The following is a 56,335-nucleotide window of genomic DNA, read 5'->3' as shown; positions in this document are numbered from 1 at the left end:
GTGCAGGGCCGCTGCCAACGCCAGCGAGCTGGCTTCGGGTTGGGCGACGCCGGTGATGTCGGTGGCCAGGTGCAGCACGTTCGGCAACTCGAGCACGTAGGGGGCCTCGGGCACGTTCATCCCTGAGCAGAACGGCGCGAGCGCATCGGCCACCGAGGCCACCGCGAACTCGTGCTCGGCCAGGTCCTTCGACGAGGCGTTGAGGGCAGCAGCCAGCCGGGCGGCGTCGGCGTCGGGGGTGCCGCGTCGGATCGTGCCGGCCAACACCCGTGAGGTGGCCAGTCCGCCCTGTCGGCGTACCAGCATCTCGGGCGTGGCGCCCACCATGCCGTTGACCAGGTAGGTCCAGGTGGTTGGGTACGTGGCGGTCAGCCGGTGGACGAGCCAGCGCGCCTCGATCGGCTCGGCGGCCGAGGCCACCAGGTCGCGGGCCAGCACCACCTTGTCGGCCTTGCCCGCGCGGATCATGGCGACCACCTCGGCCACCAGTGACTCCCACAGCACCGGTGACATCGACCCGTCCGACCACGACAGCTCACCCGGGCCGGTCGGTGCCGGCTGCGGGGTGGGCAGGCCGTCGGGCACGGTTCCCCACCCCATCCGGGTGCACCACGAGACGCCATCGCGTCGTCCCACGATCACCTCTGGCACCACCAGCACCGACGGCTCGGCCGAGTGGTCGGGGTCGAAGGCGAACGAACCGAAGGCCACCGGACCGGCACCGAAGACGTCGTAGAGCTCGGTCTCGTGCTCGATGGTGGCGGCCAACTCGGTCCACTGGATGTCGGCCGCGTCGAGCGAGTCAGTGGTGAACCGGGTGATCTCACCGATGCCCACGACACCGTCGCCGCGGCGCAGGAAAGCCATCGCCTCGCCCGTTCCCAGGTAGGCCTCGAGCGGTCCCGGATCGGGAATCGCCACGGTTCGCGCACACAGGCGCGACGAGCCGGGGTTCACGATCACCCCCGCATGCTACAAGGTGCACATCGCGGTGGTGACCGCGCTCGGTGGGGCGGACCACCGTCAGGGGTGGGGGCCCGAGTCACACAGCCGACCCCGGCTGGGAGGGTGCAGTGGTGCCCTGACAGGATGGGTGGACCACAAGGCCAGTCGATCCCCCCGGCCGCCCGACCCCCGAGGAGCAGCGATGTCATCCCTGGAGAGCAATGTCCACGTCTACCTGGGGGCGGCGCGGATGTTGGAGAACCTGCTGCACGACGTCGACGCCGACATGCTCGACAAGCCCGGACTCGGTCAGTGGAGCGTTCGCGACCTGATCGGCCACGCCAGCCGGGCGCTGCTCACCGTCGAGCACTACCTGAACCAGGCCGAACCGGATGAGGCCGACCAACTCACCCCCGGTGGCTACTACTACGTCGGACGAACCAGGGTCGACTCCGAGTTGATCGCCCAGCGCGGCGTCGATGCCGGTCGTGACCTCGGCGACGACCCGGTCGCCTTCGTCGCGGACGTGGTCGGACGAGTCGAGGCCAAGCTCTACGAGGTGCTCGACCACGAGCCCCGCCACGACCCGCTGGTGCCGACCATTGCCGGTGGCATGCGGCTGAGCGCGTACCTGCCCACGCGCACCCTCGAACTCGTGGTCCACAGCCTCGACCTGGCTCGCGCCCTCGACCTGCACCCCGAGGTGCCGGCCGACGCGATGCGCCAGACCCTGGGCGTGCTCGCCGACCTGGCCGTGCTCGACGGCAGCGCAGGCGACCTGGTGCTCGCGGTCACCGGCCGCCAGCCGATGCCCGACAACTACGTGTTGCTGCGCTGATTGGTGCGGGCAAGCACTCCCTGCACCCCCAGCAGTGGAGCACGAGCCCGCCCGTCGGGGGAGCGCCCTCACCCCAAGGGCTGTCGGGCCCTGCGCCCGCCAATTAACCAACCTCAGCGTTGCCTATTTGGGCGACAACGTGCCTAGTCGCCGGGGAATCACCGGCGACGAGACCCCATTAGCAACCACCGGCGACAAGCCCTAGACTCAAGTCGACCGGGCCCAGTCCAGCGCAGAAGAACCCAGCGCAGGAAGACACAGCCCAGCCCCCCCGCAGGAGAGAACCGATGACACACAGCGAGGCCGCAGCCGCGGCTGGTTCTGGGGCAGTCTCGGACCCCGCGGCAGGGCGCTCCGCCGACGTGGTCGTGGTCGGGGCCGGACCCGCTGGATCGACCACCGCAGCCCACTTGGCCCGCAATGGACTCGACGTCGTCCTGCTCGAGAAGGCCACCTTCCCGCGCGACAAGATCTGCGGCGACGGCCTCACCCCGCGCGCGGTCAAGCAGTTGGTCAACCTGGGCATCGACACCTCGCCCGAGAACGGCTGGCACCGCAACAAGGGTCTTCGTGTCTACGGCGGACGAGTCGAGCCCTTCGAGATGCCGTGGCCCGAACTCAAGGACTTCCCCAACTACGGCCTCGTCCGCAAGCGCGAGGACCTCGACCACCTGCTCGCCGAGCACGCGGTGGCCTGCGGCGCCGACCTGCACACCGGCACCGCTGCCAAGGCGCCGATCATCGACGACGCCTCCGGTCGGATCATCGGCGTCACCACCAAGGACGGCACGCAGTACCGCGCCCCGGTCGTGGTCGCTGCCGACGGAGTCTCGTCCCGGCTGTCGGTCGCGATGGGCATCACCAAGCGTGAGGACCGCCCCATGGGCGTGGCCGTGCGCGCCTACTACGAGTGCGAGCGCGGCGACGGCGACTGGATGGAGTCCTGGCTGGAACTGTGGGACGGCGAACCGGGCTCCTCGACCCTGCTTCCGGGCTACGGCTGGGCCTTCCCGACCGGCACCGGGGTGAGCAATGTCGGCCTGGGCATGCTGAACACCTCACCGGCGTTCTCGCGCACCGACTACAAGGACCTGATGACCCGCTGGCTGGCGGCCACCCCGCCCGAGTGGGGATTCACGCCCGAGAACCAGCGTGGCGAGATCCGCGGGGCCGCCCTGCCGATGGGCTTCAACCGTCAGCCTGCCTACAGTCGCGGACTGCTGCTGGTGGGCGATGCCGGCGGCATGGTCAACCCGTTCAACGGTGAAGGCATCGACTACGCCATGGAGGCCGCGGTGTTGGCCGCCGAGGCGATCAGCGAGGCCCGCAGCCGCGGATTCGGCAGCCACAACGCTGAACTTGCCCTGCAGGGCTACGTCACCAACCTCAAGGCCGACATGGGCGGCTACTTCAGGCTGGGCGGCATCTTCGCCAAGCTGATCGGCCATCCCGAGATCATGCGCATCTGCGTGCACCACGGGCTGCCGCGCAAGGGCCTGATGAAGCTCGTCCACAAGTTGCTGGCCAACCTCACCGACGCCCACGAGGGTGACCTCGCCGACAGAACCATCAACCTCTTGACCAGGGTGGCGCCCTCGGCATGACCAACACCTTGAGACCCGCGCGCCGCAGTGACCTGAAAAATCTGGCAGGAAGCGACAGGATGAGACAGCGGAGCCCACGACACCAGGGCCACGACACCACGGGAGGCCACCGATGAATCCCTACATCCCGATCCTGGGGATCGCTGCGCTCGCCGCGGTCTTCATCGTGGTTTCGGTGCTGCTGTCGATCAACCTCGGTCCGATGCGCTGGAACCGCGCCAAGTACGACTCCTACGAGTGCGGCATCCAGCCCACGCCCCAGCCGGTCGGTGGTGGCCGGTTCCCGGTGAAGTACTACATCACCGCGATGCTGTTCATCGTCTTCGACATCGAGATCGTGTTCCTCTACCCGTGGGCCGTCTCGTTCAACAGGCTGCCGGTGTTCGCCATCCTGGCGATGCTGCTGTTCATCCTGATCGTGTTCATCCCCTACTTCTACGTGCTGCGTCGCGGCGGCCTGGACTGGGACTGAGGAAGGAGACCCCACATGGGAATCGAGGAGAAACTCCCCAGCGGCATCCTGCTGACCAGCCTTGAGTGGGCCGTGGGATGGCTGCGCCAGGCGTCGTTCTGGCCCGCCACCATGGGTCTGGCCTGCTGCGCCATCGAGATGATGGCCTACGGCACCCCGCGTTACGACGCCGGACGATGGGGCCAGGAGGTCTTCCGCGCCTCGCCCCGCCAGGCCGACCTGATGATCGTCTCGGGCCGGGTCAGCCAGAAGATGGCCCCGGTCATCCGCCAGGTCTACGACCAGATGCCCAACCCCAAGTGGGTGATCTCGATGGGCGCCTGCGCCAGCACCGGCGGCATGTTCAACAACTACGCGATCGTCCAGGGCTGTGACCACTTCCTGCCCGTCGACATCTACCTGCCCGGCTGCCCGCCGCGTCCCGACATGCTGATCGACGCGATGCTCAAGCTGCGCAAGCAGGTGCACCAGACCCCGATCGGCCCCAACATGGTCGCCGCCATCGAACAGAAGGAGCAGGCCGCCCTCGAGGCGCCCTCGACGATCGAGATGAAGGGGCTCATGCGATGAGCGAGACCACCCCTGACGCCCCCGGCCCTGAGGCCACGGGCACCGAGGTCGAGGTTCCCCTCGACCCGGCCGCGCAGGCCCAGCAGTTGGGCACCCGCAGCGGCATGTGGGGACGAGCCGGCACCGGCGACACCTCCGGCTACGGCGGCATCACCCGCGCCCTCGAGATGCCCGGGCTCGCCCAGCGTCCGCTCGGCGGCTGGTTCGACGCGATCGTCGACCGGCTCGACGCCCTGGTTCCCGGCTGGGGCACCGGCCGCATCCTGGTCTACCGCGACGAGTTGACCCTGTTCGTGCGTCGTGAGGCGCTGCTCGAGGTCGCTCGCGCGCTGCGCGACGACGCCCAGCTGCGCTTCGAGATGTGCCCGTCGGTCTCGGGCGTGCACTACCCGGGCTCGATCGGTGAGGAACTGCACGCGGTCTACCACCTGCTCTCGGTCACCCACAACCGCCGGATCCGGCTCGAGGTCACCTGCACCGACGCAGACCCGCACATCCCCAGCATCGTCTCGGTCTACCCGCACGCCGACTGGCACGAGCGCGAGACCTGGGACATGTTCGGCATCCAGTTCGACGGCCACCCGTCGCTGACCCGGATCCTGATGCCGGACGACTGGAACGGCCACCCCCAGCGCAAGGACTACCCACTCGGCGGCGTCCCGGTGGAGTACAAGGGTGCGGTCGTCCCGCCCCCGGACGAGCGGAGGAAGTACTGAGATGACCGCCTCTGAGCAGATCAACGACACCCCCAACCCGGGCGTCAACGACCCCTACGGTGCCGACCCGTCCGGCGCCGCTGATGCGGTCTACCTCAGCCAGGGTGGCGACTGGGACGAGATCGCCCACGCCCAGGCCGAGCGCGGCGACGAGGTCATCGTCGTCAACATGGGTCCCCAGCACCCCTCGACCCACGGCGTGCTGCGCCTGATCCTCGAGATGGACGGCGAGACCGTGGTGAGCATCCGCCCGGGCATCGGGTTCCTGCACACCGGCATCGAGAAGAACATGGAGCACCGCACCTGGACCCAGGGCGTGACCTTCTGCACCCGTATGGACTACGTGGCCCCGCTGTTCAACGAGGTCGCCTACTGCCTGGGCGTCGAGAAGTTGCTCGACATCACCGACCGGGTGCCCGAGCGCGCCAGCGTGCTGCGCGTGCTGGTCATGGAGCTCAACCGCATCGCCAGCCACCTGGTCGCCATCGGCACCGGCGGCATGGAGATCGGTGCCCTCACGGTGATGACCATCGCCTTCCGCGAGCGCGAGATGATCCTCGACTTCCTCGAGGCGCTGTCGGGCCTGCGGATGAACCACGCCTACGTGCGCCCCGGCGGCGTCGCCGTCGACCTGCACGAGGGTGGCCTCGACCAGCTGCGCGAGCTGATCAAGTGGCTCGAGAAGCACCTGCCGGAGTACGCCACGCTGTGCAACGAGAACCCGATCTTCAAGGGCCGCATGGAGGGCATCTCCTACGTCGACCTGCCCACCGCCACCGCCCTGGCGATGACCGGCCCGCCGCTGCGCGCCACCGGCCTGCCCCACGACCTGCGCAAGTCCCAGCCCTACTGCGGCTACGAGACCTACGACTTCGAGGTGCAGACCTGGAACACCTGCGACGCCTACGGCCGTTTCCGGATCAGGCTCAACGAGACCTGGGAGTCGCTCAAGATCGTGCGCCAGTGCCTCGAGCGCCTCGAGAAGACCACCGGCCAGCCGGTGATGGTCGAGGACGCCAAGATCGCGCTGCCCGCCCAGCTCACCGTCGGCCCCGACGGCCAGGGCAACAGCAATGAGCACATCAAGCACATCATGGGCGAGTCGATGGAGGCCCTGATCCACCACTTCAAGCTGGTGACCGAAGGCTTCCGTGTGCCCGTGGGGCAGGTCTACGCCGCTGTCGAGTCGCCCAAGGGTGAACTCGGTGTGCACCTGGTCAGCGATGGGGGCACCAAGCCCTACCGTGCGCACTTCCGCGACCCGGGATTCCACCACTTGCAGGCGGTGCCGGTGATGTGCGAGGGCGCAATGATGTCCGACGTCGTGGTGGCCGTGGCCTCCCTCGACCCTGTGCTGGGAGGTGTTGACCGGTGAGCGGTCATGAGTTCCAGAGCCACTTCGAGAACTCCGGCTCGATCGACATGGACGACACGTCGACCAACATCGACGAGACCACCATGGACGAGCTGCGGCAGCTCGCTGCTCGCTACCCGCAGAAGCGCTCGGCGCTGCTGCCGATGCTCCACCTGGTGCAGTCGGTCGACGGCCGGGTCAGCCCGGCCGGCATCCAGGCCTGCGCCGACGTGCTCGAGATCAGCACCGCCCAGGTCTCGGGCGTGGCGACCTTCTACACGATGTACAAGCGTCGCCCGGCCGGCAAGCACCACGTCGGCGTCTGCACCACCGCCCTGTGCGCGGTGATGGGCGGCGACATCCTGCTCGACCGGGTGCAGGCCAAGCTCGGGATCGGTGAGAACGAGACCACGCCTGACGGCAAGATCTCGCTCGAGCGTCTCGAGTGCAATGCGGCCTGCGACTTCGCCCCGGTCATGATGGTCAACTGGGAGTTCATGGACCACATGACCCCGGCCAAGGCCGATGAGCTGCTCGACAAGCTGCTCAACGACGAAGAGGTGCACTCCACCCGCGGCGCCCGGATCACTTCGTGGCGCGAGGCCGAGCGCGTGCTGGCAGGCTTCCCCGACGGCCTGGCCGACGAGGGTCCCACCGCCGGCGATTCGTCGCTGGTCGGCCTTCGGATCGCCCAGCAGCGTGGTTGGAAGGCGCCCACCGCCGAGCAGGCTCCCGTCGAGCAGGCCGGTTCTGAGCAGGCCAGTTCTGGGGAGGAGACGAAGTGACCGACACGCTGACCCCCGTCCTCACCGCCAACTGGGGTGACGACAAGGCCTGGAAGCTCTCCAACTACGAGCGCCGTGGCGGCTACAAGGCACTGCGCAAGGCCCTCGAGATGCAGCCCGCCGACCTGGTCACCTGGGTCAAGGACGCCAACCTGCGCGGTCGCGGTGGTGCTGGCTTCCCGACCGGCATGAAGTGGAGCTTCCTGCCCAAGGACAACCCGAACCCGGTCTACCTGGTGGTCAACGCCGACGAGTCCGAGCCGGGCACCTGCAAGGACATCCCGCTGATGATGGCCTCACCGCACACCCTGGTCGAGGGCGTCATCATCTCGGCGTTCGCCTGCAACTCCCACCACGCGTTCATCTACTGCCGCGGTGAGGTGCTGCACGTCATCCGACGCCTGCAGCAGGCCGTGCGCGAGGCCTATTCGGCTGGCTACGCCGGCAAGAACATCCTCGGTACCGGCTACGACCTCGAGATCACCGTCCACGCCGGTGCGGGCGCCTACATCTGTGGCGAGGAGACCGCGCTGCTGGACTCGCTCGAGGGACGACGCGGCCAGCCGCGTCTTCGTCCGCCGTTCCCGGCCGTCGCGGGCCTGTACGCCAGCCCGACCGTGATCAACAACGTCGAGTCGATCGCCTCGGTGCCCGGCATCATCGCCAACGGCAAGGACTGGTTCGCCGGCATGGGCACCGAGAAGAGCAAGGGCCACGGCATCTTCTCGCTCTCGGGCCACGTCAAGACCCCCGGACAGTTCGAGGCCCCGCTGGGCATCACCCTGCGTGAGCTGATCGACCTCGGTGGCGGCATGCGTGAGGGGCACGAACTGAAGTTCTTCACCCCCGGCGGCTCGTCCACCCCGATCCTGACCGCAGAGCACCTCGACGTGCCGCTCGACTTCGAGGGCATGGCCGAGGCCGGGTCGATGCTCGGTACCCGCGCGCTGCAGATCTTCGACGAGACCACCTCGGTGGTGCGCACCACGCTGCGTTGGGTCGAGTTCTACAAGCACGAGTCCTGCGGCAAGTGCACCCCGTGCCGTGAGGGCACCTGGTGGCTGGTGCAGACCCTGCGCAACTTCGAGGCCGGCAAGGCGTCGCCGGGCGACATCGAGAAGCTGCTCGACGTCTCCGACAACATCGGCGGCAAGTCGTTCTGCGCACTCGCCGACGGTGCCGTGGCCGCGGTCACCAGCGCCGTGAAGTTCTTCCGGGACGAGTTCGAGGCCGGCTGCACCACGCCCGCCTGGGAACTGTTCCCCTACGAGAAGTCAGCCTTGTTCGCCGACTCTGAGCTTGGAGCACACGCATGAGCGTCAACAGCGTGACCGACAAGAACGCCGAGGTCGCCCCCCGCGAGGAGCTGGTCACCCTCACCATCGACGGCATCGAGGTCAGCGTGCCCAAGGGCACCTTGGTCATCCGGGCCGCCGAGCGCGTCGGTGTCGACATCCCGCGGTTCTGCGACCACCCGCTGCTCGACCCGGTCGGCGCCTGCCGCCAGTGCATGGTCGAGGTGCCCGACATGGGCAACGGACGAGGCATGCCCAAGCCGCAGGCCTCGTGCACCCTCGAGGCGATGCCGGGCATGAAGATCAGCACCCAGGTCAGTTCCCCGGTGGCCACCAAGGCCCAGGAGGGGATGCTGGAGTTCCTGCTGATCAACCACCCGCTCGACTGCCCGATCTGCGACAAGGGCGGCGAGTGCCCGCTGCAGAACCAGGCGCTCAGCCACGGCCACGGCGAGTCCCGCTACGAGGGCGCCAAGCGCACCTTCCCCAAGCCGGTCAACGTCTCGGCCCAGGTGTTGCTCGACCGCGAGCGCTGCGTACTCTGCGCCCGCTGCACCCGCTTCTCGGAGCAGATCTCCGGTGACCCGTTCATCGCCCTGGTCGAGCGTGGCGCACTGCAGCAGGTCGGCATCTACGCCGACGACCCCTACGACTCCTACTTCTCGGGCAATGTCATCCAGATCTGCCCGGTCGGAGCCCTGACCAGCGCCTCGTACCGCTTCCAGGCCCGTCCGTTCGACCTGGTCAGCACCCCGGTCACCTGCGAGCACTGCGCCGCGGGTTGCCAGCTGCGCAGCGACCACCGCCACTACCAGGTCAAGCGCCGCCTCGCCGGTGACGCCCCCGAGGTCAACGAGGAGTGGAACTGCGACAAGGGCCGTTTCGCCTTCGTCTCGGGTCGTCTGGACGACCGGGTGACCACGCCGCTGGTGCGCCGTGACGGACAGCTCGTCCCGGCCAGCTGGCACGAGGCCATCGACACCGCCGTCGCCGGGCTCAAGGCCGCCGGTGACAAGGTCGGCGTGCTGCCCGGTGGCCGGCTGACCGTCGAGACCGCCTACGGCTACTCCCGCTTCGCGCGGGCCGTGCTCGGCACCAACAACATCGACCACCGCTCTCGTCCCTCGTCGGACGAGGAGGCCGCCTTCCTGGCCCACGCGGTCGCCGGCCGCACCCTCGAGGAGTCGGTCACCTACCGCGACCTCGAGAAGGCCAAGAAGGTTGTCCTGGTCTGCTTCGAGCCCGAGGACGAGTCGCCGATCGTGTTCCTGCGGCTGCGCAAGGCCTACCGCAAGAACAAGCTCGAGGTCGTCACCATCGCCCCCTACAGCTCGCGTGGGTCGATCAAGCTCGGCGCCACCCTGGTGGGGTGCGTGCCCGGACGTGAGGCCGAGTGCCTCGACGGACTCACCGACCAGATCGACGGCGAGTCGATCATTCTGGTCGGTGAGCGTGCCGCCCAGTCGCCGGGAACCCTGCAGACCGTCGCCCGGCTGGCCTCGGCCACGGGCGCGAAGCTCGCGTGGATCCCGCGTCGTGCCGGCGAGATCGGTGCCATCGAGGCCGGCTGCCTGCCCGGGCTGCTGCCCGGCGGTCGTCCGGTCGCCGACGCCACCGCCCGCGTCGACGTCGCTGCCGCGTGGGGAACCGACTCGCTGCCCGCCACCGAGGGGCTGGACGCCGAGGCGATGCTCGCCGAGGCCGCAGCCGGACAGATGGCGCTGGTCACCGCCGGCATCGAGCCCCGGGACTTCGCCGACCCGCAGGCCGTGCGCGAGGCGCTCGACCAGGCCAGCTTCCTGGTCAGCCTCGAGAGCAGGCTCAGCGAGGTCGCCCAGCGGGCCGACGTCGTCTTCCCGGTCGCGCTGCTCGAGGAGCACGCCGGCAGCTTCCTCAACTGGGAGCACCGTCGTGGCACGGTCAACACCGTGATCCGCCAGGGCAACGCCCCGATGACCGACCTGCGTGTTCTGGGAGCCCTGTCCGACGCCATGGGCGCCGAGCTCGGCTTCCGCGGCAGCAAGGCCGCCGGCGCCTCGCTCGACGAGCTCGGGGCCTGGGACGGGGAGCGGGCCACCGCCCGCAGCGACGCCCAGCGTGCTGCCTCGTCCGAGGGTGCCGTGCTGGCCACTTGGCGCCAGTTGCTCGACGACTCCGCCGGCAACGACGGCGAGGTCGCGCTGATGGCCACCGCCCAGCCCGCCGTGCTGCGGGTCAGCCCGGCCACCGCCCAGCGCTACGGACTGGCCGAGGGCCAGCAGGCCACGGTCAGCGGTGTCGCCGGCTCGATGGAGCTGCCGGTCGCCGTCGTCGACGACATGGTCGACGAGGTGGTCTGGGTGCCGACCAACACCGGTCGCCCGGTCCGTGAGGCCCTCGGTGTCGGTGCGGGTGGCTCGGTCACCGTGGCCGCCGCCGGCGCTGATGCATCCGTTCCCGATTCGCCGTCGACTGATGGAGGTGCGGCATGAATCCACTCGAGAACCCGATCTTCGGGCCCGACCCGTGGTGGATCGTCCTGATCAAGGTGGTGGGGCTGTTCGTCGTCCTGCTGCTGTGGACCATCTTCAACGTCTGGTACGAGCGGCGCGTCGTCGGCAAGATGCAGCACCGCCTCGGCCCGATCATGAACGGCCCGTTCGGACTGTTCCAGGCCCTGGCCGACGGCGCGAAGCTGATCGTCAAGGAGGACTTCCGCCCGGCCAAGACCGACAAGTGGGTCTTCAACCTGGCGCCGTTCCTCACCGGCGTCGCCGCCTTCACCGCGTGGGCGGTGATCCCGTTCGGCGGTGAGGTGACCATGTTCGGTCACAGGACCCGTCTGCAGCTCACCGACCTGCCCGTGGCCACCCTGTTCGTGCTGGCGATCGCCTCCATCGGCATCTACGGCATCGTGCTGGCCGGCTGGGCGTCCAACTCGGTCTACTCGCTGCTCGGTGGCATTCGCTCGACAGCGCAGATGATCTCCTACGAGATCACCATGGGCCTGGCCCTGGTGGCGGTGTTCATGTACAGCTCGACCATGTCGACCTCCGGCATCGTCGAGAGCCAGGCCAACGCCTGGTCGATCGGGCCGGTCGAGATCCCGCAGTGGTACGCAGTGCTGCTGTTCCCCTCGTTCGTGATGTACGTGATCTCGATGGTCGGCGAGACCAACCGCGCCCCCTTCGACCTGCCCGAGTGTGAGTCCGAACTGGTGTCGGGCTACCTCACCGAGTACTCCGGCTTCCGCTACGCCCTGTACTTCCTGTCCGAGTACATCAACATGGTGACCGTCTCGGCGGTGGCGACCACGCTGTTCCTAGGCGGCTACCGGGCCCCGTTCCCGTTCAACAACATCGAGTTCCTCGACTCCGGCTGGTTCGGCCCGATCTGGTTCATGCTCAAGGTGCAGTTGCTGTTCACCGGTTTCGTCTGGTTGCGCGGCACCCTGCCCCGCATGCGCTACGACCAGTTCATGCACCTGGGCTGGAAGTGGCTGATCGAGATCTCGCTGGTCTGGATCCTGCTCGTGGCCCTGCTCAAGGTGAACCAGCGCGAGGGCTGGGTCTCGCAGGGTGTCGTGCTCGGCATCGGCGCCGTGATCATCCTGGCCGCTGCCGCCTACCTGTTCTTCGGCGGCAGACCGGACGACCGCACGCCCGGCAAGCTCGAGGTGCCCGACGGCGACTTCGACGCCTTCGCCGGGGGCTACCCGGTGCCGCCGCTGCCCGGGCAGACGCTGCCCGAGATGGCCGGCGTCGTCCACTCGACCGCTCAACCGCTGGACGAGGAGTCGTCCGTCACGAAGGGGGATGAGTCCTGATGGGGCTGTTCGACGGCTGGGCGGGCTTCGGTCTCACGTTCGAGACGATGTTCCGCAAGACCTTCACCCAGGACTACCCCCACAAGGGTGAGAAGGTCACCGCACCGCGCTTCCACGGCCGCCACCAGCTGAACCGCTGGCCCGACGGCCTGGAGAAGTGCGTGGGCTGTGAGCTGTGTGCCTGGGCGTGCCCGGCGGACGCGATCTACGTCGAGGGTGCTGACAACACCGAGGACGACCGCTACTCGCCCGGTGAGCGCTACGGCCGGGTCTACCAGATCAACTACCTGCGCTGCATCCTGTGCGGGTTGTGCATCGAGGCGTGTCCGACCCGGGCGCTCACCATGACCAACGAGTTCAAGCTCGCCGACAACACCCGGGCGTCACTGATCTACGAGAAGGACCAATTGCTCGCCCCGCTGCTGTCGGGCATGGAGCAGCCGCCGCACCCGCGGCGACTGGGTGCCGACGAGCAGGCCTACTTCCTGGGCCTGCCCTCCACCGGCAAGCCCGACCTCCGCACCCCGCAGTCCAAGGGAGCCGCCCAATGACCCCGCTGATCCCCATGGCCACCGCCTCGGTGGTCGCCTTCTGGGTGCTGGCGCCGCTGGCGGTGCTGCTGGCCCTCGGCATGGTGCTGGCCCGCAAGCCCGTGCACTCGGCACTGTCACTGGCCGGCATGATGATCTGCCTGGCGATCCTCTACGCCACCTTGCAGGCACCCCTGCTGTTCGTGGTGCAGATCATCGTCTACACCGGCGCGATCATGATGCTGTTCCTGTTCGTGGTCATGCTGGTCGGCGTCGGCAGTTCCGACTCGACCATCGAGACCATCAAGGGCCACCGGGTCGCCGCGGTGATCGCGGTGTTGGGCTTGCTGGGTCTGCTGGCGTTCACCGTCGGCGGCACGATCCAGCGCGCCCCGGTGGGTCTGGACGGGGCCACCGCCCCGTTCGGTGGCAACGTGCAGGCGTTGGCCGACCTGTTCTTCGGTCGCTACGTGTTCCTGTTCCTGGCGACCTCGGGCCTGCTGATCATCGGCGCCGTCGGTGCCATGGTGCTGGCCCACGGCGAGCGGATCGTCCCCAAGCTCGGCCAGCGTGAGACCGCCGCCCGCAGGCTGCAGGCCTACGCCAACGACGGATCGCACCTGGGCCCGCTGCCCGCCTCCGGCGTGTTCGCCCGGCACAACGCGATCCAGACCCCGGCGCTGCTGCCCGACGGTTCGGTCTCGGAACTGTCGGTGTCGAAGACCCTGGCCGAGCGCGGTGCCTTCGTCGACGCCGACGAACTGCGTGCTCCGACCCGGGAAGCCTTCCGGGCGATCAGCGAGGCCCGTGGCCACGATGCAGGAGAACTGGAATGAACCCCAACTACTACCTCGTGCTGTCGGTGATCCTGTTCACCATCGGTGTGCTCGGCTTCCTGCTGCGCCGCAACGCGATCGTGGCGTTCATGAGCATCGAGTTGATGCTGAACGCCACCAACCTGGCCATGGTCAACTTCTCCCACGTGCACGGCAACCTCGACGGGCAGGTGGGCACCCTGATGGTGATGGTGGTGGCTGCCGCAGAAGTCGTGGTGGGGTTGGCGATCATCGTCACCATCTTCCGAACCAGACGCTCGGCCTCGGTCGACGACGCGAACCTGCTGAAGTACTGAGGGGGATTCGGTGTATCTTCTCGAAACCGTCGTGAACCCGGTCGCGGCCACTGGACTGTTCCAGTGGGCGTGGCTGATGATCGCGATCCCCCTGGTGGTGTCGGGCCTGCTCATGGTGAGCGGCAAGATCGCCGACGCCTGGGGCCACCTGCTGGCCACCCTCGCGGTGATCGCCTCGTTCGTGATCGGCCTGGTGCTGTTCCTCGACCTGCTCGGACGCACCGAGGCCGACCGGGCGGTGCGCGTGTCGATGTGGGAGCTGTTCAGCACCCCGACGTTCACCTTCCGCACCGACCTGCTGGTCGACCAACTGTCGATCCTGTTCGTGCTGCTGATCACCGGCGTGGGTGCGCTCATCCACGTTTACTCGATCGGCTACATGGCCCATGACGAGCGCCGTCGCCGGTTCTTCGCCTACCTGAACCTGTTCATCGCGGCGATGCTCACCTTGGTGCTGGCCGACAACTACCTGCTGCTGTTCTTCGGCTGGGAGGGTGTGGGCCTGGCGTCCTACCTGCTGATCGGCTTCTGGCAGCACCGCAAGTCGGCCGCCGTCGCCGCCAAGAAGGCCTTCGTGGTCAACCGTGTCGGTGACATGGGCATGGCCATGGCGATGTTCATCATGCTCACCCAGTTGGGCACCGTGAACTTCGCCGAGGTCAACGAGCGCGTCTCTGGCATGAGCTCGGGCATGGTCACCCTGCTCGGCCTGCTGATCCTGGTCGGTGCCTGCGGCAAGTCGGCCCAGGTGCCGCTGCAGTCGTGGCTGCTCGACGCCATGGAGGGCCCGACCCCGGTGTCGGCGCTGATCCACGCGGCGACCATGGTCACCGCCGGCGTCTACCTGGTGGTGCGCAGCCACGCCGTCTACGCCCAGACCCCGACCGCTGCCCTGGTGGTGGCCATCGTCGGTACCGTCACGCTGCTGTTCGGCGCCTGGATCGGTACCAGCAAGGACGACATCAAGAAGGTGCTCGCCGGTTCGACCATGAGCCAGATCGGCTACATGATGTTGGCGGCGGGCCTGGGCCCGATCGGCACCGCGTTCGCGATCTTCCACCTGATCACCCACGGGTTCTTCAAGGCCAACATGTTCCTCGGAGCCGGTTCGGTGATGCACGGCATGGACGACGACGTCGACATGCGCCACTACGGCGCGCTGGCCAAGGCCATGCCGATCACCTTCGCCACCTTCGCCATGGGCTACCTGGCCATCATCGGCTTCCCGGGCACGGCGGGCTTCTTCTCCAAGGACCACATCATCGAGGCCGCCTTCGACAAGGGCCTGTGGTTCGGCCTGCTGGCGCTGCTCGGTGCCGGCGTGACCGCCTACTACATGACCCGGCTGATGATGATGACCTTCTTCAGCAACAAGCGATGGCGTGAGGGTGTGCACCCGCACGAGTCGCCGCTGGTGATGACCATCCCGCTGATGGTACTCGCCGTGATGAGCATCATCGCCGGTGCCCTGATGAACAACTGGATCGGCGGCTGGCTGGCCACCTCGACCGGGTTCCACCCGCACGAGATGAGCCTGTTCAAGGTCACCCCGATCGGCTGGCTCACCATGGCCGTCGTCGCAGTGGGTGTCGTCATCGGCTGGTGGCTGCACAAGTCGGACGTGTCCGACACCGTCCCGGCCACCCGCAACCCGCTGGTGATCGCCGGACGCAACGACCTCTACGGCGACGCCTTCAACGAGGCCGTGTTCATGCGTCCCGGCCAGGGACTGGTCTCGGGTCTGGACTCGTTCGACCGCACCGTCGTCGATGGCGCGGTGATGGGTTCGGCCGGAGTCTTCGGCGGGCTGTCGACCGGGCTGAGGCGCCTGCAGAACGGGTACGCCCGAAGCTACGCGCTGACCATGGTGGCGGGCGTCCTGCTGGTCGCTGTCGTTCTGTACCTCGGCCGGTTGGCCTGAGGGGAGGAGTGAGATGACTTTCCCCCTGCTCACCCTGTTGGGCCTGGTGCCGCTGGTCGGCGCTCTGGTCACCTTCGCGCTGAAGGGTGCCGCCGCCAAGTACGCCGGCATCGCCTTCTCGCTGGTGACCCTGGCCATGGGCGTCTGGGCGTTCGCCCTGTCGGCCTCGGGCACCGGCTTCGACGAGCGCTACACCTGGATCCGCGCGATCGGTGCCCACTGGTCGCTGGGGTCGGACACCCTGTCGATGACCATGGTGCTGCTCACCGTGATCGTCGTCCCGATCGTGCTGCTCGCCGAGTGGACGATCGGTGACGACCCTGAGAGCGGCCGAGGCAGCACCGGCGCCTTCTTCGCGCTGGCGCTGATGCTGGAGAGCTTCGCGCTCTACTGCTTCATGGCCACCGACACGCTGCTGTTCTACCTGTTCTTCGAGGCCACCCTGATCCCGATGTACTTCCTGATCGGGCGCTGGGGCGGACCGAAGCGTGGCCAGGCAGCGCTGAAGTTCCTGCTCTACTCGCTGGCCGGCGGTCTGGTCATGCTGTTCAGCGTGGTCGGCGTCGGCGCCGAGGCCGCCAAGACCGGCCAGGCCAGCTTCCTGGTCTCAGACCTGGCTGCCGCCAACATCGACCAGGGCACCTGGGGACGACTGCTGTTCCTCGGCTTCTTCATCGCCTTCGCGATCAAGGCCCCCATGGTGCCGGTGCACACTTGGCTGCCCGACACCGCCGAACAGGCCAGCCCGGGCTCGTCCACGCTGCTGGTCGGCATCCTCGACAAGATCGGCACGTTCGGCATGCTGCGGTTCTGCCTGGCGATCTTCCCCGACTCCAGCAAGTGGGCCACCCCGGTGATCCTCGTGCTGGCCGTGGTGTCGGTGATCTACGGCGCGCTGATGGCGATCGGCTCACGCGACCTGCTGCGGCTGGTGTCCTACACCTCGATCAGCCACTTCGGCATCATGGTGCTCGGCATCTTCGCCTTCACCTCGACCTCGATCCAGGGCTCGATCTTCTACATGCTGAACCACGGTTTCTCGACCGCAGCGTTGTTCCTGGTGATCGGGTTCCTGGTGAAACGGCGCGGGTCGGCTCAGATCTCGGCCTTCGGTGGCGTGCAGAAGACTGCCCCGGTACTCGCCGGACTGTTCCTGGTCGCCGGTCTGTCGGCCCTGTCGCTGCCCGGCACCTCGAGCTTCATCTCCGAGTACATGGTGCTGGCCGGCTCCTGGCAGCGTCAGCCGATCTTCACCGCCATCGCGGTGCTAGGCATGGTGCTCTCGGCGCTCTACATCCTGCTGGCCTACCAGCGCACGATGACCGGACCGGTCACCGAGCAGACCGAGACCCACGTGTCGGTCGACCTCAACCTGCGCGAGCGGGCGGTCCTGGTGCCGTTGGTGGCCCTGCTGCTGGTGTTCGGCTTCTACCCCAAGCCGTTGGTCACCCCTCTGGAACAACCCGCGAAGGAAGCCATGAGTCACGTCGACATGACTGACCCCGAGACGGTCGTGAAGGGGGGCAACTGATGCTCACCCTGCTCGAGACCAATCTGGACTGGGGCGCACTCGCGCCGCTGATCGTCGTCTTCGTGGGTGCCTGCCTCGGAGTCGTCGTCGAGGGCGTGCTGCGTCGCAGCATCCGCGACGAGGCACAGCTGATCATCGCCGGGCTCACCCTGGTGCTGGCCTTCGGCTTCACCGTGCAGTTGTGGCGCGGTCGTGAGTTCGGCGTCGAGGCCGGCGGTTCGGTCAGCGTCGACGGGCCGGCGCTGTTCACATGGGGCGCGCTGATCATCTTCACGATCCTGGCGTTGCTGCTGGCCAGTGAGCGCAAGCTCAACCAGGGTCAGACCGACTTCGTCCCGATGGCGGCCTCGGTTCCCGGCTCGCCGCTCGAGGCGAGGGCGACCGCGCTGCGCCTGGAGCACACCGAGGTCTACCCGCTGGTGCTGTTCGCCACCTTCGGCATGATGCTGTTCGCGGCGTCGAACGACCTGATCACGATGTTCGTGGCGCTGGAGATCTTCTCGCTGCCGCTGTACCTGCTGTGTGGCCTGGCGCGTCGCCGCCGCCTGCTCAGCCAGGAGGCCGCGCTGAAGTACTTCCTGCTCGGGTCGCTGTCGAGCGCGTTCTTCCTCTACGGGGCGGCGCTGGTCTACGGCTACACCGGCTCGTTCGAGCTCAACCGGGTCGACGCCATGATCGGTTCGGCCGGTGCCTCGTCGCTGCTGCTGGCCGCGGGCATGGGCCTGGTCGGCGTCGGCCTGCTGTTCAAGGTGGGTGTCGTGCCCTTCCACAGCTGGACCCCCGACGTCTACATGGGTTCCCCCACCCCGATCACCGCCTTCATGGCGATCGCCACCAAGATGGCGGCCGTCGCGGCCCTGATGCGGGTGTTCTACGTCGGCTTCGGCAGCATGGAGTGGGACTGGCAGCCGCTGTTCGCGGTCCTCGCGGTGCTGACCATGCTGGTCGGTTCGGTGATCGCGCTGACGCAGAGCGACATCAAGCGGCTGTTCGCCTACTCGGCGATCGCCCATGCCGGCTTCCTGCTGGTGGCGGTGGCCGGTGCGGTGACCCCCACCTCGTCCAGCGCCTTCGGCGCACTGACCGGCTCGGTCGGTTCGATCCAGTTCTACCTGGCTGCCTACGGCCTGGCCACGATGGGTGCGTTCGCACTGGTGACCATGGTGCGCAAGGCCGGTGGCGAGTCGACCTCGCTGGCCAGCTGGTCAGGCATCGGACGACGCCACCCGGTCTTCGGTGCGCTGATGGTGCTGTTCCTGCTGAGCTTCGCCGGCATCCCGCTGACCGGTGGCTTCATCGGCAAGCTGCTGGTGTTCCTGGCGGCGTGGGCCGGTGGCTACGGCTGGCTGGTGCTGGTGGCGGTGCTCATGAGCTTGGTGGCCGCGTTCTTCTACCTGCGCGTCATCGTGGTCATGTTCTTCCGCGAGCCGAACGAGCACTCCGAGGGCGTCACCGTCGAGAAGCCGAGCTGGATGACCTGGACCGTGATCGTTGTCGCGGCCGTCGGCACTCTGGTGCTGGGTCTGTGGAGCGGGCCGCTGGCCGAGCTGGCGATCCGGGCCTCGGCCTTCCTGGGCTCCTGACCTGACCGTCTCGGACGAGGCCCCTGCCGCAGCCGCGGTGGGGGCCTCGTCCTGTGTGGTGGCGCTGGTGGCTACTTGGCTTCCCTCCTGCCTCGGGCGCCCCATCGGTTCGTGGCGTGAAGTCACTTGATGACCAGCAAGTTCACGCCACAGATCGGACGAGACCGCGGCAGGCCCGGGGCGTCCCTCGATTGCTGGCGTGAAGTCATCGAATGACCAGCGATTTCACGCCACCAACCGGGTTGGACGATCGGCGGGCTCGGCCGCTCGTCCGAGAGGCGGATCGCTCCGCGAGTACCCGGCGTGATCCGCCCATCAGGCCCACATCCACGCCCGGCAGCCATGTCGGCTCGGGTAGGAATCACCTGAGAGTCCACCGGACGCCTCTTGCCCCCACGCCGACCCGGGGGACAATGACCGCAATCCATCCAACGGGGGTGGCGGACATGAGCAGACGGGCCCTCAAACGAGGCGCCATCGCGGGAGTCATCCTGGCCAGCAGTGTGGCGGCTGCCCCCGTCGTGTTCGCAGACGGGAGTGGCGGGGGACCGACCAACCCCGCCGAGGCCATCGGCCAGAACGGAAAACCTGCCAGAGCAGGGCCGGTCTATCTCTCTGACGGAGTCACCCAGATCGGGGTCTTCGAGATCGAGGCATCCGATCCCTGAGGGGGGGTGACCTCAGCTGAGCCGCTCGACGACCACGTCGCAGAGTTCGTCCAGCTGGTGGCGCGCCTCTCCGGCCGGCAACTGGTGGACGAAGCCTCGCGCCACCTCGGCGCGGCGGCGCACCTCGGCGCGGGCCTTCTCGATGACGGCATTTGCTCGCAGCGCGTCCAGCGCCTGCGACAGGGCCTCATCGGTCGACAGGTCGCCGTCGATCCGCTCGAGCAGGGCCAGGTCGGCAGGGTCGGTGCTCTGGCGCAGCATGAGCGTCGCCAGGGTCGGCACGCCCTCGCGCAGGTCGGTTCCCGGTGTCTTGCCGGTGACGTCGCTGGTGATGTCGATCAGGTCGTCGGCCAACTGGAAGACGATGCCGATCTCCTCACCGAACTGGGTCAGGGTGGTCAGCACCTCCTCCGAGCTGCCCGCGACCATGCCGCCGAACCGGGCGGCGGCGGCGATCAGTGAGCCTGTCTTGTCGGTGAGCACGCTCAGGTGGTGCTCGATCGGGTCCTCTCCCTCGGCGGGGCCTCGGGTCTCAGCGATCTGGCCGTGCACCAGCCGGGCGAAGGTCTCGGCCTGCAAGAGCACGTAGTCAAGCCCGAGCCGGGCCACCGTCGACGACGCCTTGGCGAACAGGTAGTCACCGACCAGGATCGCCACCGAGTTGCCGTAGCGGGCGTTGGCGCTGGGGGCTCCGCGGCGCAGCGCCGCCTCGTCCATGACGTCGTCGTGGTACAGCGATGCCACGTGGGTCAGTTCGACCACACAGGCTGCGCCGACCAGGGCGTCCTCGTCGACCTCGCCACCGAACTGTGAGCACAGCGCCACCAGTTGGGGACGGAAGCGCTTGCCGCCAGCGGCGATGATGTGCTGGGCGGCCTCGGTGAGGAAGGGATTGCCCGCCACCGCCAACTCGTACAGGCGACGTTCGATGGCCTCGAGGCGCCGGGTCGTCAGGTCGTCCCGGGCGTCAGGCGAAGGCTCGCTCACTCACAACTCCCATGTCCGTCCGCGGACGAGGAGTCCGCCTGGGGCACGCCGCGCTGCAGCGCGCGGCACCGCCTCACAGCCTAGTGCTTGCATGCGGGCAGGGCGGAATCGTCACCCCGCCCGCAGGCAGGCGATGCTCACCAGATGGTGACGCGGTGAGCGGGATCGAGCCACATCTGGTCGTCCTCACCCACCCCGAAGGCGGTGTGGAACTCGTCAATGTTGCGCACGACCTGGTTGGCCCGGAACTCGGCAGGGGAGTGCGGGTCGGTCGCCAGGCGCTGCTTGAGCGCCTCGTCACGGATCTTGGTCTGCCACAGCTGCGCATAGCCCAGGAAGAACCGCTGCTCGCCGGTCAGCCCGTCGATCGGTTCGACGTCTCCGCCGGTGGCCAGCTTCCACGCCTTGAGCGCGATGCCCACGCCACCGAGGTCACCGATGTTCTCACCGATGGTGAGCTTGCCGTTGACCCGCAGATCGTCGTCCAACTGCTCGGGCGAGAGCGCGTCGTACTGGTTGATCAGCGACCCGGTGCGCTGTTCGAACGCCGAGCGGTCGTCATCGGTCCACCAGTCACGCAGCTGGCCGTCGCCGTCGCAGGTCGAGCCCTGGTCGTCGAAACCGTGGCCGATCTCGTGGCCGATCACCGCGCCGATGCCACCGAAGTTCACCGCGTCGTCGGCGTCGACGTTGAAGAACGGCGGCTGCAGGATCGCCGCGGGGAACACGATCTCGTTGCGCAGCGGGTGGTAGTAGGCGTTGACCGTCTGCGGGGTCATCAGCCACTCGTCCAGGTCGACCGGCTTGCCCAGCTTCGACAATTCGTGCTCGAGGGCGAACTTCGCGGCCGCCATCAGGTTGCCCACCGCGTCGCCCTCGACCACGGTCAGCGACGAGTAGTCGCGCCACTTGTTCGGGTAGCCGATCTTGGGACGGAACTTGCCCAGCTTGTCGAGTGCTTCGGCCTTGGTCTGCTCGGTCATCCAGTCCAAGTTGGTGATCGACTGGCGGTAGGCCTCGAGCAGGTGGCCGACCAGATCGTCCATGCGCTGCTTGGCCACCGGCGGGAAGTGCCGCTCGACGTAGATCCGGCCCACAGCCTCACCGAGCACCGACTCGACCAGCGCGACGCCACGCTTCCAGCGCTCCTTGAGCTGCGGGATGCCCATCAGGGTCTTGTCGTAGAACTCGAAGCGGGCCTGCACGAAGTCGGACGACAGCTGGCTGGCCAGCGACGACACGATCCGGGCGCGGGCCCACGAACGCCACGCGGGCAGGTTCTCGACGGTGGCCAGCTCGGCCAATCCGGTCAGGTACGAGGGCTGGGCGAGCACCACCTCGGCGACTTGGTCGGGGCTGATCCGGGCCCGGTCGGCGAAGTGGGCCCAGGGCAGCGGTGACTCGGCCAGCAGCTGGTCCCAGGTGCGCAGGTTGTACATCGCGCGCATGTCGCGGGTGCGCACCTTGTCCCAGTGCAGGGCGGCGATCCGGGTCTCCAGGTCGAACGCGGCCTGCGCGTCACCCTCGGGGTCGGCGACGCCGGCCAGGGAGAGGATGCGGGTCAGGTAGGCCCGGTACTGCTCGCGGATGCCGGCGTGCTCGTCGAGTCGGTAGTACTCCTCGTCGGGCAGGCCGAGTCCGGACTGCCACAGGAACAGCACCGGGCGCTTGGGGTCACCGGGGTCGGAGTCGACGTCAAGGCCGACCGCCTGGCCGATGCCGTGGCGCGCAGCCCACCCCCAGTGACGCACCAAGGCGTCGACGTCGGTGATCCGCCCGGCCCTGGCCAGCGGTGCGGCCAGCGGCTCGGCACCCTTGGCCTCGATGGCGTCGGCGTCCATGAAGGTCGAGTACAGCGTGGCGATCTTCCACGCCTCCGATCCGGCCTCGGGCTGCTCGTCGGCCAGACCGGTGATGATGTCGCGCACGGCCTGTTCAGACCCGTCGCGCAGCGTCATGAAGCTGCCTGCCATGTGCTTGTCGTCATCGATCGTGGCGGTGGCCAACCAGCCCCCGTTGACGTGGCGGTACAGGTCGTCCTGCGGACGGACCGCCTTGTCGAAGTGGCCGAACTCAAGTGCTGCAGTCATGGTCAGCACCCTAGAACTGGTGGGTCAGGAGCGCCACTCGGGGCGGATCTGCGACGCGTTGCTGACGGTCATGTCGGCCGAGACGGTGGCGTTGTAGCGGTACTCGTTGGCATTGACCCAGCTGGTCGAACCCGCCAACTTCACGGTGAACAGGAAGACCACCACCATGTTGGTCTCGGCGCGTGACTGGTCGGTGGCCGACAGCCCCGGACGCACGCCGGCGAAAGGATCGCCGACCAGCTCCCACTTGATCGTCGAGGCATCGACCGCGCGGGTGGTGGTCATCGAGTTCGGGCAGTTGGCCGGACGAAGCTCCTTGCGCGAAGCGCAGGCCTGCAGCGTGCGCCGGCCTGCCGCGACCAACGCCTGCTGGCCCTGGTCGGTCAGAGCCGGGGCCGCGTTGTGCACGGTCACCTCGTTGTAGTTCAGGTTGAGCATGGTCAGGTTGTCGCCGGCGTCGAAGGCGATGAACGGCAACCCGGTCGACAACAGATAGGTGCCCGGCACCAACTCCAGCGGGGTCTCCCAGTCGACCGTGACGCCGTTGACACGGATCGGCACGTTGTCGACCTTGGTTCCCTGGAAACGGAACGTGGCGGTGGTCTTCTCGAGCAGCCACGACCCATTGTCCTGCTTGGTCACCCGGAAGCTGGTGTTCACCACCTGGTCGCCCACACTGTAGCTGGCGGGGATCTCGGTGGCGTTGGCGTCTGTGGTGGGCACGTCGATGTTGCTGATCGGGGCAGCCTTGACCGAGTTGGCGTACGAGGCCTTCGTGAGCAGCATCTGCGACCCGTTGCCGCCGGTGGGCCCGAAACTCAGCGCGGTGGCCACGTCACCCTCGGCCAGGGCGGTCAGGTAGCCGCGCACGGCCTCATCACCCCTGAGCACCTTGGCCTGTGCCACCGAGGCCGACGACTCGGGCACCTTGACCGCGTCGTCCACCGGGGGCGTGCGGATGAAGTTCACGTAGATGACCCCAGCCGCCACGGCGGTGACCACGACCGCCAGCGCCCACGACAACACCTTCACCGCCGAGGGACGCTCCCGGCGACGCACCGGCTTCTCCTGCGGGGCAGCGAACCGATCCTCGGGCAGGTGCCAGTTCGACGGCGCCCACGAGCCGGGCCTGGTCGCCTGGGGCACGTCGCGCAGGCTGGTGGGCGTCCAACCCGACCCCGGGTGCTGGGGTGAGGCGGCATTCGGCCGAGCGGAGTAGTGGGTGGCGTCGTCGGCGCTGCCGGCCAGCGGCGGGGCGGGCGTGCGCGGGGCGTCGGGGGTGGCGTCGTCGGCGCTGCCGGCCCGCGGCGGGGCGGGCGTGCGCGGGGCGTCGGGGGTGGCGTCGTCGGCGCTGCCGGCCAGCGGCGGGGCGGGCGTGCGCGGGGCGTAGTGGGTGGCGTCCTCGTCCCCGGTCAGGGCAGGTGCAGGCTGACGCGGCGCGTAGTGCGTGCGGTCGTCGGCCCCGGGGTCCTCGTCGAACCGGCGGGGCGTGGCCTGCGAGGCCGGGTCCTGGTCGGTCATCGCACCGTCCAGGTGTCGTGGCCAGTCACCAACCTCTGCAGTGCATCGGGCCCGGTCACGGTGGCCCGGGCGGTCTCGACCTGTTGGCGGGCCTCGTCGTCGTAACTGGGGCGCTCGACGTCACGGAAGATCCCGACCGGGCTCTGCCGCAGCACCCCGGTGTCGGTCAGGCGCGACAACTGGAAGGCCAGCGACGGGTCGGGGCGGTGCGCGTCGTGGACGACGACGGCGTCCAGGCCCACGTCGGCGACCTTGGCCGTGGTCAGCTCGCCGTCGGCGCCGCGCACGATGCCGAACTCTTGGTCGACGCCGAACAGCACCGGTTGGCCGTGCTCGAGCGGGATCAGCGACTGTGCCGCCTCAGGACCCTTGAGGTTGTCGAACGCACCGTCGTTGAAGATCGGGCAGTTCTGGTAGATCTCGACCAGCGCGGCTCCGCGGTGCTCGATTGCGGCCCGCAACACCCCCGACAGGTGGTGGCGGTCGGAGTCGACGCTGCGCGCCACGAACGACGCCTCGGCACCCAGGGCCAGCGAGATCGGGTTGAACGGCACGTCGACCGAGCCGAACGGGGTCGACTTGGTGACCTTGCCCAACTCCGAGGTGGGGGAGTACTGGCCCTTGGTCAGGCCGTAGATCCGGTTGTTGAACAACAGGATGGTGATGTTGACGTTGCGGCGCAGCGCGTGGATCAGGTGGTTGCCACCGATCGAGAGCGCATCGCCGTCACCAGTGACCACCCACACCGCCAGATCGGGGCGGGTGATCGCCACCCCGGTCGCGATCGACGGCGCCCGGCCGTGGATCGAGTGCATGCCGTAGGAGTCGACGTAGTAGGGGAAGCGCGAGGCGCAGCCGATGCCCGAGATGATCACCGTGTTCTCGCGCTGGATGCCCAACTCGGGCATCAGGCCCTGGAACGCCGCCAGGATCGCGTAGTCACCACACCCGGGACACCAGCGCACCTCCTGGTCGCTGGTGAAGTCCTTGCGGGTGAGCGGCTCGAGGCTGAGCGGCACCCCGGCCAGCCCCGAGGTGGGCTGAGTCTGGGCGGTCACTGGGCATCCTCCTGGTCGGGGGTGTCGAGATTGTCGGCGGTGTCGGACGAGGCGTCGCCCTCGAGCCGGTCGATCCGGGTGACGAGGTCGTCGGCGAGTTCGCTCAACGAGATCGGCAGACCCCGCACCCGCGACCAGCACTCGGCGTCGACCAAGTACCTGGCCCGCAGGATCATCGTGAACTGGCCGAGGTTCATCTCGGGCACCAGCACCTTGTCGTAGCCGCGCAGCACCTCACCGAGGTTGGCCGGCAGCGGGTTGATCGAGCGCACGTGCACCTGGGCGACCTTGCGTCCTGCCGCACGCACCCGGCGCACCGCGGCGGTGATCGGCCCGTAGCTGGATCCCCAGCCGACCACCAGCAGCTTTGCCTCGCCCGAGGGGTCGTCCACGACCACGTCGGCCACCGGGATGTTGTCGATCTTGGCCTGGCGGGCCTTGACCATCGCTTCGTGGTTGCCCGGCACGTACGACACGTTGCCGGTGCCGGCCGACTTCTCGATGCCGCCGATGCGGTGCTCCAGACCCTTGGTGCCCGGGATCGCCCACGGCCGGGCGCCGGTCTCGGGGTCACGCAGGTAGGGCAGGAAGATCGGGTCGCCGTTGTGGTCGGTGGAGTTGGGCTCGGTGGCGAAACCCGGGTCGATCTCGGGGATCGAGGCGAGGTCGGGGATCCGCCAGGGTTCGGCGCCGTTGCCCAGGTAGCCGTCGGAGAGCATCACCACGGGCGTGCGGTAGGTGACCGCGATCCGCACCGCCTCGACGGCGGTGTCGAAGCAGTCCGAGGGGGACTGGGCGGCCAGCACCGCCACCGGCGACTCGCCGTTTCGTCCGTACATCACCTGCAGCAGGTCGGCCTGTTCGGTCTTGGTGGGCATGCCGGTGGACGGGCCTGCGCGCTGCACGTCGACGACCACCAGGGGCAGTTCGGTCATCACACCCAGGCCGATCGTCTCGGCCTTGAGCGCCATGCCCGGGCCGGACGTCGAGGTCACCCCGAGCGCACCGGCGAACGAGGCGCCCAGCGCAGCACCGACCGCGCTGATCTCGTCCTCGGCCTGGAAGGTGAGCACCCCGTGCGCCTTGCGGCGGCTCAACTCGTGCAGGATGTCGCTGGCCGGGGTGATCGGGTAGGTGCCCAGGAACAGGGTCAGCCCGGCCTTCTCGGCGCCGACCATCAGGCCGTAGGCGGTGGCCAGGTTGCCCGAGATCTGGCGGTACTCGCCCTTGGGCATCGGGGCCGGCGCCACCTCGTAGCGCACCGCGAAGGTCTCGGTGGTCTCGCCGTAGGCCACACCGGCCTTGAACGCAGCCATGTTGGCGTCGCGAATGGCGGGCTTGTCGGCGAACTTCTGCGACAGGAAGCGCAGCGTCCCCTCCTCAGGCCGGCTGTACAGCCAACTCAGCAGTCCCAGCGCGAACATGTTCTTGGCGCGGCTGGAGTCGCGTCGTCCCAGACCGAACTCGGCGACCGCACCCATGGTGAGCCCGGTCAGGTCGAGGGCCACCACCTGGTAGTCCTCGAGCGAGCCGTCCTCGAGTGGGTTGCTCTCGTAGTTGACCCGGGCGAGGTTGCGGCGGGTGAAGTCGGCGGTGTCGACCACGATCAGGCCGCCGCGGGCGAGGTCGGCGACGTTGGCCTTGAGCGCGGCCGGGTTCATCGCCACCAGCACGTCAGGACGATCGCCGGGGGTGACGATGTCGAAGTTGGCGAAGTGCAGCTGGAAGCTGGAGACGCCGGGCAGCGTGCCCTGGGGGGCCCGGATCTCCGCCGGGAAGTTGGGGAGTGTCGAGATGTCGTTGCCGAAGCTGGCCGACTCGGCGGTGAACCGATCGCCGGTCAACTGCATGCCGTCGCCGGAGTCACCGGCGAATCGGATGACGACTCGGTCGAGAGTGCGAACCTGCCTCACGCCGGTCCTTTCACGAATGTCTTGTGGGTGTTCATCGGGGGTGTGGATCTGTCGTGGCGGCACCGAGGGGGACGGGCAGCCACAGCCGCTCCAGCCTACCCCGTGGCGCGGCAGCACTAGGCTGAGCCCGTGGAGACCTGCATCGACTGGTTCGGCGACGGCTCGCTCGTCGTGGTCGACCTGTCGCTGGCCTGCTGCGCGGTCGAGAGCGAGTTCGCCGTCCCCGAGGGGGCGCCGCGCCTGAGCGCCGTGCCCGAGGGCGCCCAGGTGGTTGCCGTGATCTCGGGGACGATCGCCGCCCCGGTCGCAGACCTGGTCCGTACCCGCATCGACAGTCTGGGCGAACGGACCCACGTCGTGGCGTTCGGGGCCTGCGCCTGCGCCGGTGGCCCCTACTGGGACTCCTCGGCGATCGTGCCCGGAACCGGACGCCTGACCCACGTCGACCACCTGATACCCGGTTGCCCCCCACCCCCGTCGGCACTGGCTGAGCATGTCGAACGACTGCGCGACGGCGGTGGGGAGGTGACGTGAACCGACACGGCGACGAGATCGTCCAGACCACGTCCGAGCAGTGGCGCGACGCGGTGGCAGCGGCCCTGGCCGAGGGATTCAGTTGGTTCGACTCCCTGATCGGCATCGACGAGGTCGGGCGCCCCAGCGGTGGGGACGAGGAAGTGCGGGTGGTCGTCCGACTGGTGCGCCACGACCCCGAAGGTGATCCGCAGGGGCGGCAACTGCACGTGCGCATCCCCCGCGAACTCGACCAGGCCCGGCTCGACTCGATCGGCGACCTGGTCGCCGGGGCGGCCTGGTACGAGCGCGAGACCCACGACATGTTCGGGGTGAGCTTCACCGGCGGGGACGACCGGCCGCTGCTGTGGCACCTGGACACCCCCCGACACCCGCTGCGCAAGGACGAACTGCTGGCTGCCCGGCTCGAGACACCGTGGCCCGGGGCGAAGGACCCCGATGACGACACCGCCCAGGCCAGCCGTCGGCGCACCCTGCCGCCCGGGGTGCCTGACCCGCAGTTGCTGGATGATCCCAGCGTGACCCCGGCCGAACTCGTTGCCTCGCTGGGCCGTGCGCGCAGTCGACGGGCCCGGCGATGAACAACGACGACCGGACGACCCCCGGAGCTCCCACCCCTGACGCCGCGACCGGCCACGGGTCGATCCGCCTGATCGAGGAACGCTGCACCTCGTGCATGATCTGCGTGCGCGAGTGCCCGACCTGGTGCATCACCATCGAGGCCCACAGCGAGGTGCTGCCCGACGAGCAGGGCCACCACCCCAGCCGGCAGCGGGTGCGCACGGTGCACGTGCTCGACGAGTTCACCATCGACTGGGCGCTGTGCATGTACTGCGGCATCTGCATCGAGGAGTGCCCCTTCGACGCGCTGGAGTGGGCCGGCCCGCACGTGCTGGGGGCGGCTGACCTGGTCGGGCTGGTGCACGACCGTCACGCCCTGGCCGAGGCCGGGTCGCGATGACCACGCCCGCGGTGACGGGGCGCCGGCTGCGGCCCTGGCTTCGTCCGATCTGGGACGAACTGCGCCCACGGCGTCACCAACTCACCGACGCCTGGCGCGACTCGAACGTGCGTCGGGGCGTGCTGGGAACCGGTCTGATCGCGCTCGGGTCGCTGACGCCGGCCTACCTGCCGCGCAACTCGCCGTGGTGGCCGCTGATGCGGGCGATGCACCTCGACAACACCGCCAGCAAGATCGTCGGCACGCTGATGGTGCTCGGTGGTGTGGCGCTGCTGGTCGAGGCCTGGTTTCGGTTGCGTCCGTGGCGTGAACGCAGCGCGGACGCCGCACACGCCTACGTGCACCTGCGGCACTGGGCGGTGCTGCTGATCTGGGGCGCGCCGTTCCTGCTGGCACCGCCGATCTTCAGCCACGACGCCTACTCCTACGCCGCCCAGGGGTGGCTGATCCACAACGGCATCAACCCCTACGAGGCAGGTCCCGGCACGCTGCCCGGTGCGTTCGCCGACCAGGTGGCCTGGGTGTGGCGGTTCACCCCTGCTCCCTACGGCCCGTTGAGCCTGCAGATCCAGCACCTGCTGGTCGACCTGTTCCGCTACGACCCCTACGTGTCGGCGCTGGCGATGCGCATCCCCGCCCTGGCCGGAGTGGTGATGATCGGGGTGTTCCTGCCCCGGCTGGCCCGCCGGATGGGCATCGACCCCGCCGGCGCCGCCTGGTTCGGCGTGCTCAACCCGGTGCTGGTGATCGACTTCATCGGCGGTGCCCACAACGACTCGCTGATGATGGGGCTGGTCGTGGCCGGGTTGTACCTGGCCCAGCGGCTGCGCTGGGCATGGCCGCTCGCGGCGGTCCTGGTCGGGCTGGCGGCAGCGATCAAGCAGCCGGCCCTGCTGGCAGCCTGCGTGCTGCCGCTGCTGCACCGCGAGTGGCGCAGCTGGGAGCCGGTCGAGGTCTTCATCACAGCGGGGCGGGTGCTCGCCAGCCTGGCCGTCGCGGCCGCCACCTTTGCCCTGGTCTCGGTGGCCACCGGACTGGGGTTCGGCTGGTACAACGCGGTCAACGTGCCCGGCCTGGTGGTCACCGTCTCGCCGTCCACCGTGCTCGGACAAGGGCTGCAACTGCTGTTCGACGCCCTCGAGTGGGACCGTGCTGCCGACCTCGCCGTGCGCTGGTCGCGCACCGTGGGCCTGGTGGTCAGCGCGGTGGTGACGGTGGCCCTGTCGGTGACCGTGGCGAGGCGTCGTCCGATCACCTTCCTGAGCTGGAGTTGGCTGGTGATCGCGTTCGGTGCCCCCGCCCTGCACTCCTGGTACGTGCTGTGGGGTGGGCTGCTGCTGCCGCTGACGCGTCCCGGCATGAAGGTGGTGCGGATCGCGGTCTGGACCACGGTGATCCTGCTGGCCTACGCCGCGGTGAACCTGTCGTGGCGCAATGGGGCGGTGGCGCTCGGTGTGGCAGCGCTGGCCGGCTACGGCTGGCAGAGTCACCTGCATGACCGGGTGACGCTGCGTCGTCGGATCGCCCGCAGCATGGCCCACCATCCCAGCGCTCGCACCCCAGACCAGCCCGACAAGGAGCACGACCGTGACTGACACCTCCGTTGAGGCCGCCCCCGAACTGCCGGTCGTGGTCGAGGTGGTCGACCGGGTCGGACGCCTCACGCTCAACCGCCCGCGGGCGATCAATGCGTTGACCCGCGAGATGATCGCCCTGCTGCAGGCCGCCTTCGACGCCTGGCGCGACGACGAGTCGGTGCGCACGGTCGAGCTGACCGGCGCTGGCGAGCGTGGCTTCTGCTCTGGTGCCGACGTGCGGGCGCTGCGCCAGGACCTGCTGGACGACCCGGAGTTGGCCTTCGCGTTCCTCACCGAGGAGTACCGGCTGAACGCCACCATCGCTGACTACCCCAAGCCGGTGACCGCGGTGATGGAGGGCATCACCATGGGTGGCGGCATGGGGTTGTCGGCGCACGCGACGCACCGGGTGGGCACCTCGTCCACCCAGATCGCCATGCCCGAGGTGACCATCGGCTTCTTCCCCGACGTCGGCGTGCTGCACCCGATGTCGCGGATGCCGGGCGAGAGCGGAACCTGGATGGCGCTGACCGGTGACAGCCTGGACGCCTCATCGGCGCTGTGGGCCGGGCTGCTCACCCAGACCGACGAGCTCGAGGTGCACCCCGAGGAGTCGTGGCTGGCGCGCGCCAGTGGTGGGATCGACGAGTGCTTCGCCGGGGACGACGCCGGCGCGATCGTGGATCGGCTTCGCCGGCACGACTCGTCCGAGGCACGTGAGACCGCCGAGCTGATCGCGAGCCGGTCACCGCTGTCGGTCGCGGTCTCGCTCGAGGCGTTGCGGCGGGCGTCAGCGATGGGCAGCGTGGACGAGGTGCTCGCCCAGGACCTCAGCCTGGCCAGGGCATTCCTGGTCGGGTCGGACTTCGTCGAGGGCGTGCGGGCACAACTGGTCGACAAGGACCGCAGCCCGCGCTGGCAGCACGCCAGCGTGGACGAGGTGCCGCGCGACCAGGTGCTGGGCTACTTCGGCTGAGTGGGTTCTGCGGCGATCCGAATGGTCGGCGGTGGCTCTACCCGCCGTCCGGCGGAGGCTGTTGACCCCAAGGCTGCTGCCCCAGATCCTGCTGGCCCCACTGCTGCTGGCCCCACTGCTGCTGGCCCCACTGCTGCTGGCCCCACTGCTGCTGGCCCCACTGCTGCTGGCCCCACTGCTGCTGGGGCGCCTGCGGACCCCAGTGGTCCTTGCCGGGCTGAGGTGCACAGGGGGCGAACAGCTGGACCAGCCTGTCGAAGTTGGTGTCCTTGAGCATGTTCGAAGACATGGCCAACGGCGTGCCGTAGTTCTGCAGGTTGAACTGGCGGGCTCGTTGCGTGAGCTGGCTGCCCTGCTGGGTCCAGGCCTCGGGGTTTCGCACGTGCACCATGAGCAGTGACTGGCTGCCCACCTTCTGCGGGGCGATGCCGACCACCTCGGTCCACGGCACGAAGCCCAGCGGTGTGGCTGAGCTGTTGTCGTAGAAGCCCTCCGGGCCCAGCACCAGCGCCGGGGCCTTGTCACCCAGCCGCTTGGCCCACTGCCACCCGGTGAACCCGAAGAACACCACCGAGATCACTCCGATGCCCTTGATCAGCCACCCATCGGCAAGCACGAGGAACAGGACACCCACCACGATGAAGGCCGCCGAGCCGAGCGTCCCGAGCACGGTCTTGGTGGAACTCGGGAAGACCACGGTGTGCGGATGGGGGATGAACTGTGCGGGATCTGTCACCCCTCCAGTTCACCACGCGGGGTTGGGCCCTCGTCCGGCCCCTGGTGGCGAACCTGTCAGAGGGTCTCCGCCCCGCGCACGGTGGCCAGCAGCCGCGGGTCGATCACAGCACCCTGGCGGATCAGGCTGACGCTGCCATCGGTCTCCAGGACGAGGGCCCGCACGTGTTCGAGATCAGTGACCCCCGCCTGGCGGAGCCGCGCCCAGACCAGCCGCTCGTCCAGGTGGTACCTGCGCAGCGTCCGGTGGTCGAAGTCCCCGTCGCGGAAGATCACCACGGCTCTGCGGTGCCCGAACAGGCCGGCTCGTCGCCCGGTGCCGAACAGCGTCTCGAGCGTGATCAGGGTGGCGAGACAGAGCAGCCCCCCGATCAGGGTGGGGCCCGGTCCGAGCATCGAGCGACCGATGATCGAGCCGAGCACCAGCACGACCGCAAGCCCGGTGCCGGACCGGTTGGCGAACAACCGCTGCCCCCACACCCGCAGGATGACGGTCAGCGTGAGGTACAGCACCCCGGAGGCCAGCACGACGGCCGCCGCTCGTGGTGCAGTGATGCCGATCTCGTGCCACAACCGTGCCCAGAACTCCATGGCCCCATCCTGCTCCTGGGGCGGCGATGGTCGGGGCGTGTCCGCAGAGCACCGGACCCCTGCCGCGACCAGGTCACAGGGAGTAGTCGACGACCACGGGGGAGTGGTCGCTGATCCGCTCCTCGTAGGTGGCGTCACGGTGGGTGCCACCGGCGACCGCGCGCCGTGCCAGGCCCGGTGAGGCCAAGTGGTAGTCGATCCGCCAGCCGGTGTCGCGGTTCCATGCCTGTCCCATCCACGACCACCAGGTGTAGGGGCCCTGTTCGTCGGGGCGCAGGCGCCGGACGACGTCAACCAGGGTGCGTGGGCTGAGTTGGGCGGCGAACCACTCCCGCTCCTGGGGCAGGAACCCCTCGGAGCGGTTCTTGGTCGACGGGTTGTTCACGTCGAGGCGCTGGTGGGCGATGTTGAAGTCGCCCATCACCAGGTACTCGCGTCCGGCTGCCAGTGCAGCCCGGCGTGAGCGTGACATCTGCCGCGAGAACCCGGCCAGGAAACGCATCTTGCGCTCAAGGCGGGCCAGCGACACCTCGTCGGAGAACGGGGTGCCGCCCTTGGGCAGGTAGAGCGAGGCCACGGTCAGCGGGTGGTCGGCGAGGTCGACCTCGAGGTGTCGTCCCTCGTGGCCGAAGTGGCGCAACTCGCGGGCGAGGTCTCGTCCGACGGTGGCGACCGGCGCCAGACCGCCCGAGCCATGTGGGTCGAGAAGGTGCACGGTCTCACCCCAGATCCGCACCGCGGCCGGAGCTTGGCGGGTCATCACGGCCACCCCGTTGCGCCCGGGGATGACGCCCGGGTCGTAGGCGACGTGGTAGCCGGTGAAGGCCTCGAGTGGCAACTGGTCGACCGGGCAGCGCACCTCCTGCAACGCGACCACGTCGGGTTGGTGGGTCTCGATCCAGCGGCGGAACCCGCGGCGCAGCGCCGCTCGGATGCCGTTGACGTTGAAGGTGGCGATCCGTAGGTGTGGTGGGGTGTCGATCCGCAGCCCAGCCAGGGTGTCGGGGGCGGGACTCACCACCGGCTGTGAACGTGTTCGCGGACGAGGTCGTCGTAGATCGCCTCGCACTCGGCCAGTGCCTCGGCAGAGGTGGGCGGCAGTTCAGCGGCGGCGGCGTTGTCACGGGCCTGGCTGGGGCGTGACGCTCCCGGGATCACCGTGGTGACGCCCGGCTGGTCGATGATCCAGCGCAGCGCGCGCTGGGCCGGGGTGCCCTGGCCGGCGATCGCACCGAACCGGCGGGCGGCCACGAGCCCGACCTCGTAGGGCACGCCCGAGAAGGTCTCGCCCTGGTCGAACGACTCCCCGTGGCGGTTGAACTGGCGGTGGTCGTCGGCCGAGAAGGTGGTGGAGGAGTCGAAGCGTCCCGACAGCATGCCGCTGGCCAGCGGCACCCGGGCGATGATCGCCACCCCGGCATCGGCCGCGGCGCCGAGCACCTGCTCGAGCGGCTTGCGGCGCAGCACGTTGAGGATGATCTGCACACTGGCCACGTGCTCGCGGGCAATCGCGGTCAGCGCCTCGTCGCAGGTCTCGACCGAGACTCCGTAGGCACGCATCCGGCCCTCGTCGACCATCGCGTCAAGGGTGTCGAACACCTCGTCGGAGGAGAACACCGGGGTCGGCGGACAGTGCAGCTGCACCAGGTCGAGGGTGTCGTCGCCGAGCAGTTCGCGGGACCGGTCGTTCCAGCGGCGCAGGTTGGCGGGAATGAACGCCTCGGGCCCGTGCGGGTCGGCGCGGCGTCCCATCTTCGTGGCGACCACGAACTGGTCGCGACCACGGGCATGGACGAACTCGCCGACCAGCCGCTCGCTGCGCCCGTCGCCGTAGACGTCGGCGGTGTCGAAGAAGGTGATCCCGGTGTCAGCCGCCGCCGCGAGCACCTCGCGGGCGGTGTCGTCGGAGACCTCACCCCAACCGCCGCCGAGCTGCCAGCAGCCCTGGCCGATGACCGACAGGTCGCGTCCCAGACGCGGTGCATGACGGTGTTCCATGCCCACCACCCTGTCACGTCGGTCGAGGCGGTGCGCGATCGGTGCGCGGCTGAGGGGTGAGCGAGCGAGGCTCGAAAGCACGCAGGTGCTGGCTTCGAGAGGCTCGTGCCTCGCTCCTGGGATGGCGGGATCTCGACACGGTGCTCGTCCCTCGCACCTACTCGATCAGCCAGGTGGGCTGGTTTCGAGAGGCTCGTCCCTCGCACCTACTCGATCAGCCACGCGAGTTCCCCCGGACCAGCGGGTTCGCTGAACACTGGGGGAGTGCTCCGCAGAACGGAGCACTCCGCAAGCGAGTCAGGAAACCTCAGTTGTGGCCCATGATCTCGTGGGGCACGTAGGGCTCCTCGAGGCTGGCGATCTGCTCGTCGGTCAACTCCACCCCGAGACCCTCGATGGCGCTGGTCAGGTGCGACTCCTTGGTGGCGCCGATGATCGGGGCGGCGACCCCCTTCGCCCAGAGCCAGGCCAGCGCCACCGCGGCGCGCGAGACGCCGAGTTCGTCGGCCACGGCGGCCACGCGCTCGACGATCGCCCGGTCCTGCTCCTCGGTGGAGTCGTACTTGCGGCGCGCGATCACGTCGGTCTGCGACCGGGCGGTGTCGGCGGTCCAGTCACGGGTCAGGCGACCGGCGGCCAACGGCGAGTACGGGGTCAGCGCGACACCGGTCTGCTGGCAGAACGGCACCATCTCGCGCTCCTCCTCGCGGTAGAGCAGGTTGTAGTGGTTCTGCATCGAGACGAACTTGGTCCAGCCATGACGCTCGGCCGCGTTCTGCAGCATGCCGAACTGGTAGGCCCACATCGACGAGGCGCCGAGGTAGCGCACCTTGCCCGCGCGCACCACGTCGTCCAACGCCTGCATGGTCTCCTCGACCGGCGTGGTCGGGTCGAACCGGTGAATGATGTACAGGTCGATCCAGTCGGTGCCCAGACGCTTCAGGCTGTGGTCGACCTCGCTCATCACGGCCTTGCGCGACAGTCCGGCACCGTTGGCGCCCTCGTGCATGCGGCCGTGCAGCTTGGTGGCGAGCACGATCTCATCACGGTTGCCCAGGGCGCGCAGCGCCTTGCCCAGGATCTCTTCGGAGTTGCCGGCGGCGTAGACGTTGGCGGTGTCGAAGAAGTTGATGCCCTTGTCGAGCGCCGACTTCACCACATCACGCGAGGCGTCCTCGTCCAGCGCCCACTGACTGTGCACCCAACCCTCAGCGGTGCCGAAGCCCATGGCTCCGATGCAGATGGGAGAGATGTCGAGGCCGGTTCTGCCGAGCTTCACGTACTCCATGGCGATGTCCCCTCAGGTCGCTTGTGTGTCCCACGCCCGACGCTACTCGGCGGCGCGGTGGCGAGACAGGTTCCCGCATCACCACGCAGGTCGTCGCGCCTAGGCTGAGCACCATGTCAACCTCCCCGGTCACTCCGGGCACCGGCTGGCCGGGCGACCCCGCCACCAGCGCCACGCCGGTCGCCACCACCCCGGACGAGGTCGTGCGCCTGGCCACCACTGCCCCCGATCAGGCCGCGCTCGACGCCCGAGTCTCGGTCTGCCGGGCCTGCCTACGCCTGGTCGAGTGGCGCGAACAGGTCGCCGCCACCAAGCGCGCAGCCTTCGCGGATCAGCCATACTGGGGACGCCCGGTGCCGTCGTTCGGTGACCCCGAGGCCGAGGTCCTGGTGGTCGGCCTCGCCCCGGCTGCTCACGGCGCCAACCGCACGGGGCGGATGTTCACCGGCGACCGCTCCGGCGACTGGCTCTACGCCGCCCTGCACCGCGCCGGCTACGCCAACCAGCCGACCTCGGTCTCGGCCGACGACGGCCTGCGCCTGACCAACCTGCGCATCGTCGCCCCGGTGCACTGCGCCCCACCCGCCAACCAGCCCACCCCGACCGAACAGGCCACCTGCTCGGCCTGGCTCGACCGCGAACTCGCACTGTCGTCCGACCGACTGCGCTCGGTGCTCGTGCTGGGCGGCATCGGCTGGGCCAACCTGCTGCGTGCCGCCCGCCGCATCGGCTGGAGCGTTCCTCGTCCCCAACCCCGTTTCGGCCACGGCGCCGAGGCCACGCTGACCACCCCGGCTGGCCGCGTGATCCGTCTGGTCGGCAGCTACCACGTCAGCCAGCAGAACACCTTCACCGGCAAGCTCACCGAGCCGATGCTGGACGAGGTGATCGCCCGACTGCGCTGACCCTCAGGGGTGGGTCGCCGCCCTCGTCCTGCCTGCCGCCTTGATCGCGTCTGACATGGTGAAGGTGAGGAGAAGTCATGACTGACCCGACGTTGACCGAAGCCGTAGCCGTTGCCGAACAGGCAGGAACCGATCCGCAGCGGGGGTTGACGACCGACGAAGCCGCCCGCCGACTGGCTGCCGACGGACCCAACGAACTGCGCGCCAAGCCACCCGAACCGCTGTGGCGCAAGGTGGCGCGCCAGTTCCAGGACCCACTGGTCTACCTGCTGTTCGTCGCGATCGCGATCTCGCTGGTGGCGTGGCTGGTCGAGGGTGCCCACGATGCCCCGATCGACGTCATCGTGATCAGCGCGATCGTCATCCTCAACGCGATCATCGGACTGGTCCAGGAGAGCCGCGCTGAGAGTGCAGTCGCCGCGCTGGCCCGGATGACCGCGGCCACCTCCACCGTGCTGCGTGACGGCCAACTGCGCGACGTGCCCTCGTCCGAACTGGTCATCGGCGACGTGCTCGTGCTTGACGAGGGCGACGCGGTCGGCGCCGACGCCCGCCTGCTCAGTGCGACCGGGCTCAAGGTGCAGGAGTCGTCGCTGACCGGCGAGTCAGAGGCCGTCGACAAGAGCGCCGACACGCTGCCCGAGCCGGTCTCACTCGGCGACCGGACCAACATGGTCTTCAAGGGCACTGCCGTCGTGCACGGGGTCGGACGAGCCCTGGTCACGGCGACTGCGATGAACACCCAGATGGGCTCGATCGCCGAGATGCTCGACAAGACGGAGAGCGAACCCTCGCCGCTCGATCGTGAGGTCAGTTCGATCTCGAAGATGCTCGGCGTCGTGGTGCTCGCCATCGCGGTCGTCGTGATGGGCGTGCTGTTCGTCATCAACCGGCCCGATGACGTCTCGGGTGCGGTCTCGATCCTGCTGATGGGGGTGTCGCTGGCGGTGGCCGCGGTGCCTGAGGGACTGCCGGCGATCCTGTCGCTGGTGCTGGCGATCGGGGTGCGCAGACTCGCCGAACGCAACGCGGTGATGAAGCAGTTGCCCTCGGTCGAGACCCTCGGTTCGGCCTCGGTGATCTGTTCGGACAAGACCGGCACCCTGACCCGCAACGAGATGACGCTGCGCACGATCGTGACCGCCTCTGGTGAGGTCGAACTCAGCGGCACCGGCTACGACCCCAGCGACGGTGAGGCCACCGGCGACCACGACGACAACACGCTGCGCGAGGCCCGGCTGGTGCTCACCGACGGCTCGGTGGCCAACAATGCCCAACTCAGCCACGACGCCGACCACTGGACAATCACCGGCGACCCCACCGAGGCGGCGTTCCTGGTCGCCCAGCACAAACTCGACGGGGTGTACGAGCGGGTCAGCGCGCACGAACGGCGGGCCGAGGTGCCGTTCTCGTCCGAACGCAAGATGATGTCGGTGGTCTCGACCTGCCCCGAGGTGGGCCAGCGGCTGATCACCAAGGGCGCTCCCGACGTGCTGCTCAGCCACTGCACCGACGAACAGGTTGGTCCGGAGTCTCGTCCGCTGGACGACGTGCGCCGCCGCGAGATCCTCGAGGTGGTCGACCGGCTCAGCGGCGAGGGCTACCGCACCCTGGGCGTGGCCCATCGCAGGGCCGACGGCCTCAGCGACGACGTCGACGAGGACGACGAGCACGACCTCACCTTCCTCGGTGTGGTCGGCATCATCGATCCGCCGCGCGACGAGGCCCGCGCCGCGGTCGCCGAGGCGCACCGCGGGGGCGTCCGGGTCGTGATGATCACCGGCGACCACCCGGTCACCGCCGCCAGGATCGCCACCGACCTGGGCATCGTCGAGCCCGGGGCGAGGGCGATGACCGGTGCCGAACTCGACGAACTCAGTGAGGACGAGTTCGCGGCCGCCACCCGTGAGGTGTCGGTGTTCGCCCGAGTGGCACCTGAGCACAAGCTGCGGATCGTCGACGCGCTGCAGGCCGACGGGCACATCGTGGCGATGACCGGCGACGGCGTCAACGACGCCCCGGCCCTGAAGTCGGCCGACATCGGGGTGGCGATGGGCATCACCGGCACCGAGGTCACCAAGGAGGCCGGGGAGATGATCCTCGGCGACGACAACTTCGCCACCATCGTCGCCGCCGTCCGGCAGGGGCGCGGGATCTTCGACAACATCAAGAAGTTCATGCGCTACCTGCTGAGCTCGAACATGGGCGAGGTGGCCACGGTGTTCTTCGGCATCGTGCTGGCCGGGGTGATCGGCCTCAGCGACGCCGCAGCTGCGGGAACGATGGCGGTGCCGCTACTCGCCACCCAGATCCTGTGGATCAACCTGGTCACCGACTCCGGCCCGGCCCTGGCGATGGGGGTCGACCCCGACGACGGTGACCTGATGGCACGTCGTCCACGCCGCTTGGACGAACGGATCGTCGACAAGGCGATGTGGCAGCGGATCATCGCGATCGGCCTGGTCATGGGGCTGGTCAGCCTGGCCACGATCGACCTTTTCCTGCCCGGGGGACTGATTCCCGGCGGTACGGACTCGGTCGAGACCGCCCGCACCGCCGCGTTCACCACCCTGGTGATCGCCCAGCTGTTCAACGCCCTCAACGCCCGCTCGGTCGACCACTCCGCGTTCAGCCACCTGTTCACCAACAAGTGGCTGTGGATCACGATCGCCGGCGCCTTCCTGGCCCAGGCGGCCGTGGTGCACGTCGGCTTCCTGCAGCAGGCCTTCGGCACCACCTCGCTGGACCTGCGGCACTGGTTGATCTGCTTGGCCATGGCGTCGGTGGTGCTGTGGTACGAAGAAGTTGCCAAGTGGGTCCGCCGTCATCGGCGCCACGCTGACGCCTGACCTAGCGACGCTCCCACCCCGACCTGGGCACCACAACCCACGATGGGGGAGACCGACATGCGCTACCGCGACCTGGCCGACACCGGCGTGCAGGTGAGCAACCTGTGCCTGGGCACGATGATGTTCGGCGGCAGCAACAACGCCGACCGCGACGACTGCAGCCGCATCATCAACGCCGCGATCGACGCCGGCATCAACTTCCTCGACACCGCCGACGTGTACTCCAGGGGCGAGTCCGAAGAGATCGTCGGCGCCGCGATCCGTGACCGCCGCGACGAGGTGGTGCCCCTGCGTCGCTGAGGGCTCACTTGGCGCTGGGCTCGACCCCGATACCTCGGGGCAGGTCGACGGTGCGAGCCCAGCCCGCCATCCAGGCCGCCCCGCCCAGGGCAAGGCCGGCGATGCCGAAGATCGCCGCACCGACGCCCGACGCGGCGACCAGCGCCGACACCGTCGCTGGCCCGATCAGCACCCCGGTACCGCTGAACAGCGCCCAGATGCCGAGAAACTTGGCGCGTCCCACCGGTGGGCTCAGGTCGGCGCCGATGGTCATGTTGATCCCCGCACCCAGCCCGTTGCCGAGCGCCATCACGAACACCGCGGACACCATGCCGAACAGCGTGGGCAGGGTCGGCATCAGCACGAAGCCCAGGCCGTACACCACCAGGCAGGCGACCAGCACCGGTGAGCGCCCGATCCGGTCCTTGAAGTAGCCGCCGGGCCACATCATCACCAGTTCGACGGCTGCCCCCATCGCGATCAGCAGCGAGATCGTCGAGGCCGACTGGCTCAGGTGCACACCCCACAACTGGACGACCACCGGCTGGGCTACCCGGGCGATGGCCAAGGTGGCGACCGAGACGCCGGCGAGGGCAACCGCTCGCCACCGGACCACCAGGTCAGCGGCGTCGGGCTGCCGATCGCCCCCGGCCCGGGCTGCCGCAGCCTGGTCGTCCAGGGTGGACCCGCGACGGCTCATCAGGATCGCCAACGCCAGCAGGGCGCAGCAGATCGAGAACACGAACACCGACCACAACGGCAGCCAGAGCAGCAGCAGCGCGCTGGCCAGCGGTCCGACCAGGCTGCCGGCTCGCATCGTCCCGCCGAGGGCGGTCATCGCTCGTCCTCGCTCGAGCGGCGCGACCTGGTCGGCGACCAGCGCCTGGCGGGCCAGGCCCCACACGTTCATCACCGGTGCGCGCAGCATCGAGGCGGCGGTGAATAGCCACAGCGCTCCCGGACCGGCCCAGACCAAGGCGATCACGGTCAGCGCGGTCACCACGGCACCCGCCCCGGTCGACAGCAGCATCGCCCGGCGGTCGCCGATCCGGTCGATCAGCATGCCAGCGAACACGGTGGTGGCCAGCGCGGTGGCACCGACCATGGCGACGATCAGGCTGGCCAGTGCCGCCGAGGCGCCCAGTTCCATCGCGGCGAGCACCGACACCGGCACGGTGGCGCCGCTGGCGACGCCGAGCAGCATCGAGGGAGCCAGTACAGGCCAGAACAGCCGTCTGTACATCGCGCGCTCCCGGGGTGGGTCGGGGATTTATCTTGACATCAAGATATCACTGGGGTGGCCGTCGGAATCCGGTTCTCGACAAGCACTCCCATCCTCGACGGTAGCGTTCGATGCATGCTGCTCGCGCTGCTGGTCTCGCTGCTCGCGGGACTGGCCACGTCGGTCGGCGGGTTCCTCGCCCTCAGCCGTCGAGTGCTCGAGCGCACCTGGTTGGCGGTGAGCCTGGCCTTCGCCGCCGGAGCGATGCTGTTGGTCAGTCTGATGCAGGTGCTGCCACTGGGCATCGACTCGCTGTCCGACCGGTACGCACCGATGCCTGCCAACGCCCTGGGCTACGGCGCCTTCTTCGTGGGCATCCTGCTGGTGCTGGCGATCGACCGGTTCCTGCCGGGGGAGTTGAACCCCAACGAGACCGAGGGGCGCGAGGCCGAGGTCTCGTCCGGCGAGGCCCCGCAGACCCGCCACCTGCTGCGCTCGGGTCTGCTGGTGGCGCTGGTGCTGTCGCTGCACAACTTCCCCGAGGGCATGGCGACCTTCTTCACCACCTACACCGAGCCCCAGGTCGGCATCACGCTGGCGGTGGCGATCGCCATCCACAACGTGCCCGAGGGCATCGCTGTGGCAGCCCCGGTCTACGCCGCCACCCGCAGCCGGACGAAGGCCCTGGCCTGGGCCACCGTCTCTGGGCTGACCGAACCGCTGGGCGGGCTGTTCGCCGCGCTGTTGGTCTCGTTCGTCGTCCCGCAGACCCTGTTCGGCATGTTCTACGCGCTGGTCGCCGGAATGATGGTCTTTCTCGCGGTGGACGAACTGCTGCCCGGCGCCTGGCGCTACCAGACCGACAAGCACCAGACCATCTACGGCATGCTCGCCGGCATGGTGGTGGTCGCGCTCAGCCTGGTGCTGTTTGCCCGGTGACCCTCCCGTGCCACCGGTTCGTGGCGTGAAACGACGCACTGACAGCGCATTTGTCGCCACGAACCAGACCTGACCGGGGTCAGACTGGACGATGGGGCACGGACGAGGAGGTGGCCCATGCTGATGGCTGCTGTGTGGGGACTGCTGGGCGGTTCGGCGCTGCTGCTCGGAGCCCTGATCGCGCTGGTCGTCGCCTCGCCGCCACCACCGGCCTGATCGCTGCCGGGCACCGCCGCGGACGGGTGCTGGCGATGCTCTCCACCACGATGCTGCCCGAGGCGGTCGAGCACGCCGGCCGCTGGGTCGGTCTGGCCACGGTGCTCGGGTTCGCCAGCGCCGTGCTGCTCAGCGGGGTGTGAGCCGGGGCCTCAGCGGTAGTTGACGAACTGCACCGCGAAGTCGTAGTCAGCGGCCTTGATCAGGCGCTGCACCTCCTGCAGGTCGTCGCGGCTCTTGGACGAGACCCGCAGCTCGTCACCCTGGATCTGGCACTTGACGCCCTTGGGCCCCTCGTCGCGGATCAGCTTCGAGACCTTCTTGGCGTTCTCCTGGGTGATCCCCTCCTTGGTCGAGGCGGTGATGTGCCACAACTTGCCCGAGATCCGGGGGTCGCCGGCCTCGACAGCCTTGAGCGAGACACCGCGGCGCACCAGCTTGGACTGGAAGACGTCCCAGATCGCCTTCACTCGCTCCTCGCCGTTGGCGATCATCTCGATCGTCTCGCCCGACCACCTGATCGATGAGTCGGTGTTCTTGAAGTCGAAGCGCTGGCTCACCTCCTTGGCGGCCTGGTTGAGGGCGTTGTCAACCTCCTGCCGGTCGATCTTGCTGACCACGTCGAAGGAGCTGTCGGATGCCATGGCGGTCTCCTGTCTGGAAGGGCTGGCCTGATTCGGTGATGCGGCTTCGGCTTTGCTAAGGTAACCAATCGCTGCGCAGCAGCACGGCAGGTTGCCCGAGTGGCCAAAGGGAGCGGTCTGTAAAACCGTCGGCATCGTCCTACGTAGGTTCGAACCCTACACCTGCCACCAAGGCCCCTGAATCGGATGGATTCGGGGGCCTTGTTCGTTGTCCGGGCCCTGTACGAGTCCCTTCAACTCAGGCGAGCAGGCCGGCGGCCGCGATCTGCAGGGCGGTGGCGAACAGGGTCTCGCGCTCGTCCGAGGTGAGGTCGCCCGACCCGTCCTTGAGGTGGTCCGACACGGTGCAGACGGCCAGCGCCTCGCGTCCGGCCTTCATCGCACACGCATACAGCCCGGCGGCCTCCATCTCGACCCCGAGCGTGCCCAAGCGGTCGAGCGCCTCGGTGATGTCGCGGCGGTCGGAGTAGAAGAAGTCGGACGAGAACACCGAACCCACGTGCACCTTGCCCTCGGCGTGGGCGCGGGCCTCGTCCACCGCACCGCGGAGCATGTCGAAGCTGGCCGCCAGCGACAGCGACAGCCCCGGCGCCTCGAGCGTGGCGACCTGGGAGTTGGTGTGGGCGGCGTTGGCGATCACCACGTCTCGCACCGCAACGTCGGAGGAGATGCCGCCGCAGGTGCCGACCCGCACGATCCGCTGCACGTCGTACTCGCGGTAGAGCTCGGTGGCGTAGATCGACATCGACGGGATGCCCATGCCCGAGGCCATCACCGACATCGGCGTGCCCTGGTGGGTGCCGGTGTAGCAGCCGATGCCGCGCACCTCGCTGACCAGTCGGGCGTCGTCGAGGAAGGTCTCGGCGATCCGGGTGGCCCGCCGGGGGTCTCCGGGCATGATCACCAACGGGGCGATCTCACCCGGTTGCGCGGCGATGTGAGGAGTGGGCATGGGGGTCCTTCCGGTGGTGGACGAGCATGGGTCGAGGTGACGTGCAGATCCTACGGTGTGGCTCGTGAGGACGTTTTGCGCGTGGTGTCACCGCTGCTGTAAGTTGTTCCTTCGGCTGGCCCCTATAGCTCAGTCGGCAGAGCGTCTCCATGGTAAGGAGAAGGTCTGCGGTTCGATTCCGCATGGGGGCTCTGGTGCAGGTGGGCTCGGAGTCGTCAGGTTCCGAGCCCACTCACACCAAGTGGCGGGGTAGCTCAGGTGGTAGAGCAAGCGGCTCATAATCGCTGTGTCACGGGTTCGAGTCCCGTCTCCGCTACCACGACCCGCACCCACTGAAGGTCTGTCAGAAAGGAACGACAATGGCCAAGAAGGCTGGCGACGTCCGCCCCAAGATCACCCTTGCCTGCACCGAGTGCAAGGAGCGCAACTACATCAGCAAGAAGAACCGGCGCAACGACCCGGATCGACTTGAGCTGAAGAAGTTCTGCTCGCGCTGCGGCAAGCACACCGCGCACCGCGAGACCCGCTGACGCTGCTCGCGCACCACTGACCCACGCACGGGGTCGTCCGCCGCTGGCGGGCGGCCCCGTCGTGTCATTTCAGGTCCTTGCGCACCAGCCAGCACGAGCCCTTGGCGGTCGCGCTCGGTCCCACCACCGTGGCGACGTCAGCGAAGCGGTCGATGGTGGCAGGCGCGAACTCCACCTGCTCTGGGGTCAGCGGTTCCCTGGTGGCCAGGGCCACATCCTCGCAAGCTTCCGGGTCGCGACAGTAGCCTTGGGCCCATGCCCATCAGTGCCGAGCACGTCGGACGCCGCTATCCGGCCACCCTCCCGTACCGGGTCAGCCGCGCCAAGATCGAGGAGTTCGCCCACGCCGTCGGCGACACCGCGGCCCAGGCCGACCCCACCACGGCCCCGCCGACCTTCGCCATGGTGATCGCCGCGCAGGCCTGGCAGGCGCTCTTCGACGACCCCGACCTCGGTCTGGCCCTGCACCGCACGGTCCACGGCGACCAGCGCTTCAGCCACGTTCGCCCGCTGCGCGACGGCGATGAGGTGACCGCCGTGCTGTCGATCGAGAAGGTGCGCAGCCGCGGACTCGGTGACTGGGTCACCATCCAGGTCGAGTTGACCGTCGAGGACGAGGTGGTCTGCACCGCCACCTCGACCCTGCTGCACACCCGTGAGGAGGAGTCGGCCGCATGAGCACCCTCGCCAGCGTCACCGTCGGTGACCAGTTGCCCACCCGCAGCGTGCACCTGACCAGGGCGGACGCCGTCCGCTACGCCGGGGCGTCCGGCGACTTCAACCCGATCCACTGGTCCGACCGGGCAGCCCAGGCCCTCGGCCTGCCCGGGGTTCTCGTCCATGGCATGTGGACGATGGGACAGGCCGCCTCGGCGGTGACCGACTGGGCTGGCGGCGCCGAGCGGGTCGCCAGCGTGTTCGTCCGCTTCACCAAGCCGGTGCTCATCCCCGACACCGACGAGGGGGTGCTGGTCGAGTTCACCGGCGCGGTCACCGAGGTCACCGACGAGACCGTCGTGGTCGCCCTCGAGGCCACCTGCGGAGACGACAAGGTGATCGGGGCCGCCCGCGCCGAAGTGTGGCGCGCCGAGGTGCGCCGGTGAGCCCCGACCCGGTGAGGCCCATCCCGGTGAGCTTCAACCCGATCACCGTCGGCGAGGTCGGCGAGGACTGCTCGGTCGACCGGCTGTCGACCAGCGTCACCGCGGCCGAACCCGCCGCCGCCAGCGCACTGCTGGCCGACCAAACCACGCGGCGCCTGGGTGGCGCCGCGCGACGCCTGGTCGTGGCCGAGACCGAGGCCGACCTGGTCAGTGCGATCCGCGAGGCCGACGCCTCGTCCACCCCGGTGCTGGTGCTCGGCGGCGGATCGAACCTGGTGATCGGTGACGACGGTTTCGACGGCACCGTGGTCAAGGTGGCCACCCGTGGCGTCGATGCCGATGTCGGCTCCTGTGGGGGAGCGGTGGTCACCGTCGCCGCCGGTGAGAACTGGGACGACTTCGTGGCCTTCGCCGTGGCGCAGGGCTGGGTCGGCGTCGAGACCCTGTCGGGCATCCCCGGACTGGTCGGTTCGACCCCGATCCAGAACGTCGGCGCCTATGGCTGCGAGGTCAGCCAGACCATCGCGCGGGTGCGCACCCTCGACCGGCGCACCGGCCAGTTCGCCACCTTCGCCGCCGCCGACTGCGGCTTCGGCTACCGCTGGAGCCGGTTCAAGGCCGAGCCGGGCCGCCACGTCGTGCTGCAGGTCACCTTCCAACTGCCGCTGGGCGACCTCTCGGCACCGGTCCGCTACGCCGAACTCGCCAGCACCCTCGGCGTCGAGGTCGGCCAACGTACGCCGATGGCCGCGGTCCGCGAGGCGGTGCTGGCGATCCGGGGCCGCAAGGGCATGGTGCTCGACGCCGACGACCACGACACCTGGAGTGCCGGGAGCTTCTTCATGAATCCGGTGCTCACCGCCGATCAGGCCGCGACCCTGCCCGCCGACGCCCCCCGCTACCCCGCACCCGGCGACATGGTCAAGACCTCCGCCGCCTGGCTGATCGAACGGGCCGGGTTCGGCAGGGGCCATGCCCGTGGCCCGGTCAGCCTGTCGACCAAGCACACCCTGGCCCTGACCAACCGTGGAGGCGCCACCACCGACGACCTGCTCGCCCTGGCCCGCGAGGTGCGCGACGGGGTTCAGCAACGCTTCGGGGTGGTGCTCGTCCCCGAGCCGGTGATGGTGAACTGCCAGATCTGAACCAGTCACCCCGGGCGGCACCGCGCCCGGGTTGCACGGTGGTCGGGGCGTGCCTTGGTGGCATCGCCCGTGTCACACTGACCCCATGGCTGCACTGAGAGACCTCGACCGCGACGCCCTGGGCGACTTCCTGGACGAGCAGACGACCCTCTACGAAGAGCTCAAGGCCCACGGGCTCAAGCTCGACCTGACCCGTGGCAAGCCGGCCTCGGAGCAGCTCGACCTGTCGTCGGCACTGCTCAGCCAGCCGGTCGGCACCAAGGCCGCCGACGGCACCGACGTGCGCAACTACGGCGGGCTGCAAGGTCTGCCCGAGGTGCGGGCGATCTTCGCCGAACTGCTCAACGTGCCCCTCGACAACATCATCGCCGCCGACAACTCCTCGCTGTCGCTGATGCACGACGTGATGGCCTTCGCCATGCTGTTCGGCCTACCCGGCGGCCAGCCCTGGGCTGGGCAGACCATCAAGTTCATCTGTCCGGTGCCCGGCTACGACCGTCACTTCTCGATCACCGCCGGTTTCGGCGTCGAGATGGTCACCGTGCCGCTGACCGAGCACGGCCCCGACCTGGATGCGGTTCGGGCGCTCGCTGCCGACCCCAGCGTCAAGGGCATGTGGGCGGTGCCGATGTATGCCAACCCCAACGGCGTCACCTACGACGAGGCCACCCTGCGCGCCCTGCTCGAGATGGACGCCGCCGACGACTTCCGCATCTGGTACGACAACGCCTACGCCCTGCACCACCTGGGTCATGACGAGCCGCGGCCGGTCGACATCATCTCGCTGGCCGCGGAGTCAGGTCACCCCGACCGGGTGTTCGCGTTCGCCTCGACCTCCAAGGTCACCCTGGCCGGTGGCGGTGTGTCGTTCCTGGCCTCGTCCAAGGCCAACCTGGACTGGTACCTGGGCCACCTGTCACGTCGCACCATCGGTCCCGACAAGGTCAACCACCTGCGCCACGCCCACTTCCTCAAGGACGCCAACGGCGTGCGAGGCCTGATGCGGCGCCATCGCGACCTGATCGCGCCGAAGTTCGCGATCGTCCGCGACACCCTGCAGCGCCGCCTCGGTGAGTACGACGTGGCCCGCTGGAGCGCCCCGCGCGGCGGCTACTTCGTCACCCTCGAGGTCGACGGCACCGCAAGCCGAGTCGTCCAGCTCGCCAAGGAGGCTGGCATCGCGCTGACCCCGGCCGGTTCGTCCCACCCGTTGGGCAACGATCCGGACGACCGCTGGATCCGACTGGCGCCCACCTTCCCCAGCCAGGGCGAACTGGCCTGCGCCATGGACGGTGTGGCCACCTGCGTGCTGCTCGCTGCCGCTGAGAAGTTGGTGCGCGAGCGGGGCCAAGGCTGAGCGATGACCCAGACACCGCGCAGGGGCGAGGAGCCCGCCGAGGAGCCGACCTCGATCCTCGATGACCAGGACGAGACCAGCACCCCTCGTCGGGCCGACGACGCGAAGACCCGCAGTCGCGGCCGCAAGGTGATGACGGTCTTCTTCATCACCCTGCTCGCGGTCCTGGTGGCAGGCGGTGGGGTCGCCTTCTACTACCTCAACCGGGTCTCGAACGCGATCGACCACATCAACCGCAACCCGACGCTGATGCCCAGGGCCGAGACCTCGACATTGCCCGACGGCACGGTGGTGACCCGGCCGCCGACGCCGAAGTCGTCGGCCAAGCGCCAGCCGATGACCTTCGTGCTGATGGGTTCCGACAGCCGTGGCTTCGACCAAGGACGATCCGACTCGCTGATGGTGGCCTACCTGTCGGGCGATCGGCAGAAGGCCTACCTGGTCTCGTTCCCCCGAGACATGTGGGTGAGCATCCCGGGACACGGCAAGGCCAAGATCAACGCCGCCTACGCCTGGGGTGGACCGGTGCTCACCATCCAGACCCTGGAGCAGATGACCGGTGTGCGGATGGACCACGCTGCGGTGATCGACTTCGAGGGCTTCATCAAGCTGACCGACGTGCTCGGCGGTGTGACCGTGTACAACGAGCACGCGTCCTCGAGCAACGGGTTCAGCTTCCCCCAGGGCGAGATCACCATCCGCGGCGAGCAGGCGCTGGTCTACGTGCGCGAGCGCTACAACCTGCCCAACGGCGACCTCGACCGGGCCAAGCGGCAGCGTGCGGTCGTTCAGGCGATCATGGGCAAGGTGCTGACCACCGGCACTATCGCCAACCCCTCGAAGTTCGGCGCCACCGTCGACACCTTCGCCGAGTGCATGACCGTCGATGACGGCCTGAGCAAGAACGTGATCACCTCGACCGCCGCCAGCCTGCGTCTGACCGGGTCGGACGACATCCGCTCGATGCAGGCCCCGATCAGCGGCTTCGGCACCTCGGCCGACGGCCAGTCGATCGACATCGTCGACGAGGCCGGGTTGGCCGAACTGTCAGAGGCGATGAAGACCGACACCATGGAGGCCTACTACCTCAAGCACAAGAAGTAGTGGGTGCGCGAGCTGGTTCGACTCGACAGGCCGGTTCGACTCGACAGGCCGGTTACGCCTAGACTGTCTGTCTTGGTGGCACTTGCACCACGCTCGGGCGTGCTCGGGTTCGGTGCCGGAACCACTGAAGGGCAATAGCTCAATTGGCAGAGCAACGGTCTCCAAAACCGTAGGTTGGGGGTTCAAGTCCCTCTTGCCCTGCGATGCAGGATGGAACGCAGTCCTGTTGACCACCAGCATCCAGGTCTGGACCACTCGGCTGCGTGCACGGGCGGTCAGGCATGACACGACTAAGGAACACCCGTGACCGACGACAAGCTCTCGCCGCACGACGGCGAGGTCGATCCGTCGGGCGAGGACCTGGCCGCTGAGCTCTCCGACCCGGGCGACTACGAGATCGCTGCGGACGAGACCGAGGCCGAGGAACTCACCGACGCCGACGACGACGTGCTCGACGACACCCCGGACGAGGCAGACCCCGAGGACGTCGTCGTGGACGACCCTGAGCAGTTGGCCGCCGCCGAGACCGTGGCCGCCAAGGCTCGCTCGTCGCGTCCGGTCAAGCGCAGCGCCGGCTCGTCCACCACGGCGAAGAAGGCCACGGCGACCTCGAAGCGCTCGGAGCGCACCACCACCGCTCGCGTCAAGCGCACCACCCCGGCGGAGTTCGTGGGCCAGTCGGCCGGCGAGTTGCGCAAGGTGAACTGGCCGACCGGCGACCAGCTGCGCCAGTACTTCATCGTCGTGCTGGTGTTCGTGGTGATCATCATCACCTTCGTCGGACTGCTCGACCTGGCCTTCGGCTGGGCGCTGCTCAAGCTGTTCGGCGACGACCAGGGCCAGTGACCTACCGGCCACCCGACCTGACAACTGCGAGGAACTGACACCGTGACCCAGAACCCTGAATACGACACCGACACCACGCCCGAGGACGACATCCAGATCGACCTCGGCGAGGCCGACGACGTCGTCGAGGAGGACTCCGGGATCAACCTCGACTTCGGTGGCGAGGACGAGGTCGAGCCCGACCAGGTCGCCATCAACCTCGGTCTGGCTGACGAGCCGGAGCCGGCCGACGAGGCGGCAGACGACGACGGTGACGCCGACGAGGACGAGATCGCGGCCAAGGCCGTGGCCGAGTTGCGCGAGGAACTGCAGAGCAAGTTCGGCGAGTGGTACGTGATCCACACCTACTCCGGCATGGAGAACCGGGTGAAGCAGAACCTGGACGCCCGGATCACCACCCTCGACATGGAGGCCTACATCCACGAGACCGTGGTGCCCACCGAAGAGGTCGTCGAGATCCGCAACGGTGTGCGCAAGACGGTCACCCGTTGCGTGCTGCCCGGCTACGTGCTGGTGCGCATGGACCTGACCGACGAGTCGTGGGCCGCCGTGCGCCACACCCCGTCGGTGACCGGGTTCGTCGGCCATGCCAACACCCCAGTTCCGCTGAGCCTCGACGAGGTCGAGCGGATGCTGTCGAAGTCGGCGATCGCCAAGGCGCAGGCCGCGGTCACCGGCAAGCCCTCGAAGCGGGCCAAGAAGAAGATCGAGGTCGCCGACTACGCAGTGGGCGACTCGGTCCAGGTGGTCGACGGCCCGTTCGCGGGCGTGCACGCCACCATCACCGAGATCAACGTGAACAGCCAGCGGCTCAAGGCCCTGGTCGACTTCATGGGTCGCGAGACCCCGGTCGACCTGACCTTCCCGCAGATCCAGAAGATCTGAGTTCACGCAGGTCGTCCCAGCCCCACACCGCCAGGGTGGGCCTGGGCGGCCACCGGCCGGACGCCCGTCCGGTCGTCGTCAACACCACGAAGGACCCAACACATGCCTCCCAAGAAGAAGGTGGCAGCGCTCGTCAAGGTCGCCCTGAAGGCCGGAGCAGCCACTCCCGCGCCGCCGGTCGGTACCGCCCTCGGTCCGCACGGCGTCAACATCATGGAGTTCTGCAAGGCCTACAACGCGCAGACCGAGTCGCAGCGCGGCAACGTCGTCCCTGTTGAGATCACCATCTACGAGGACCGCACGTTCTCGTTCATCCTGAAGACCCCGCCGGCCGCCGAGCTGATCAAGAAGGCCGCTGGACTCGCCAAGGGATCGTCGGTGCCCAACAAGGACAAGGTCGGACGAATCACCGCCGCCCAGGTGCGTGAGATCGCCGAGACCAAGATGCCTGACCTCAACGCGAACGACGTCGAGCAGGCCATGAAGATCGTCGCGGGCACCGCCCGCTCCATGGGCGTCACCGTCCAGGATTGATCCCCCACGGTGGCTGGTCGAGTGGCGCGTAGCGCGTGTCGAGACCAACACCCCACGCAACACACATCTCACTGGGAGGGCCGCGCAGCCCGTACCAGGAACTGGTGGAGCAGCCCGCGAGGCTGACAGAGAGGAACCAGACATGAAGCGCAGCAAGACCTACCGCGCCGCCGCCGAACAGGTGGACGAGGCGCAGGCCTACACCCCCGAGTCGGCGATCGCCCTGGTCAAGAAGGGTGCCAAGGCCAAGTTCGACGAGACCATCGACGTGGCCGTCCGCCTCGGTGTCGACCCCCGCAAGGCCGACCAGATGGTCCGCGGCACGGTCAACCTTCCGCACGGTACTGGCAAGACGGCACGGGTCCTCGTCTTCGCCACCGGTGAGAAGGCGCAGGACGCCCTCGACGCCGGCGCTGACGAGGTCGGCGCCGACGAGTTGATCGAGAAGGTGGCTGGCGGCTACCTCGACTTCGACTCGGTCGTGGCGACCCCCGACATGATGGGCAAGGTCGGCCGCCTGGGCCGGGTGCTGGGTCCGCGTGGCCTGATGCCCAACCCCAAGACCGGCACCGTCACCATGGACGTGGCCAAGGCCGTCACCGACATCAAGGGCGGCAAGATCGAGTTCCGCGTCGACCGTCACGCCAACCTGCACTTTCTGATCGGCAAGGTGTCGTTCGGGCCTGAGCAGCTGGCGCAGAACTACTTCGCCGCGCTGGACGAGATCCTGCGGCTCAAGCCGTCGACCTCGAAGGGTCGCTACCTGAAGAAGATCACCTTCAGCTCGACCTTCGGCCCGGGCGTGCTGGTCGACACCAGCAAGCACCGCGCTGCTGAGGCTGAGGGCGCCGAGGCCTGATCGCCTGACCTGACCGGTCGAGTGACGCGAAACGCGTGTCGAGACCGAAAGACCGCGGCCCGGTTCCCCACGTGGGAACCGGGCCTCGGGGGCTGTGCGTGTGCGACGGCTCAGGCGGCCGGGCGCACCGCCTTGTAGTAGGGCATTGAGCTCATGGCGACCTTCTTGACCGGCACGCCGGGACGCGACGCGTGGATCACGTAGCCACTGCCGACGTAGATGCCGACGTGGCTGCCGCTGTAGAAGCCGACGATGTCGCCGGGGCGCAGGTTGGACTTCGAGACGGCGGGCAAGGTGCTCAGCTGGCCATAGCTGGTGCGCGACACCGAGACGCCGGCGGACTTCCACGAGGCGCCGGTCAGGCCGGAGCAGTCGTAGGCGGAGGGGCCAGTGGCTCCGTAGACGTAGGGCTTACCGACCTGGGCATAGGCGTACTTCACCGCGACCGAGGCCTTCGACACAGTGGCGTTGGGGTCGCCCGGGCCACCGGCTCCCACGCGCATGGCGTGGATGGTTCGGTAGTCGACGACGCCGGTGACCGGGAGCTTGCGCGAAGCCTGGTACCCCTTGACGGCTCTGACCGTGTAGGAGTTGTAGTGACCCGTGATCCCCACCGGCCACTTGGCCTGGGTCAGGGCGCGCTGCAGGTTGGTGACCGACTCGTTGCGCTGGTTGTACTTGGCGTAGTTGATGTTGGTGCGGTTGGCCCAGTACATCGAGCACCGGATCTCAGGCGTGGTGGGCATGCACGCCACCGAGGCCTCGGCCGGGGCCATCGGCCCGGCGACCAGCAGGCCGCCACTGAGCGCCACGGCCGAGGCGAAGGCGGCAACCATGTTGCGGAACTTGGACACGAGGTCCCCCTTGACTGTTCTTGCGGCGTCTCGGGGTGAGGACGCCCTGGGTTGGTGTTTGGGCGTCGCTGTCCGTTCAGCGACCGTTGAACTGTAAAGTCTCAGACTTTGTTAAGGCAAATCTCAGAGTCCATACTCAAGGGTGGGTTGAACTCTCAGGATTCGTCCGTGGCTGGGCCGATTTGGCTCGACGGGATGCATGTCCGTAGACTTCAGCACGTACCGAAGACCGCCGGTGGAGCGATCCCCAAGGTTCGAGCCAACACTCGGACGCCTGCGCAGGAACATGTCAGACCGCGTGGAGCACGCTCCGCCACCTGCCCTGTGCCTGAGCACGGGGCCTTCTTCATGTCTGGGGACTTCGGTGTCGATCCAGTAGTGGGAAGGAGACCCAATGGCGAGGCCTGACAAGGCAGCCGCGGTCGCGGAGCTGAAGGAATACTTCACCAACTCCGACGCCGTCGTGCTGACCGAGTACCGCGGACTCTCCGTCAAGAACCTCAAGGACCTTCGTCGGTCCCTGGGAGAGGACGCCACCTACGCCGTTGCGAAGAACACCCTGGCCACGATCGCTGCCCGTGAAGCGGGCATCGAGGGTCTCGACGACCAGCTCGTCGGCCCCACCGCGATCGCCTTCATCTCCGGTGACATTGCCACCGTGGCGAAGGGGCTGCGTGACTTCGCAAAGGCCAATCCGCTTCTGGTCATCAAGGGTGCCGTCCTGGACGGTCGCGTCCTGGACGCGGACGAGGCCAAGAAGTTGGCCGACCTCGAGTCGCGTGAGGTGCTCCTCGCGAAGCTCGCCGGCGCGATGCAGGCCAACCTGCAGAAGGCCGTCTTCCTGATTGCTGCCCCGCTGTCCCAGGCCGCTCGCGCCCTGGGTGCCCTCGAGGCCGCAGCCCAGGAGAACCCTGCCCTCATCGGTGGCGCCGGCCAGGCCGCTGCCTCCGTCGAGGAGACCAAGGAGCAGGACACCGAGTCTGACTCGGCTGTCGAACCCGCCGTCGAGGCGGAAACCGAGGACGCCCCCGTGGCGGCCACCGAGGACGCCCCCGAGGCGGCCACTGACGACGCCGCCGCCGCGGCAGACAACTGAGAAAGGACGCCCACCATGGCGAAGCTCACCAACGAAGAGCTCCTTGAGGCCTTCAAGGAGATGACCCTGATCGAGCTCAGCGAGTTCGTGAAGCAGTTCGAGGACACCTTCGGTGTCACCGCTGCCGCTCCGGTGGCCGTGGCTGCCGCCGCCCCCGCCGCCGCTGGCGCTGGTGGCGACGACGCCGCTGCCGACGAGGGCTCGGACGAGGTCGACGTGATCCTCGAGGCCGCCGGCGACAAGAAGATCGGCGTCATCAAGGAGGTGCGCGCCCTCACCAGCCTCGGCCTCAAGGAGGCCAAGGACCTCGTGGAGGCCGCCCCCAAGGTCGTGCTCGAGAAGGTCAAGAAGGACGTTGCCGACAAGGCCAAGGAGCAGCTCGAGGCTGCTGGCGCCACCGTCTCGTTCAAGTGACCTGACGTGGCGCCCAGTGCGCCACGCGCCCGGTTCACGAAGGCCGGTCCCTGCGGGGGCCGGCCTTCGCCATTTGCCCTTCGCAATTTCTGAGGATCCACTGACATGCGGCCCCGGGGGCTGGCGATCAGCCCCGGCGGAGTTACAGTGTGGGGGAGTGCTGGGCGTCCAGCAGTCCCGGACGAGGTGGTCGGGCAGTGTCGGACGCGGAGCCGGTGGAGCACCACCAGGCTTGACAGCCTCAGCCCCGCCGTGCCCGCTTTGCATGTTGGGGCTCAACCGCGTATCGTGGCTGTTTGCCCCATCGCTGTTTGCCGACCCGTCTTGACACGGGCCGTTCTGCATGCAAGCACCACCGCGTGATGAGTTCTTGGAAGGACCCGCATCTTGGCCGCCTCGCGCACCGCCTCAAAGAACACCAACGTCATCTCGTCCACCGGGCGGATCTCGTTCGCGAAGATCCCCGAACCCCTCGAAGTTCCCAACCTGCTGGACCTGCAGACGGACTCGTTCAACTGGCTCATCGGCAATGAGGCGTGGCGCACCAGCGTCGAGGAAGCCCTCGCCGCCGGTCGCACCGACGTCAACACCAAGTCGGGCCTGGAGGAGATCTTCGAAGAGATCTCGCCGATCGAGGACATGGCCGAAACCATGTCGCTGTCGCTGCGCGACCACCGCTTCGAGGACCCGAAGCACTCGATCGAGGAGTGCAAGGACCGCGACGTCACCTACGCCGCCCCGCTGTTCGTGACCGCTGAGTTCATGAACAACGAGACCGGTGAGATCAAGTCCCAGACCGTGTTCATCGGCGACTTCCCGCTGATGACCGACAAGGGCACCTTCATCATCAACGGCACTGAGCGCGTGGTCGTCTCGCAGCTCGTCCGTTCGCCGGGTGTCTACTTCGAGCAGACCCCCGACAAGACCTCCGACAAGGACATCTTCACCTGCAAGATCATCCCGTCGCGTGGTGCCTGGCTCGAGTTCGAGATCGACAAGCGCGACATCGTCGGTGTGCGTCTCGACCGCAAGCGCAAGCAGAACGTCACCGTGCTGCTCAAGGCGCTGGGCTGGACCGAGGACCGCATCCTCGAGGAGTTCGCCGGTTACGAGTCGATCCGCCAGACCATGGAGAAGGACCACGTCTCGACCCAGGACGAGGCCCTGATCGACATCTACCGCAAGCTGCGCCCGGGCGAGCCGCCGTCGCGTGACGCCGCCGAGACGCTGCTGAACAACTACTACTTCAACCCCAAGCGCTACGACCTGGCCAAGGTCGGTCGCTACAAGATCAACAAGAAGCTGGGGCTGAGCCTGCCGTTCGACCAGCAGGTGCTGACCGTCGACGACATCGTCTCGGCGATCCACTTCGTCTGCGCCCTGCACGAGGGCAAGGAGACCCTTGAGCCCTCGGCCGAGGCCAAGGAGGCCGGCTACGGCGACGTCATCGTCGAGGCCGACGACATCGACCACTTCGGCAACCGTCGCCTGCGCACCGTGGGTGAGCTGATCCAGAACCAGCTGCGCACCGGTCTCGGCCGCATGGAGCGGGTCGTCCGTGACCGGATGACCACCCAGGACATCGAGGCGATCACCCCGCAGACCCTGATCAACATCCGTCCGG

At 68.4% G+C, this 56,335-nt stretch carries 54 protein-coding genes and 4 tRNA genes (2 of these 58 only partly in view); 42 read left to right on the top strand and 16 right to left on the bottom strand.

The window, feature by feature from the left end:
- Window positions 1–963, bottom strand: the 5' portion of a protein-coding gene (locus IE660_RS12425; RefSeq protein ID WP_203568692.1) for an isochorismate synthase. It extends 285 nt beyond the left edge of the window; the window shows 963 of its 1,248 coding nt (coding positions 1–963); its start codon is at window positions 961–963; its stop codon lies beyond the left edge, outside the window.
- Between the two features lie 184 nt (window positions 964–1,147).
- Between IE660_RS12425 and IE660_RS12420 the strand changes: the two genes are divergently transcribed.
- From IE660_RS12420 to nuoN, 16 genes are all read left to right on the top strand, one after another.
- Window positions 1,148–1,783 carry a maleylpyruvate isomerase N-terminal domain-containing protein gene (locus tag IE660_RS12420; RefSeq protein WP_203568691.1) on the top strand — a complete coding sequence of 212 codons (636 nt, stop codon included), beginning with the start codon at window positions 1,148–1,150 and terminating at the stop codon, window positions 1,781–1,783.
- 287 nt (window positions 1,784–2,070) lie between these two features.
- Window positions 2,071–3,387, top strand: a complete 1,317-nt coding sequence (locus IE660_RS12415; RefSeq protein ID WP_203568690.1) for a geranylgeranyl reductase family protein — start codon at window positions 2,071–2,073, stop codon at window positions 3,385–3,387.
- 112 nt (window positions 3,388–3,499) lie between these two features.
- A complete protein-coding gene (locus tag IE660_RS12410; RefSeq protein ID WP_203568689.1) occupies window positions 3,500–3,859 on the top strand; it encodes an NADH-quinone oxidoreductase subunit A in 360 nt (119 codons plus the stop codon).
- A gap of 15 nt (window positions 3,860–3,874) precedes the next feature.
- Window positions 3,875–4,429 carry a NuoB/complex I 20 kDa subunit family protein gene (locus IE660_RS12405; protein WP_203568688.1) on the top strand — a complete coding sequence of 185 codons (555 nt, stop codon included), beginning with the start codon at window positions 3,875–3,877 and terminating at the stop codon, window positions 4,427–4,429.
- Window positions 4,426–5,145 carry an NADH-quinone oxidoreductase subunit C gene (locus IE660_RS12400; protein ID WP_203568687.1) on the top strand — a complete coding sequence of 240 codons (720 nt, stop codon included), beginning with the start codon at window positions 4,426–4,428 and terminating at the stop codon, window positions 5,143–5,145. The genes IE660_RS12405 and IE660_RS12400 overlap by 4 nt, the downstream gene beginning before the upstream one ends.
- A 1-nt stretch (window position 5,146) precedes the next feature.
- Complete coding sequence (locus IE660_RS12395; RefSeq protein WP_203568686.1) at window positions 5,147–6,520, top strand: NADH-quinone oxidoreductase subunit D; 1,374 nt, start codon at window positions 5,147–5,149, stop codon at window positions 6,518–6,520.
- A complete protein-coding gene (nuoE, locus tag IE660_RS12390; RefSeq protein WP_203568685.1) occupies window positions 6,517–7,284 on the top strand; it encodes an NADH-quinone oxidoreductase subunit NuoE in 768 nt (255 codons plus the stop codon). The genes IE660_RS12395 and nuoE overlap by 4 nt, the downstream gene beginning before the upstream one ends.
- Entirely contained in the window at window positions 7,281–8,600 is a 1,320-nt protein-coding gene (gene nuoF, locus IE660_RS12385; protein ID WP_203568684.1) for an NADH-quinone oxidoreductase subunit NuoF, read from the top strand. Before nuoE ends, nuoF begins: the two co-directional genes overlap by 4 nt.
- Window positions 8,597–11,050: an NADH-quinone oxidoreductase subunit G gene (locus tag IE660_RS12380; RefSeq protein ID WP_203568683.1), complete on the top strand. Its 2,454-nt coding sequence runs from the start codon at window positions 8,597–8,599 to the stop codon at window positions 11,048–11,050. Before nuoF ends, IE660_RS12380 begins: the two co-directional genes overlap by 4 nt.
- Window positions 11,047–12,384, top strand: coding sequence for an NADH-quinone oxidoreductase subunit NuoH (gene nuoH, locus IE660_RS12375; protein WP_203568682.1), 1,338 nt, complete (start codon window positions 11,047–11,049; stop codon window positions 12,382–12,384). The genes IE660_RS12380 and nuoH overlap by 4 nt, the downstream gene beginning before the upstream one ends.
- Window positions 12,384–12,935, top strand: coding sequence for an NADH-quinone oxidoreductase subunit NuoI (gene nuoI / locus IE660_RS12370; protein ID WP_203568681.1), 552 nt, complete (start codon window positions 12,384–12,386; stop codon window positions 12,933–12,935). The genes nuoH and nuoI overlap by 1 nt, the downstream gene beginning before the upstream one ends.
- The gene (locus IE660_RS12365; RefSeq protein ID WP_203568680.1) at window positions 12,932–13,750 is read left to right on the top strand and encodes an NADH-quinone oxidoreductase subunit J; all 819 of its coding nucleotides are present in this window, start codon (window positions 12,932–12,934) and stop codon (window positions 13,748–13,750) included. Before nuoI ends, IE660_RS12365 begins: the two co-directional genes overlap by 4 nt.
- Window positions 13,747–14,046 carry an NADH-quinone oxidoreductase subunit NuoK gene (gene nuoK / locus IE660_RS12360; protein WP_203568679.1) on the top strand — a complete coding sequence of 100 codons (300 nt, stop codon included), beginning with the start codon at window positions 13,747–13,749 and terminating at the stop codon, window positions 14,044–14,046. The genes IE660_RS12365 and nuoK overlap by 4 nt, the downstream gene beginning before the upstream one ends.
- Window positions 14,047–14,056: 10 nt before the next feature.
- On the top strand, window positions 14,057–15,967 hold the full coding sequence (nuoL, locus tag IE660_RS12355; RefSeq protein WP_328701950.1) for an NADH-quinone oxidoreductase subunit L: 1,911 nt from the start codon (window positions 14,057–14,059) through the stop codon (window positions 15,965–15,967).
- A 13-nt stretch (window positions 15,968–15,980) separates the two neighbouring features.
- Complete coding sequence (locus tag IE660_RS12350) at window positions 15,981–17,498, top strand: NADH-quinone oxidoreductase subunit M (protein ID WP_203568678.1); 1,518 nt, start codon at window positions 15,981–15,983, stop codon at window positions 17,496–17,498.
- Window positions 17,498–19,081 (top strand): NADH-quinone oxidoreductase subunit NuoN, encoded by a 1,584-nt coding sequence (nuoN, locus tag IE660_RS12345; RefSeq protein ID WP_203568677.1) that lies wholly within the window; start codon window positions 17,498–17,500, stop codon window positions 19,079–19,081. The genes IE660_RS12350 and nuoN overlap by 1 nt, the downstream gene beginning before the upstream one ends.
- Window positions 19,082–19,761: 680 nt before the next feature.
- Here nuoN and IE660_RS12340 read toward each other — a convergent pair.
- The 5 genes from IE660_RS12340 to IE660_RS12320 all read right to left on the bottom strand — a co-directional run bounded on the left by IE660_RS12340 (window position 19,762) and on the right by IE660_RS12320 (window position 27,366).
- Entirely contained in the window at window positions 19,762–20,736 is a 975-nt protein-coding gene (locus IE660_RS12340; protein WP_203568676.1) for a polyprenyl synthetase family protein, read from the bottom strand.
- A gap of 137 nt (window positions 20,737–20,873) precedes the next feature.
- Window positions 20,874–22,826, bottom strand: coding sequence for a M13 family metallopeptidase (locus tag IE660_RS12335; RefSeq protein WP_203568675.1), 1,953 nt, complete (start codon window positions 22,824–22,826; stop codon window positions 20,874–20,876).
- Window positions 22,827–22,850: 24 nt separating this feature from the next.
- A complete protein-coding gene (locus IE660_RS12330; RefSeq protein WP_203568674.1) occupies window positions 22,851–24,347 on the bottom strand; it encodes a hypothetical protein in 1,497 nt (498 codons plus the stop codon).
- Window positions 24,344–25,405 carry a 2-oxoacid:ferredoxin oxidoreductase subunit beta gene (locus IE660_RS12325; RefSeq protein WP_203568673.1) on the bottom strand — a complete coding sequence of 354 codons (1,062 nt, stop codon included), beginning with the start codon at window positions 25,403–25,405 and terminating at the stop codon, window positions 24,344–24,346. Before IE660_RS12325 ends, IE660_RS12330 begins: the two co-directional genes overlap by 4 nt.
- A complete protein-coding gene (locus tag IE660_RS12320) occupies window positions 25,402–27,366 on the bottom strand; it encodes a 2-oxoacid:acceptor oxidoreductase subunit alpha (RefSeq protein ID WP_328701953.1) in 1,965 nt (654 codons plus the stop codon). The genes IE660_RS12325 and IE660_RS12320 overlap by 4 nt, the downstream gene beginning before the upstream one ends.
- Before the next feature lie 81 nt (window positions 27,367–27,447).
- On the opposite strand from IE660_RS12320, the gene IE660_RS12315 reads away from it, so the two are divergent.
- The 5 genes from IE660_RS12315 to IE660_RS12295 are packed head-to-tail and all read left to right on the top strand — an operon-like array spanning window position 27,448 to window position 31,366.
- Window positions 27,448–27,852: an NADH-quinone oxidoreductase subunit B family protein gene (locus IE660_RS12315; RefSeq protein WP_328701949.1), complete on the top strand. Its 405-nt coding sequence runs from the start codon at window positions 27,448–27,450 to the stop codon at window positions 27,850–27,852.
- On the top strand, window positions 27,849–28,433 hold the full coding sequence (locus tag IE660_RS12310) for an NADH-quinone oxidoreductase subunit C (protein WP_203568671.1): 585 nt from the start codon (window positions 27,849–27,851) through the stop codon (window positions 28,431–28,433). Before IE660_RS12315 ends, IE660_RS12310 begins: the two co-directional genes overlap by 4 nt.
- On the top strand, window positions 28,430–28,813 hold the full coding sequence (locus IE660_RS12305; protein ID WP_203568670.1) for a 4Fe-4S binding protein: 384 nt from the start codon (window positions 28,430–28,432) through the stop codon (window positions 28,811–28,813). The genes IE660_RS12310 and IE660_RS12305 overlap by 4 nt, the downstream gene beginning before the upstream one ends.
- On the top strand, window positions 28,810–30,408 hold the full coding sequence (gene mptB / locus IE660_RS12300; protein WP_203568669.1) for a polyprenol phosphomannose-dependent alpha 1,6 mannosyltransferase MptB: 1,599 nt from the start codon (window positions 28,810–28,812) through the stop codon (window positions 30,406–30,408). Before IE660_RS12305 ends, mptB begins: the two co-directional genes overlap by 4 nt.
- Complete coding sequence (locus IE660_RS12295; RefSeq protein WP_203568668.1) at window positions 30,401–31,366, top strand: enoyl-CoA hydratase/isomerase family protein; 966 nt, start codon at window positions 30,401–30,403, stop codon at window positions 31,364–31,366. The genes mptB and IE660_RS12295 overlap by 8 nt, the downstream gene beginning before the upstream one ends.
- A gap of 37 nt (window positions 31,367–31,403) precedes the next feature.
- Here the strand turns inward: IE660_RS12295 and IE660_RS12290 are convergent, their stop codons facing one another.
- The 5 genes from IE660_RS12290 to IE660_RS12270 all read right to left on the bottom strand — a co-directional run bounded on the left by IE660_RS12290 (window position 31,404) and on the right by IE660_RS12270 (window position 35,978).
- The gene (locus IE660_RS12290) at window positions 31,404–32,102 is read right to left on the bottom strand and encodes an STM3941 family protein (RefSeq protein ID WP_203568667.1); all 699 of its coding nucleotides are present in this window, start codon (window positions 32,100–32,102) and stop codon (window positions 31,404–31,406) included.
- A gap of 56 nt (window positions 32,103–32,158) precedes the next feature.
- The gene (locus IE660_RS12285) at window positions 32,159–32,692 is read right to left on the bottom strand and encodes a DUF421 domain-containing protein (protein WP_203568666.1); all 534 of its coding nucleotides are present in this window, start codon (window positions 32,690–32,692) and stop codon (window positions 32,159–32,161) included.
- 73 nt (window positions 32,693–32,765) lie between these two features.
- Entirely contained in the window at window positions 32,766–33,710 is a 945-nt protein-coding gene (locus IE660_RS12280) for an exodeoxyribonuclease III (protein WP_328701948.1), read from the bottom strand.
- A complete protein-coding gene (locus tag IE660_RS12275; RefSeq protein WP_203568665.1) occupies window positions 33,707–34,690 on the bottom strand; it encodes an aldo/keto reductase in 984 nt (327 codons plus the stop codon). Before IE660_RS12275 ends, IE660_RS12280 begins: the two co-directional genes overlap by 4 nt.
- Before the next feature lie 307 nt (window positions 34,691–34,997).
- The gene (locus IE660_RS12270) at window positions 34,998–35,978 is read right to left on the bottom strand and encodes an aldo/keto reductase (protein WP_203568664.1); all 981 of its coding nucleotides are present in this window, start codon (window positions 35,976–35,978) and stop codon (window positions 34,998–35,000) included.
- A 113-nt stretch (window positions 35,979–36,091) separates the two neighbouring features.
- On the opposite strand from IE660_RS12270, the gene IE660_RS12265 reads away from it, so the two are divergent.
- From IE660_RS12265 to IE660_RS12255, 3 genes are all read left to right on the top strand, one after another.
- Complete coding sequence (locus IE660_RS12265; protein ID WP_203568663.1) at window positions 36,092–36,883, top strand: uracil-DNA glycosylase; 792 nt, start codon at window positions 36,092–36,094, stop codon at window positions 36,881–36,883.
- Between the two features lie 77 nt (window positions 36,884–36,960).
- A complete protein-coding gene (locus IE660_RS12260; protein ID WP_203568662.1) occupies window positions 36,961–39,732 on the top strand; it encodes a cation-translocating P-type ATPase in 2,772 nt (923 codons plus the stop codon).
- A gap of 42 nt (window positions 39,733–39,774) precedes the next feature.
- The gene (locus IE660_RS12255; protein WP_235998033.1) at window positions 39,775–40,032 is read left to right on the top strand and encodes an aldo/keto reductase; all 258 of its coding nucleotides are present in this window, start codon (window positions 39,775–39,777) and stop codon (window positions 40,030–40,032) included.
- Between the two features lie 4 nt (window positions 40,033–40,036).
- Here IE660_RS12255 and IE660_RS12250 read toward each other — a convergent pair whose 3' ends face one another.
- The gene (locus IE660_RS12250; protein ID WP_203568661.1) at window positions 40,037–41,254 is read right to left on the bottom strand and encodes an MFS transporter; all 1,218 of its coding nucleotides are present in this window, start codon (window positions 41,252–41,254) and stop codon (window positions 40,037–40,039) included.
- Window positions 41,255–41,368: 114 nt separating this feature from the next.
- Between IE660_RS12250 and zupT the strand changes: the two genes are divergently transcribed.
- Window positions 41,369–42,172 (top strand): zinc transporter ZupT, encoded by an 804-nt coding sequence (zupT, locus tag IE660_RS12245; protein WP_203568660.1) that lies wholly within the window; start codon window positions 41,369–41,371, stop codon window positions 42,170–42,172.
- Window positions 42,173–42,540: 368 nt separating this feature from the next.
- Here zupT and IE660_RS12240 read toward each other — a convergent pair whose 3' ends face one another.
- Complete coding sequence (locus IE660_RS12240; RefSeq protein WP_203568659.1) at window positions 42,541–43,032, bottom strand: YajQ family cyclic di-GMP-binding protein; 492 nt, start codon at window positions 43,030–43,032, stop codon at window positions 42,541–42,543.
- Between the two features lie 85 nt (window positions 43,033–43,117).
- Between IE660_RS12240 and IE660_RS12235 the strand changes: the two genes are divergently transcribed.
- Window positions 43,118–43,203 (top strand) — tRNA-Tyr (locus IE660_RS12235).
- A gap of 67 nt (window positions 43,204–43,270) precedes the next feature.
- Here the strand turns inward: IE660_RS12235 and deoD are convergent.
- Window positions 43,271–43,984 carry a purine-nucleoside phosphorylase gene (deoD, locus tag IE660_RS12230; protein WP_203568658.1) on the bottom strand — a complete coding sequence of 238 codons (714 nt, stop codon included), beginning with the start codon at window positions 43,982–43,984 and terminating at the stop codon, window positions 43,271–43,273.
- Between the two features lie 118 nt (window positions 43,985–44,102).
- Here deoD and IE660_RS12225 point away from each other — a divergent pair.
- From IE660_RS12225 to rpmG, 3 genes are all read left to right on the top strand, one after another.
- Window positions 44,103–44,175 (top strand) — tRNA-Thr (locus tag IE660_RS12225).
- A 52-nt stretch (window positions 44,176–44,227) separates the two neighbouring features.
- A tRNA-Met gene (locus IE660_RS12220) sits at window positions 44,228–44,303 on the top strand.
- 40 nt (window positions 44,304–44,343) lie between these two features.
- Window positions 44,344–44,514 (top strand): 50S ribosomal protein L33, encoded by a 171-nt coding sequence (rpmG, locus tag IE660_RS12215; protein WP_203568657.1) that lies wholly within the window; start codon window positions 44,344–44,346, stop codon window positions 44,512–44,514.
- Window positions 44,515–44,578: 64 nt separating this feature from the next.
- On the opposite strand, the gene IE660_RS12210 is transcribed toward rpmG, so the two are convergent.
- Complete coding sequence (locus tag IE660_RS12210) at window positions 44,579–44,728, bottom strand: hypothetical protein (RefSeq protein WP_203568656.1); 150 nt, start codon at window positions 44,726–44,728, stop codon at window positions 44,579–44,581.
- 41 nt (window positions 44,729–44,769) lie between these two features.
- On the opposite strand from IE660_RS12210, the gene IE660_RS12205 reads away from it, so the two are divergent.
- The 10 genes from IE660_RS12205 (at window position 44,770) to rplA (ending at window position 52,347) form a co-directional block, all read left to right on the top strand.
- Complete coding sequence (locus IE660_RS12205; protein WP_203568655.1) at window positions 44,770–45,192, top strand: FAS1-like dehydratase domain-containing protein; 423 nt, start codon at window positions 44,770–44,772, stop codon at window positions 45,190–45,192.
- Window positions 45,189–45,617 (top strand): MaoC/PaaZ C-terminal domain-containing protein, encoded by a 429-nt coding sequence (locus IE660_RS12200; RefSeq protein ID WP_203568654.1) that lies wholly within the window; start codon window positions 45,189–45,191, stop codon window positions 45,615–45,617. Before IE660_RS12205 ends, IE660_RS12200 begins: the two co-directional genes overlap by 4 nt.
- Before the next feature lie 83 nt (window positions 45,618–45,700).
- Complete coding sequence (locus tag IE660_RS12195; RefSeq protein ID WP_203568778.1) at window positions 45,701–46,762, top strand: UDP-N-acetylmuramate dehydrogenase; 1,062 nt, start codon at window positions 45,701–45,703, stop codon at window positions 46,760–46,762.
- 85 nt (window positions 46,763–46,847) lie between these two features.
- Window positions 46,848–48,119, top strand: coding sequence for an aminotransferase class I/II-fold pyridoxal phosphate-dependent enzyme (locus IE660_RS12190; RefSeq protein ID WP_203568653.1), 1,272 nt, complete (start codon window positions 46,848–46,850; stop codon window positions 48,117–48,119).
- Between the two features lie 3 nt (window positions 48,120–48,122).
- Window positions 48,123–49,223: an LCP family protein gene (locus tag IE660_RS12185; protein WP_203568652.1), complete on the top strand. Its 1,101-nt coding sequence runs from the start codon at window positions 48,123–48,125 to the stop codon at window positions 49,221–49,223.
- A 128-nt stretch (window positions 49,224–49,351) separates the two neighbouring features.
- A tRNA-Trp gene (locus IE660_RS12180) sits at window positions 49,352–49,424 on the top strand.
- Between the two features lie 102 nt (window positions 49,425–49,526).
- Window positions 49,527–50,069 carry a preprotein translocase subunit SecE gene (gene secE / locus IE660_RS12175; protein ID WP_203568651.1) on the top strand — a complete coding sequence of 181 codons (543 nt, stop codon included), beginning with the start codon at window positions 49,527–49,529 and terminating at the stop codon, window positions 50,067–50,069.
- Window positions 50,070–50,111: 42 nt separating this feature from the next.
- Window positions 50,112–50,954, top strand: a complete 843-nt coding sequence (nusG, locus tag IE660_RS12170; RefSeq protein WP_203568650.1) for a transcription termination/antitermination protein NusG — start codon at window positions 50,112–50,114, stop codon at window positions 50,952–50,954.
- 102 nt (window positions 50,955–51,056) lie between these two features.
- Complete coding sequence (gene rplK / locus IE660_RS12165) at window positions 51,057–51,488, top strand: 50S ribosomal protein L11 (RefSeq protein ID WP_203568649.1); 432 nt, start codon at window positions 51,057–51,059, stop codon at window positions 51,486–51,488.
- 142 nt (window positions 51,489–51,630) lie between these two features.
- Window positions 51,631–52,347, top strand: coding sequence for a 50S ribosomal protein L1 (gene rplA / locus IE660_RS12160; protein WP_203568648.1), 717 nt, complete (start codon window positions 51,631–51,633; stop codon window positions 52,345–52,347).
- A 110-nt stretch (window positions 52,348–52,457) separates the two neighbouring features.
- Here rplA and IE660_RS12155 read toward each other — a convergent pair whose 3' ends face one another.
- Window positions 52,458–53,201: a C40 family peptidase gene (locus IE660_RS12155; RefSeq protein WP_203568647.1), complete on the bottom strand. Its 744-nt coding sequence runs from the start codon at window positions 53,199–53,201 to the stop codon at window positions 52,458–52,460.
- Window positions 53,202–53,595: 394 nt separating this feature from the next.
- Between IE660_RS12155 and rplJ the strand changes: the two genes are divergently transcribed.
- From rplJ to rpoB, 3 genes are all read left to right on the top strand, one after another.
- A complete protein-coding gene (gene rplJ, locus IE660_RS12150) occupies window positions 53,596–54,297 on the top strand; it encodes a 50S ribosomal protein L10 (protein WP_203568646.1) in 702 nt (233 codons plus the stop codon).
- A gap of 15 nt (window positions 54,298–54,312) precedes the next feature.
- Complete coding sequence (gene rplL / locus IE660_RS12145; RefSeq protein WP_203568645.1) at window positions 54,313–54,711, top strand: 50S ribosomal protein L7/L12; 399 nt, start codon at window positions 54,313–54,315, stop codon at window positions 54,709–54,711.
- 387 nt (window positions 54,712–55,098) lie between these two features.
- On the top strand, window positions 55,099–56,335 hold the 5' end (the start) of the coding sequence (rpoB, locus tag IE660_RS12140; RefSeq protein ID WP_203568644.1) for a DNA-directed RNA polymerase subunit beta. Its footprint extends 2,270 nt past the window's final position; only the first 1,237 of its 3,507 coding nucleotides appear in the window; its start codon is at window positions 55,099–55,101; its stop codon lies off the right edge, out of view.

The organism is Aestuariimicrobium ganziense (assembly GCF_015352975.1).
Lineage (GTDB): Bacteria > Actinomycetota > Actinomycetes > Propionibacteriales > Propionibacteriaceae > Aestuariimicrobium > Aestuariimicrobium ganziense.
Note: the sequence above shows the minus strand (reverse complement) of the source record. Positions and strands in the feature narration are given on the sequence as shown.

What these genes read in the sequence shown, in the direction of transcription:
- IE660_RS12420 (WP_203568691.1), top strand. Translation starts at nt 1,148, where the DNA reads ATGTCATCCCTGGAGAGCAATGTCCACGTCTACCTGGGGGCGGCGCGG.
- IE660_RS12415 (WP_203568690.1), top strand. Translation starts at nt 2,071, where the DNA reads ATGACACACAGCGAGGCCGCAGCCGCGGCTGGTTCTGGGGCAGTCTCG.
- IE660_RS12410 (WP_203568689.1), top strand. Translation starts at nt 3,500, where the DNA reads ATGAATCCCTACATCCCGATCCTGGGGATCGCTGCGCTCGCCGCGGTC.
- IE660_RS12405 (WP_203568688.1), top strand. Translation starts at nt 3,875, where the DNA reads ATGGGAATCGAGGAGAAACTCCCCAGCGGCATCCTGCTGACCAGCCTT.
- IE660_RS12400 (WP_203568687.1), top strand. Translation starts at nt 4,426, where the DNA reads ATGAGCGAGACCACCCCTGACGCCCCCGGCCCTGAGGCCACGGGCACC.
- IE660_RS12395 (WP_203568686.1), top strand. Translation starts at nt 5,147, where the DNA reads ATGACCGCCTCTGAGCAGATCAACGACACCCCCAACCCGGGCGTCAAC.
- IE660_RS12380 (WP_203568683.1), top strand. Translation starts at nt 8,597, where the DNA reads ATGAGCGTCAACAGCGTGACCGACAAGAACGCCGAGGTCGCCCCCCGC.
- nuoH (WP_203568682.1), top strand. Translation starts at nt 11,047, where the DNA reads ATGAATCCACTCGAGAACCCGATCTTCGGGCCCGACCCGTGGTGGATC.
- nuoI (WP_203568681.1), top strand. Translation starts at nt 12,384, where the DNA reads ATGGGGCTGTTCGACGGCTGGGCGGGCTTCGGTCTCACGTTCGAGACG.
- IE660_RS12365 (WP_203568680.1), top strand. Translation starts at nt 12,932, where the DNA reads ATGACCCCGCTGATCCCCATGGCCACCGCCTCGGTGGTCGCCTTCTGG.
- nuoK (WP_203568679.1), top strand. Translation starts at nt 13,747, where the DNA reads ATGAACCCCAACTACTACCTCGTGCTGTCGGTGATCCTGTTCACCATC.
- IE660_RS12350 (WP_203568678.1), top strand. Translation starts at nt 15,981, where the DNA reads ATGACTTTCCCCCTGCTCACCCTGTTGGGCCTGGTGCCGCTGGTCGGC.
- nuoN (WP_203568677.1), top strand. Translation starts at nt 17,498, where the DNA reads ATGCTCACCCTGCTCGAGACCAATCTGGACTGGGGCGCACTCGCGCCG.
- IE660_RS12335 (WP_203568675.1), bottom strand. Translation starts at nt 22,826, where the DNA reads ATGACTGCAGCACTTGAGTTCGGCCACTTCGACAAGGCGGTCCGTCCG.
- IE660_RS12330 (WP_203568674.1), bottom strand. Translation starts at nt 24,347, where the DNA reads ATGACCGACCAGGACCCGGCCTCGCAGGCCACGCCCCGCCGGTTCGAC.
- IE660_RS12305 (WP_203568670.1), top strand. Translation starts at nt 28,430, where the DNA reads ATGAACAACGACGACCGGACGACCCCCGGAGCTCCCACCCCTGACGCC.
- mptB (WP_203568669.1), top strand. Translation starts at nt 28,810, where the DNA reads ATGACCACGCCCGCGGTGACGGGGCGCCGGCTGCGGCCCTGGCTTCGT.
- IE660_RS12285 (WP_203568666.1), bottom strand. Translation starts at nt 32,692, where the DNA reads ATGGAGTTCTGGGCACGGTTGTGGCACGAGATCGGCATCACTGCACCA.
- IE660_RS12275 (WP_203568665.1), bottom strand. Translation starts at nt 34,690, where the DNA reads ATGGAACACCGTCATGCACCGCGTCTGGGACGCGACCTGTCGGTCATC.
- IE660_RS12270 (WP_203568664.1), bottom strand. Translation starts at nt 35,978, where the DNA reads ATGGAGTACGTGAAGCTCGGCAGAACCGGCCTCGACATCTCTCCCATC.
- IE660_RS12265 (WP_203568663.1), top strand. Translation starts at nt 36,092, where the DNA reads ATGTCAACCTCCCCGGTCACTCCGGGCACCGGCTGGCCGGGCGACCCC.
- IE660_RS12260 (WP_203568662.1), top strand. Translation starts at nt 36,961, where the DNA reads ATGACTGACCCGACGTTGACCGAAGCCGTAGCCGTTGCCGAACAGGCA.
- IE660_RS12255 (WP_235998033.1), top strand. Translation starts at nt 39,775, where the DNA reads ATGGGGGAGACCGACATGCGCTACCGCGACCTGGCCGACACCGGCGTG.
- IE660_RS12250 (WP_203568661.1), bottom strand. Translation starts at nt 41,254, where the DNA reads ATGTACAGACGGCTGTTCTGGCCTGTACTGGCTCCCTCGATGCTGCTC.
- zupT (WP_203568660.1), top strand. Translation starts at nt 41,369, where the DNA reads ATGCTGCTCGCGCTGCTGGTCTCGCTGCTCGCGGGACTGGCCACGTCG.
- IE660_RS12240 (WP_203568659.1), bottom strand. Translation starts at nt 43,032, where the DNA reads ATGGCATCCGACAGCTCCTTCGACGTGGTCAGCAAGATCGACCGGCAG.
- deoD (WP_203568658.1), bottom strand. Translation starts at nt 43,984, where the DNA reads ATGCCCACTCCTCACATCGCCGCGCAACCGGGTGAGATCGCCCCGTTG.
- rpmG (WP_203568657.1), top strand. Translation starts at nt 44,344, where the DNA reads ATGGCCAAGAAGGCTGGCGACGTCCGCCCCAAGATCACCCTTGCCTGC.
- IE660_RS12205 (WP_203568655.1), top strand. Translation starts at nt 44,770, where the DNA reads ATGCCCATCAGTGCCGAGCACGTCGGACGCCGCTATCCGGCCACCCTC.
- IE660_RS12200 (WP_203568654.1), top strand. Translation starts at nt 45,189, where the DNA reads ATGAGCACCCTCGCCAGCGTCACCGTCGGTGACCAGTTGCCCACCCGC.
- IE660_RS12190 (WP_203568653.1), top strand. Translation starts at nt 46,848, where the DNA reads ATGGCTGCACTGAGAGACCTCGACCGCGACGCCCTGGGCGACTTCCTG.
- IE660_RS12185 (WP_203568652.1), top strand. Translation starts at nt 48,123, where the DNA reads ATGACCCAGACACCGCGCAGGGGCGAGGAGCCCGCCGAGGAGCCGACC.
- rplK (WP_203568649.1), top strand. Translation starts at nt 51,057, where the DNA reads ATGCCTCCCAAGAAGAAGGTGGCAGCGCTCGTCAAGGTCGCCCTGAAG.
- rplA (WP_203568648.1), top strand. Translation starts at nt 51,631, where the DNA reads ATGAAGCGCAGCAAGACCTACCGCGCCGCCGCCGAACAGGTGGACGAG.
- rplJ (WP_203568646.1), top strand. Translation starts at nt 53,596, where the DNA reads ATGGCGAGGCCTGACAAGGCAGCCGCGGTCGCGGAGCTGAAGGAATAC.
- rplL (WP_203568645.1), top strand. Translation starts at nt 54,313, where the DNA reads ATGGCGAAGCTCACCAACGAAGAGCTCCTTGAGGCCTTCAAGGAGATG.